Origin of the sequence: Mucilaginibacter sabulilitoris (genome assembly GCF_034262375.1) — a bacterium.
GTDB classification, from domain to species: Bacteria; Bacteroidota; Bacteroidia; order Sphingobacteriales; family Sphingobacteriaceae; genus Mucilaginibacter; species Mucilaginibacter sabulilitoris.
In genome coordinates, this window is record NZ_CP139558.1 from 5,243,966 (window position 1) to 5,301,636 (window position 57,671).

Genomic DNA, 57,671 nt, shown 5'->3' on the forward strand with positions numbered 1-57,671 from the left:
CCGCAGGAAGCTAAAATGCCCGCCGATAAAACGGTAGTGAAAACCAACGCTACGTTTTTGGACAAAGTTATTTTATTGTTTTTACAGGATCTTTTGAAGAACATCATAGGTAATATAATCGTGAAAAATTTAGGGCAAAACAATATCAGCCGCTAAATACGGTATAATTTTTAGTTAGATGGCTGAAAGGTAGTAATGTTACAGCCTATATTCCAAATATATAGAATTATAAAAATGAAGAATTTTATTGATGCAGCATCAGGAATGACATTATTTTTTGGTGCAGATCATTCGCATCAAAAGGTTTAGCTATAAAATCATTCATGCCAAAATGAATACATTTTTCCATTACTTCGCGAGTGGCATGTGCTGTTATCGCAATAATTGGGATGGCGCTTTTTTCATCGCCCCAGTTTCTGATGGCCTCAGTTGCTTCATATCCATTTAATTCGGGCATATCCAGATCCATCAATATAATATCATAACTATTTTTACTTAGCATTGCCAGGGCAATCTTGCCATTGTCGGCTACATGCACCTGATAGCCTCGTTTTTCCAGAACTTTAATAATGAGCAACTGATTTAAATGATTATCCTCGGCAACCAATATCCGGGCGTTTTTAACTTCATCTTTCATGATGTCGTTATCAATAGCAACCGTGGCTGGTTCATATTGGTTATCTGGCATCGTTCCGCATTTATAAAAAGGCAATAAAAACCTAAAATCAGAGCCGTCGGGTGTGCTCGATTTTATAAATATATCCCCGCCATGCAAATCAACCAGATGCTTGGCCATGCTTAACCCCAGACCTATACCGCCAAGCTCATGGTTTTGGCGTACCTGATCAAGGCTTTCAAATATTTTACCCTGCTTTTCGGCAGGGACACCAACACCTGTATCCTGAACGCTAAATCCTAACCATACAATATCTTCGGTATCATCAATAATATATACTTCAATAAAAACAGACCCTACCAGTGTATATTTTATAGCATTGGAGATAAGGTTCAACAAAATGTGGCTTAAACGCATTTCATCGCCCAAAACCTGCTGCGGAACATCTTTATGAATATAATGATGTATATGCAGCGCCTTTTTATTTACCAGAGGGGTTAGCATATTCATGGCATTGTAAACAATGTCGCGAATATTAATTGACTTCCGTTCCAGTTGAACATTACCTGCTTCTATTTTTGAAATATCAAGTATGTTATTTATCAGGCTTTTCAAAAATTCACCCGATTTAATAATAGCCTTGATATATTCATTCTGCTCGTTGTTCATTTCCGATTCCTGAAGCAAAACTGCAAAGCCCACAATGGCATTCATTGGCGTTAAAATTTCATGGCTCATATTGGCGATAAACACCTGTTTAATTTTTTCAGATGCCTCGGCCCTGTCGTTCAGCCTTCGCTCCTTGATCCTCGAATCTTTTAAATCAGAGATGGTATGTTCCAGTTTATCGGTCATTTGGTTAAAGGCCACGGCTAAAACACCAATCTCATCACGCGAGTATACCTTTACCCGGGTATCAAATAATTCTTTCGATACTTTTTCAGCTCCGGTTATGATTTCTTTTAAACCTTTTTGAATGCCCTGGCTTATGGAAATGGCAATAAGTATCCCCGTAAATTCTACCGTAATTGCCAGCCCAATCAATATTCCGAGCACAAGATTTTCAAACCATCGCGAGCCTTCGCCCAGACTATAAGAAAATCCATCCTCCATTGGGGTGATGGCTTTATCTATGCCCGTTATATAACTAAGAAATTGATGTGTTTCGGCTGTAGTTATTGTTCTTGAAATTATCCCTTTGTGCAAACGCTCACTGATGGGTAACAGCTTCATTAATATGCTTTCGGCCTTTTTCCAGTAAAATATGGTCTGTTTTAAATACTTTACCTCGCTAAAACGAAGCATTAATTTAATCATGCCATCAATATCATCAGGATGGTTGCGACCGGCTAAAAACCCTTTGCGGGCCATTTCATAATCGGGAGGTGTTTTTTCGAGAGCGGCCCTTGCCAAACCATCGCCCATAGGTACCTGCAAAAAGTTCCGAAAGGCTTCATAATCCTTTTCGTCATGCGAGTATGCATAAATGCGCAAATGAGCCAATGCATCTTTTTGTGCTTTTGACCAAAGCCCCTCACCGCCAACATAAGAGCGTACTGCCGACAGTGTTTTTATAGCAAAACTAAGTGTAAACAATTCCACTATTATCAAAAAAGCCATGATACCTATGGTAAAGTAAAGCTTCTTTGCAATTGGAACATTCTTAAACCATTTTACTAAAAAAAAAGACTGCATGACACGGGTTAAACTATTGTTTATTTTAACTTCTAAAAATAATTTAAACAGCTATTTTATTTTTGTTCATAAATTGATATAAATTTCAGCTTATTCACCATAAACAGCTTCATTTTTATTGTTCATTTTATTATTAAAGTAAAAAAGCTGCCAATGGCAGCTTTTTTACTTTAATAACTTACATTTAGTTACAAATACTTTAATTATTTAATGAAATACAGCTATTGAGGGGAAGTAATACCCATTATAAGCAATGTCTTTTATTTGAGCTCCGGTTGCTGCGTTATAAATAACCAGATCATTAAAGGAGTAATTTGTAGTGAAGCCGGAATGTACTGTACTTACAATCAATTGATCACGGCCAACACTATAGCCAATGCCTGAGCCATACAACTCCCTGCCCGTAGGTATGGTTATAAACGGCGTAGTAAACGACGCACTGTTTGCTGCTGTATATTTATAAATTTGGGTACCGCCTGAGAATGTTCCGTTGCGTGCTATGAAAATTGCGTTTTCGGTGGTAGATGCTGTTATTGAACCAGGGTGCCATGCGGCCCATGAACCATATATCTGGAAAGGTACTGTTACGGTTTGTACTGCTAATGTAGCTGGGTCAATACGCACAAGCTGTGTGCCACCTGCAGCCCATACAGCGCCATCTTTGCTTTTTGTAAATGCAACCAACATGCCCGTAATTGTTTTAACAACAGCATTAGTCGTAGCATTAAGCACTACAACCCCATTTGATTGCGATAATACAAATACATAGTTACCTGCCTTTATCATGTCGCCAACCTGGCCGGTAACACCGCTAAGCTTAGTACCCAGTGCCAGTGTGCTTAAATTAATAGGATAAACACCTGAACCGGTACTTAAGAGCCCCTTTGCAGAATCGATACCTACAAAGGCCCTGAAATCATTACCGCTTTTGGCGGCAATGCGGGATATTTCTTTTAAGGTATGCGGATTGGCAACAACTAAAGGCCCGCCTACTTTGCTTACCAGGTACAACCTGTCGTTAAAAATTGTGCCGTATTGCAAGGTGCTTGTTGCTGGGTTAAGGTTTTTACCCGGGTTTTCTTTTGTAAAAAGACTATCAGATATAGTTCCGGTTCCATAATCATAAAAGCTTACTGTTCCGGTTCCGTGCCCGTACCAGCCTTCGTTTATCAGAAAAAAGCCATTGTCGTATTTTCCGGCAGCTTGTGTGGCAAGTGTTTTGGATGTACCCGAGGTTTCGGCAGGAACGGGAGTGTTGGCATCTTTGCTGCAGGAACTTATGATACCCATTAATAATACGGGCAAAACGTACGGTAGCTTTTTCAAGGTAGTTGTTAAATTTTTCATGCTGTTTTTAAGTGTTATTTATTGTTCAGATTTATTATTCATTTTAGTTTACCATACTCAGATCGGCTATGCCAAATACTTCGGTGGATTGCTCGCCGAGCCAGCCCATATCATATAGTATCCCGGTTTGTATCTTGATAAAATCAATGCCTTTGAGTTTTACCCTTTTGCCATCTTTATCAATAGCGTTGGAGATGTCAACCTTATCACCATCAAGGGTATTATCGGCATAACCATAGTCAAAAGCACGGCTGGTGATGTACTCCGGGTTGCTGTCGTCAACATTAGACGATGGTAGTTGAGTGCCGGTAAGGGTATATTGATTTGCGGTGATCCATTGCGGCCAGTATGGTTGCGTATTAAAAATATTCTTTTTTACAAATCCGGTATTTCCCTGGTTATCACTCCAGGCGATATCATCAGCATCTGAAGCTGGTTTGGTGTAGGTTACGGCGTAATTACGTATGTAACCCTCTTTACCATACTGACTGCCTTTTAATTCATACCAGGTATCATCGGGCTTGCCATTACCGTTTTCATCGGCCATTACCCAGATTACTCCCGGCTCCGCAAACATGTTAAAGGCATTACCATACACAATTATATCTTCCTTGTTGGATACGTTTAAAACCGTATGGTCAAACCCATATACCACGTAACCGCCGCATGCGCCCAGCGTTAACAGGTTGTCCTTGTTTTTTAAAATGAGCTTGGCCTCGTCAATGGTTCCAAAGCCGGTGTTAATAAACTGCCCCGGAGCAGGCATATATTCAAAAAACGAGGTAATATAAAGGTTACTGCCGGCTGTTGCAGACCGTATTGGCGCTTTGATATAGGGCATTCCGATGTATATAGTATCACGGCGGATAATGATACTGTCGCGCCTTACAATAACAATGGTGGTATCATTTTTTATAATGGTATCGCGCCGGATAAGGGTATCCCGTTTAACAAGGGTATCTACCCGGAGCTTTTCAACTTCGACAACTTCTTTTTTGCAAGATTGCATTAAAGCAAAGCCCAGCAAAACAATAAGCGGAATGAGCATGCTACGATTAAGGTTCAAGTGTTTCATTTTATAGGTTAATTGTTAATATTTTTTAATAAACAAATGCAAAGTGCCCGGGAATATCACCGGTTTGTACCGACCATTTTTTCTTCCCTTTTGGATCAAAGCAGTACAGTGTCCCCGGTGTTATATAATCTTTGGCATCGGTAACAAATACTTCTTTGGTAAACGGATTTACAGCAATGCCATAGGGTACGCGTATCTGCACTTCAGTTCCATCGGTAATAAATTTGCCGGGTATCACCGTTTCGTCCTTTACATTGAGCATGGTGTAGGTAGTGGTATTTTTGCCCGTTTTGTAACTAAATTCATAACTGTACATATAGGCGGTGTCGCCATCAATCCACAGGTTGCTTACGCCAAAATCAAAGCGCTTTTTAACCTGGTCGGTTTTGGTATCAATGACGAATAGTTTGGATGATATATCATAATAATCGCCGCGGGAGGTTACATATACATCGCCATATTTATCAGCCTTTACACGGTCGAGATTGATGGCAACGTCGATACGTTTCAGCTCGGTAAAAGTGGCCAGATCAATCACTGAAACCGTACGTTCATAATCCGGCGGGCTATATCCCCCTGAATTTGCCACATACATCTTTTCGCCTACTATGGCCATTTCTTCGGGCTGGCGGCCAATGGTTACCTTGCGGGTAATTTGCAGCGATGCGGTATCAATTTCATAAACAGCGCCATTAGGGGCATGCGGATCGCCCACTTTACCCAGATAGGCGCTAACGTAGGTACGGCCATTATGAAAAGTAACGTAGCGGCAGTTAGCGATATTGATGAGATTGATCCGCTTATTGGTTTTCAGATCGAGCACCTCAACCTTGTTGGAGTTGTTAACCACGATGTACACCTTTGAGCCGTATACGCCAACATCATTACCAACATCGCCCAAACCTTTTGGTATCTGTGGGTTAGCCGTTCCGTAGATATTTTTACGAAACGTTCCGGACAGGTAATCAAAATAATCAAGCGATGCCTTGCTGGAACCCATGTTACCTTCATCGAGCAGGTAAAAACCTTTGGCGTGGTTCACTAAAGTATCCCCCGCGCTGGTAGTGTCTTGCGGGGGAGTAACAACAGTCTCTTTTTCGGGAACCGGCGCCTGGTTTTTACGACAAGAACTGTAAATGAGGATGATACATCCTAATAAATACAGTATTTTATGATTTATACTTTTCATAGGTTTAAAAAGTTGAACTTATGGTGAAACGGTAGTTACGCTCGGGCATAGGATAGTTAAGCGTTATATAATTGTATTGGCTAAATACATTATTTACCTCGCCGGTGAGCCTGATTTTATGCTTATTATATGTGGTGGTATAGGAAAAACTCACATCACTGGTATACCAGGGCTGTAAGTAATTTTCGGGAGAGTTTACTTTTGAATCATACCGGCTGGCCACGTAAATGTAGCTGTAGTTAAAGGCAAACTTGCGCCATTCGGCACCAACCAATACCGAGCCGCTGTGAAGCGGGGTATAAGGTATCTGCTGCCGGTAATTAACATCGGTTGGATCGGTTACATCTATCGCTTTTTGATGGGTGTAGCTGATGCCCGTATTGATAAACACCTCACCGGGCAATTGCCATGTAGCCTGCGAATTTATTTCAAGTCCGCTGATGTGCACCAAACCGAGGTTGTACATCGTCCACCGGGCAAGATTGAGGCCCGGAATGGCTACTATTTTATCTTTTACCTGGTTATAATAGGCATCGGCCTGAACAGCGAAGTTGATGAGGGTATGCTGGCGAAAAGTTTTATTATAGGTAAAACCAAAATCGTACTGTTTGGTATACTCGGGCCGTAAAAAAGAGTTACCTATAAAGGTGTAATACAGATCGTTAAAAGTTGGCAGCCGGAAAATGCTTTTATAAAAACCTCTCAGCCTGAAATCGGGGTTATTAAGTGGCTGCCATGATAACAGCACCGTAGGCGTATATTTTGTTTTTTTACCCGCGGCCTGCAGCGTATCAACCTGGTCGTTTACAAACGTACCCAGCAAACTGGCCTGCGCGTTAAAACGCTTAAAATGTAGTTCGGTAGCCAAAACTGTTAGGATGGTATTGCGTACCGGGCGAACAAACCGATACAGGGCCGAGTCGTTCTGTGTAGCATCAAGGGAATTCCTCTGGTAATCGGCAGAAAGCGCGACGCTCCAAAAGGAGTTAATACGGAATTTATTAGCTGCCGACAGGTACAGTTCATGCTCATCATATTTATTTTCGAGCAGCCCCCTTGTAGTAGTTATTTCCGGATCAAAATAATGCGTATAATCGTCTGAGTACTTGGCGCCCAGCATCAGACTATAACTGTCGCTGAATTTTTTGTTATAGCCCGACTGTACAAAAACGTCCCTTTCCTTTTGCCGCTGTTTAGATTCAAAATTGTTATTTACCGTAGGCCCTGGCAATCCCCGGTCAGAATGGTACAGGTAACCTTTAAGTGTCCACGAGGCGCTGTCCTTCAGTTTACCGTATAACCCGGCTTCTACACGCTGCGCGTCAATATCCCCGTTATGCCTTATCGCTGTAGTATCATAACCAGTATTGCCATTGGTTGTTCTGAACTTGTACCGGCCGTTGGCATGCGTTACCTCGGTACTGATACTGCTGTATAAATTATCGCTCAACTTATATTGCCACAACAATGACGGATTTACCAACCCGAATGAACCTGTTTTAAAGCTGAGTTTACCATTGGTACGGCTGCCCGCTTCAAAATTGGGTTGTTTGGCAACCAGGTAAAGAGAAGCCCCTGCCGCGAAACCTTTGGCCGGTTGAAAAATGCTGCTTTTTTGCGCATTATACAGGTCTATTTCTTCAATATTATCAAGCGAGAATTTGCCGAGGTCGACCTGTCCATTCTGGGCGTTGCCAAATTCCACGCCATCATAAAAAACAGCTACGTGATTGGTGCCCAGGCTGCGCACGTTAATGGTTTTGAGCCCACCTATGCCGCCATAATCTTTTATCTGCACACCCGAAAAAAACCTGAGCGCATCGGCAACGGAAAGGCTGTTCAGTTTTTCGAGATCTGTGCCCCTAAGTATCTGCACTGGAGTGGCCGATATATTGCGGAGGGATAAGCGCGCGGCGCGTATGGAAACCTCCTTAAGATGGTGGTTTTTTAAGGTATCTTTTGATACTGATCGTGCTGTGTCTGAGTTTTGCGCCAACAGGTTGCCGCAAAACACTCCCTGCATTGCTACAAAGCAAACAGGTAAAACCAGCGTACGCAAATAATGGTACAGGTGTTGCAATATTTTCTGTTCGTAAAAAATTAAACAAACAGCAAACAGGGTATAACAAATGGAAATACGCGTGAGGTATCCTCATTCCAGCTTCAATCCCCGAAAGCTATGAATACATATAATGCAATGGCAGGTCTTCTGACTTACTCCCCGATATTCCGGCCTTCCCATCCGCACAAGGCGAAAAGTGGCTAAAGAATGGACATCGGTTAAAAAGAGCTTACAGCTGCGGGACAGTTCCGGAGTTACACCGGATTCCCTTTTAATCCCAAAACCAATTATGGTAATGGGAACCAAAAGCGATGCAAATATAGAAATAAAAAATACAGTGAAATTTATTTATTGATACCCCAAAGGAGGTAAAATAAGGGGGAATAAGATTAATCCCCCCTTTTAAAGAAAGACTAAACTTCCGCCGTTACGGCCTTCATTTTCTTGAGCGCGGTTTTAGCTACCAGCAAGGCATCCTGGGCATAATAGCTTTTATTAAACACTTCGCATGATATAATAAGTGGGCTCTGCGGCTTTTTAACCAATTGCAAAATACGTTTTACAGGAGCCACGCCGTCTCCAACATATACGCGGTCGGGCTCTGATATTTGCTCCGGGCTGATACCCGACGGATAATCATTTACATGAAAAATCTCCAGCGCAGGTTTGCCCACAAATTGCAAACTTTCTACCGCTGACTGGCCTTTATAAACGTGAAATACATCAAGCAGCACACGAGCATCGGCATCGCCGCATTGGATGGCCACATACATTACCTGGCTTATATGTTTAAGATTTACCGAGCCGCCCCACATTTCCAGTTGAGGCATTACGCCGGTTTCTCTACCCATTTTTAATATGGTGAGATAACGTTCGGTAATTACATCCAGGTTTATTACTTCACCTTTGGTGGCACCGGCCGGTGGGGCGGCTATTCTTTTGCAGCCAATTTTAGCCAGCAGCTCCATTTCGCCCTGCAGTTGTGTTAATGCCTGTTTGCGGGTCGCTTCGTCATCAACTATCCATTGGGCAAAGCCTATCGCGTTCTGTACCGTAATACCCAGCCCGTCAATTATCTTTTTAGCTTCAGCGGGTGTACCCCCATTTTTAAGATAAGTTTGCAGTGTATCCATCCATATCTCTACCGAAGTATAACCCGCTTTAGCTGCTGTTTCCAGCTCTTTAACAAAACCAAGGTTATGCCCCCTTATGGTGCTCATATTTAAGGAGTACAGAAAATCATGGTCATTTTTTTCCACTTTAATTGCTGCCGAAGCCGTGCCGCCCAAAGCAGCTGCGCCTGCCGCCAAACCAATAGTTTTTAACACTTGTCTTCTGTTTAATGAGTTATCAGCCATGGGGTATTGGTTAATAAGTTAAGCTTTTAATATAAGCAATGGTTACCGGTATCTGGGTACTGTATGACGGACTTTCATCTTCAATAAAATAATGCTTGATGCCAGCTTTTTTTGCCGCCTTTAACACTTCCGGTATATTGATCTGTCCTGTTCCCAGCGCCACATCGTTCCTAGTATCGGTGCCACCGGTTAAGTCATTAGCAACACCTTTCCTGATATCTTTCAGGTGCATCAGCTTCATGCGCGAAGGATACTTATTGATCAGCTGCGCCGGATCCTGCCCGCCATGAAATGACCATAGAATATCAATCTCAAACGACACATATTTAGGATCGGTATTTTTGGCAATATAATCAAACAGGGTTCCGTCTTCGTACTTACCAAATTCGTAACCATGGTTATGATAGCAAAAGGTAAGTCCGCTTTGTTTTAATATTTTACCAACGCGGTTAAAATCGGCTGCGGCTTTTTTGGCATCTTCCAGTGTAAATTCCTTTTTGTGAGGTATCCAGGCTACCATAACATAACTTGCACCCAATGTTTTAGCCATTTTCACCACGCTTTCTGGGTCTTTAACAATATCATCATATCCTGCACCTATGGATGGTATTTTGATACCACGCTCATCGCAGAGTTTTTTAAATTCCTCTTTGGGCATACCTTTAGGTCCCTCTCCTTCCAGTTCGGTTATGCCAAAGGCTTTAATGGTATCTAAAACAGCCGCAGTAGCCGTCGGCATACTACTACGGAAGGTGTAAGCCTGAACGCCAAAGGCGCTGGTAAAAAGTGGCTTGCCACTTTGAGCAAAGCCATGTGAGTGCCCCAAAGCCGCCGCAATCCAAACACTAAAGAAAACTGAATATCTTTTCATAAAAACAGGATTATATATTTTATCTATTGAAACTGGATATCTTTTAAACTCAATATACCATCACTTGGTTTGGTGTGTTTAATGGCAAAAAAGTAAATATCGTGCTTTCCGGATATTGTTTTTTGTACTTCCCCGGTTAACCAATTCGTTTTTTTCCAGTCGCCTGTTTCAGCATATTCGGCAGAACTGATCACCGGACCGGCCTGTGAATCAATACGCACCTCAATTTCGCCTGCGGCATCTTTTGAGGCATACTGATAAACAAACTTTTTGATGTTCGACAAGTCAACGTCTTTAAACATTACATACGATTTATGGTTACCTGCCGAAAGATCATCTTTAAACCGGTTAAAGCCCTTCAACTCATCAGCGTAAACTGCTTTTACATTGGCATTGCGCAGGGTAACTACATCCGTACCGGTTAATGGGCCAACTACCTTGCCCCCTTTATCGGTATATGATGCCAGTAAGGTATATTCTCCACGAGGCTCTGCGTCATTAAATTTAAGGTTTAATGTACCATGCAATGGTAAACGTATAGCCTTGTTCTTTTTGTCGGTCAGTGAAAAAATATATTTTACAATTTCTTTTGTATCAGCCGCAGATAATTGTGGGTGAGCGCTCATTACGTGCTCTGTCCCCCAGCTGCCTGCTCCGCCCGCAATAATCTTTTTTGATAACTTATCAGTTGATCCTTTTTGGGTTTTATACCTGTTGGCTATAGCTGTAAAGCTTGGCCCTACCGCTACTTTATTAATGGTATGGCACGACTTGCAATCGCTGGCCGCCATCAGCGCTTTGCCAGGGTAGCTCACCTCCGTGGCCGACAATGCCGCGAGGTTTTTAACCGTCTTATTATCGGTCGACGGCTGTGGATTGTAGATATAAAACAGCTTTACACGTTTAGGATCTATTACTTTATCCTCCTTGTCCTTAACCACTACATTATATTTAAACGGCTTGCCTTTCCATATAAACGATTCATTATCGGCACTGGCAATCCTGACAGATGGTACAGTATTACCTACTCTCACCATAATGGTATCCCTGCCAACCAGGCCAGCCTTATCCGTTACTTTAAGTATGGCTTTGTACGTTCCGGGTTTGGTATAGGTGTATTTGGCCGATGAGGTTGTCGCCCCAACGACTTTACCGTCAAACAGCCATTGATAGGTTATCTGGTCATCGTCGTCCAGGTCTTTACTGCCCTGGCCGTTAACACTAACGGTTAGCGGGGCCTGCCCGGCTATTTCTTTTTTAACCGGCATGGTTTTAAGTTCGGCAGTAAGATATTTGGTATGCTGATACAGTGATTGCATAGCCGTATCGGTTATACCTGCTTTGGCTATCGGGGCACGGTTGCCGGTGTTGTATTCAATTTTCACCAAACGGGCGTCCTCATTTTGAGCTCCGTAAACTGAGCCGTATTCGAGCATATAAAACACGCCATCCGATCCAAATTGCATGTCTATTGGCCGCCTGAAATCTCCTGTTGATGGCATGAATGATTCATTACGCAAATAATTTTCGTTCTCATCAAACCGCAGATCAATTACCCAGTTACGCATCCAGTCGGCCACAAACAAAGCTCCGTCATAGTATTCTGGGAATTTGTTGGGATTTTTCACATTAGCATTGTACTCATAAAAATCGCCGCCTATGGCACATCTGCCGCCCATTCCCAGTTCAGGAAACTCGTCGGACGAGGCATAAGGGTACCAGATCATGGCCGGTGTAGCCGGTGGCAACACATTTAAACCGGTATTGTTTGGTGAATTATTTACTGGTGCTTTAGGATCAAAATTTGGACCCGGTGTCGCGTTCACAAAATCCCAATGCGAGTAGGCAAAGTTATTGCCCACAAAATATGGCCAGCCAAAGTTACCCGCCTTTTTGGCCTGGTTAAATTCATCATATCCCCGCGGTCCGCGTGGCGAATCTTTACCGGCATCGGGCCCTATCTCGCCCCAATACAGCACCGAGGTTTTAGGATTTACCGCAATACGGTAAGGGTTACGGCAACCCATTACATAAATTTCAGGTTTGGTTTTAGCAGTCCCTTTCGGAAAAAGGTTTCCTTCGGGGATGGTATAAGTGCCATCGGCTTCGGGATGGATACGGAGTATTTTACCTTTAAAATCATTGGTATTACCGGCGCTGCGTTGTGCGTCAAGACTGTAATGCTCCTGACCCGGACGTTCGTCTAAAGGTGCATACCCATCCGAAGGGAAAGGGCTTGAGCTATCGCCGGTTGACAGGTACAGGTTACCTTCCTTATCCCAGGCTAAAGAACCGCCATGATGCGCGCCGCTTACTTTTTGCACCGGTACTTTGAGCAATATTTTTTCGGAAGCAAGATCAAGCACATTCTGCGGGCTCAGCTTAAAACGCGACAACTGAAAATTAAGCGGCTCCACAGTTTGCCCCGCCGGCATATAATAAATGTAAACAAACTGATTGGTATCAAATTTAGGGTCGAGAGTTAAGCCGATTACCCCGGTACCACCCTCATACGTAATAGGGAATTTACGGATAACCTTAAATTGTTTGGTTTTTGTATTGTAAACAGAAAAGTTCCCCATCAGTTGCGTAAAGAAAACGCGGCCATCGTTAGCAACCGCCAGTTCCATAGGCGATGCGATATTGTTCACCAGTACGGTCTTTACAAAGCGGCTTTGATCGGGTGCTACTTTAGAATATGATTTGCTGTAATCTAGAGGCTTACCATTGCCCATGGCGTATTTGATACCGCCAAGCAATTGTCCTAAAAATAACGGATCGCTGTAGCTTTCGTCGGTATGGCCGCAACCGGAATAAAATGAGCGGCCGCCGTCAAACTCATGGTACCAGGTTATTGGGTGATCGGCGCCATTGGTGCCGCCATCATAGGTATTTTCGTCTAAACTGGCCAGAACATGTATGCCGCTATAAATGGATTTATAGTTATACCATTCGTCGGTACGCTCCCACCTGGCGGGGAGGTTAGCGGTTATGGGATTGGTTCTGTCGGTAACGTCAATAGTGGCCTTGCGGATGTTGGAATTATTGGGGTGGCTGGAAAAATAAGCACCTACCAATTTGCCATACCATGGCCAGTCGTATTCGGTATCGGCCGCGGAGTGCACTCCGGCAAAGCCGCCACCCGCTTGTATATAGCGTTCAAAAGCCGCCTGTTGTACAGCATTAAGCACGTTACCCGTTGTACAGTTAAACACAACGGCCTGGTATTTTTTTAAATTGTCGTCATTAAAGTTCTCAGCATTGGTTGTGGTATCAACCTCAAAACCGTTCTCCTTACCCAGCTTTTGAATAGCAGCTATACCAAAAGGGATACAGGAATGGTGCCAGCCAAGCGTTTTTGAAAAAACCAGGATGCGTGGTTCGGAAGCCGGCTTTTTAAAGGAATACAGCGCGAAGCTAAGCCCAGCCAATAAAAGGCAGGTGAGTTTTAATTTTAATGACATAATGTGAGATTTAGTTGATGTTTCAATCAAATCAACCGGCACATCAATCATCCATAAACAGCGCTTTTACAGCGGAATTTATACGCGACGCTAAAAAAGCACTATGCAATGATAAATACTACCGGTTAATTAATTGGTTATTACAATATTAACATTTATTGTGTATTAAATACACCAATAAACAATTCTTTAAATATTGTAAGTAAATTGTTACCTGCAATTTACCCGGTAGTGCAAGCTCCAATTAGTTAAGTAAAGTTTATCTCAATGCTTGTTCAATTCTTTTTCAATGCGTTCCTGTAATTGTTTCTTATATTTTTCATCCAGTTTTAATTCATTGGCCTGGGATGAATGGAAAAGCCCATGAACCATACGGTTAATAAGTATGCTTTGCCGTTCAAATATTTTGCAAACGTTACAACCTGCCAGGTGAATTTTCAATTCCAGCTTTTCGCGGGCAGATAGTCCCAGTATTTGTTTACGCTCAATTAACAGTGTAGCCTTACGGCAGTTATAAGCTATTTTAGTTATTTCATCCATAGTAATATTTCTTTAAATCCAGTTTTTTTGAAGGCACTCCCGCAGGTTAAGCTTGGCCCTGTGAATAATAACCCAAAAATTAGCAGATGTAACTTTAAGCTCTTTACAAATAACATCGGTGGCTTCATCGTCCATGTGTTTCATGGTAAAAACAGAAAGCCAAAGCGTTGGCAGCTTCTTCATACATTTTTGAAGAATATTATTAAACTCCTTACTGGTTATCAAATCTTCCTGCTCAACCCCAAATTCCTTTGGCCGGTGGGCCACGTTCCAGTGACCATCTTCATGGTCAAAGAAATCATCCTGTTGCTGTTCTGCTTCGGCAACTTCTGTTTTTTTGGCAAATGCAGAAGATTTTTTGCGATAAATATCAATTACCTTATTTTTTAAAATGGCGGTAAGCCAGGTGCGTTCAGAACTATTCCCTTTAAACAGGTGAACTTTTTCTAAAGCCGCCAGAAATGTTTCCTGCACCAGATCCTTCGCCAATTCTTCGTCATTAATACGGGTATAAGCGTAGGTGTACAAATAATCCGCGTAAAGTTCTACCCACTTACCCGGATCAACAGATGCGGTAGCGAACAGATCGGCTGTTGTATAATTATCGTTTGACATAATTTGGTTAAAAGCTGGCTATTTATATTTTTTTCAGATCATTTTTTGGCTTAGTCGTACCGGGGCCGGTTTCCTTACAATATTTTTTTATTTTTTGTAAGGCTTGGGTTTTATAAGCGATAAAGGATAAAGTTGAGAGAAGAGCTTTGGGTATTATTAAAGAGCTTTTAAAGTGACTATGAGGTTATTAAAACACGCGTAGTTAATCCAAAACACAGTCTTTAAAAATACGCTGTCTGATAATCTTATAATCTAAAGTATCACAGTTCAAAAATCCCATAGTCTCCTAAATCCTGCAAATTCCGGTTACCTTTGCAGGTAATGGATTATTTCAAAAAGCTCCTCGACCTGCTGAATAAAGAAAAGGAGGAGGACCGTAACGCTTATCTTAAACTAACTGAAAATACATCAGCCGCAGACCGAAGACTACAGGGGCTTTCCTGGTACCCCATCGCCATAAGAGGTACCGAACCCGGCAGAGGCGATTATATTAATGTAGAAGTTGAGCGCACCACGCATAGGGATATGGCGCACCAATTCCGTTTTGGCGTACCTGCGGCCCTGTTCTCCAATCATGATCCTAAAAACGACCGGGTAGAAGGTATTATCACTTACCAGGGCGGCGATCGCCTTAAAATTACTTTATATACCGAAGAATTGCCCGACTGGAGCCGCGATGGTAAGCTTGGCATCGACCTGCTTTTTGATAACAACAGCTATGATGAAATGCAGAAAGCGCTTAAACAGGCTTCGGCATTGGTAGCTAAACCTCAGGAAGGCAGGCTGATCAATATCCTTACCGGTGAAAAATCACCGGTTTTCAGTACCATACCACCTCTATCTGTTCCTGGTTTAAACGTACCGCAAACTGAGGCGGTTCAAAAAATAGTTTCGGCGCAGGATCTGGCCATTGTTCACGGCCCTCCGGGTACGGGCAAAACTACCACATTGGTACAGGCCATTAAAGCGCTCTTTCAGCAACATCAAAAACAAATACTGGTGGTTGCCCCAAGCAACACCGCAGTTGACCTGCTGAGCGAAAAACTAACCGACGAGGGCCTGAATGTATTACGCATAGGCAACCCGGCCCGGGTATCTGAAAAATTATTCTCACTGACGCTTGATAGCAAAATGGCCGAGCATCGGGATAACAAGGAGGTTAAGAAGCTAAAAAAGCAGGCCAGCGCCTATAAAGACATGGCGCATAAGTACAAGCGGAGTTTCGGCAAAGCGGAGCGAGACCAGCGCAAAGCCCTGTTTAACGAGGCCCACAAGATTATGAAGGATGTTGCCAATACCGAGCAATTTATTATTGATGACCTTGTGGCCAAAGCTCAGGTAATTACCGCAACTTTGGTAGGCGCCAATCATTATACTGTGCGCGATGTTCAGTTTGATACCGTAGTTATTGACGAGGCCGGCCAGGCACTTGAGCCGGCCTGTTGGATCCCAATGCTGAAAGCTCAAAAAGTAATCCTGGCAGGCGATCATTGTCAGCTTCCCCCTACCATCAAATCGGCAGAAGCGGCCCGGAACGGATTGAGCACTACCCTGCTTGAAAAATGTGTAGCCTTGCATCCAGAAGCAGTGGTGTTACTGGATGAACAGTACCGCATGAACGAAGCCATTATGGGCTTTTCGTCGGGCGTATTTTATCATAATAAGCTCAGGGCACATACTTCGGTAGCTCAACGATTGTTATTCCCGGATGACAAGCCGGTTTCCTTTATAGACACTGCAGGCTGTGGTTATGATGAACAACAGGAAGGCACCAGTCTGGCAAATCCCGAAGAAGCGGTATTTCTGTTGAAGCATTTAAATATCTTAATCAATAACCTGAACAAGTTTAACGATTTTCCAACCATAGCCATTATCGCTCCATATAAAGAACAGATCAGGGTATTGAACGAGCTATTGGCGGCCAACCCGGAATTGGTTAAGTATAGCAATTATATATCGGTAAATACGGTTGATAGTTTTCAGGGACAGGAACGCGATGTGGTTTATATCAGCATGACGCGCAGCAATGCCGAAGGTGAGATCGGTTTTTTATCTGATATCAGGCGTATGAATGTGGCATTAACCCGTGCTAAAAAGAAACTGGTTGTTATTGGCGACAGCTCCACCCTAACCCGCCTGCCTTTTTATGCCGATTTTATTGATTACACAGAACGCCTGAATACTTATGAAAGCGCATGGACGTATGCCGGTGACTAAGCTATTGCAACTGTGCTATTTTTCACATTAATTACACAATTATTTAATTAACGCAAACGTTACCGGAGATAAATACGCCATTTTATGGCATTTTAGTGCATTTTTATACTTACCTTGTCAAAAACCAACGACAAATAAATACGTAATAAATACACTAAGCCTATGCCCCCTCTTAAAACTTTAGGACAATTCATCATTGAAAAACAATCCGACCACCCTTATGCCAAAGGTGAACTATCCAGACTACTGCGCGACATTGGTATAGCTGCAAAAATTGTTAACCGGGAAGTGAACAAGGCAGGCCTTGTTGATATGCTTGGCCAGGCAGGCAGTACCAACATTCAGGGCGAAAGCCAGCAAAAGCTCGATATTTATGCCAATGAGCAATTTATAGCAGCCCTGAAAAGTGGCGGCGAATGTTGCATTGTAGCATCAGAAGAAAACGAAGAAATAGTGATGCTGGATACCGACGTTTCGTTGGATGCCAAATATATCGTAGCTATCGACCCGCTCGATGGTTCGTCCAATATTGATGTAAACGTATCTGTAGGTACCATTTTTTCTATATACAGAAGGCAAAGCACCGTAGGCAGGGCTACCCTTGACGATGTATTGCAAAAAGGGCTTAACCAGGTAGCAGCGGGTTATATTATATATGGCACCTCAACCATGCTGGTTTATACCACTGGCCGGGGTGTTAACGGCTTTACACTTGACCCATCCATTGGTGAATTCTGTCTTTCGCACCCAAATATGCAAATTCCTAAAACCGGTTTCGTATACTCTATTAATGAAGGTTATTACGTACATTTTCCGCAGGGTGTAAAATCATACATTAAATATTGCCAGGTTGAAGATGATGCTACTCATCGCCCCTACAGCTCGCGCTACGTTGGCTCTATGATAGCCGATCTGCACCGCAGCATGATAAAAGGGGGGATTTTTATTTACCCGGTAACGGCGGCCACACCCGGTGGAAAGCTGCGTTTGGTTTACGAATGCAACCCCATGTCGTTCATTATTGAACAGGCCGGGGGCCGTGCGACCAATGGCAAAACACGCATTTTAGAACTGGAAGTTAACTCGCTGCACCAGCGTACCCCCATTTTTATCGGCTCCGAACAAATGGTGCTAAAAGCCGAAGAATTTATGGCAGAGAGCGATGAAGATCAGCTAAGTATTGGTTTGGTTGGATAGGTAGCCTCACCATTGTCATCCTGAGGAACGAAGTATCTATTCGCGAGCTATACAAGCCGCAGAATAGATACTTCACTCCGTTCAGCATGACAAGTTTAAGATTTAGAGAGGGCTCACAGCCACCGGCCCTACGGAACAAAGCATGCCATCGGCAAAGCTTTGGTACTGGCTGCAATTTTTACGAAAAAGCCCTGCCAGGTGCCTGGCGGTTTCTTCATAGCTATAAGGATCTGCCCAGGTATTCACCGGGTTTAACATACCAGAAGGTACACCAGGGCACCATGCCGGTATCATCAGATCAAAAACAGGAAGCTTTTGGTAAGGTACGTAATCCAGCTGTCCTTTAAGAGCGGCTTTGATCATTGCCCTGGTATAGCTCAGTTTTATACGTTCGCCGGTACCGTAGGAGCCGCCTGTCCAGCCGGTATTAACCAGCCATACATTTAACGGATATTTGTCCAGTTTTTCGCCAAGCATTTCAGCATATTTCATGGGATGCAATGGCAAAAAAGCCCGTCCGAAACAAGCCGAAAAGGTGGCTTCGGGTTCGTTGATACCAAACTCCGTTCCGGCAATTTTTGCGGTATATCCCGATAAGAAGTAATACATGGCCTGCGCCTTGTTTAATTTGGCAATAGGCGGCAGTACGCCAAACGCGTCGGCGGTAAGGAAAAATATATTCCGCGGCACATCACCTACAGCCGGGTTTACGGTGTTGTTGATATGACTTAAAGGATATGATAAGCGGATATTTTCGGTTTTTGAGATATTGTTAAAGTCAACCGTTTTGGATAGCGGATAAAAACAAACATTTTCTAAAAGCGCCCCGCGTCTCAAAGCTTCATAAATTTGGGGTTCCTTTTCGGCGCTCAAGCCGGCTATCTTGGCATAACAGCCTCCCTCAAAGTTAAAAACAGAGTTCTCGCCCCAGCCATGTTCGTCATCACCTATCAATTGCCGTTCGGGATCGGCCGAGAGCGTTGTTTTGCCGGTGCCCGATAAACCAAAGAAAATTGCTGTATCTCCATCTTCACCCTTATTGGCGGCGCAGTGCATAGGCAGTATATTTTGCTGGGGCAGAATAAAATTCAACACAGCAAACACGGCTTTTTTGATTTCGCCCGTATAGCCCGTACCCCCTATCAAAATAGTTTTCCGGGTAAAATTAATAATGGAAAAATTATGCTGCCGGGTGCCATCAATAAAGGGATCAGCTTTAAATCCCGGAGCCGATATAATTGTCCATTCCGGCTCAGTATCTCCATCCGGACGCAGGAACAGATTATAGGCAAACAAATTCTGACTGGCTGTTTCGGTTACTACCCGCAATGTTAAACGGCTGTTTTTTTCGGCACCAACCATGGCATCCCGTACAAAAACAGCACGCTGATTAAGATAATCAACAACCTTAGTGTACAGACAATCAAACACTTCTGTACTGATCGGTATATTAATATCGCTCCACCAAACGGCGTCTTTTGTCAGGCTGTCGGTAACAATAAACCGGTCTTTAGGTGAACGCCCGGTAAATTCACCGGTATCGATAGCCAATACATGCTGATCAGTTAAATCGCCCTCTCCACGCTTCAGAGCCTCTTTTATTAAGTTTTCAGGAGTTAATTGACAATGGGTTTCCTGAGCGATGTTACGCCCAGGAAGCCCCAATTGCATTGCTGCATTTTTATTAGTGATTTGTCCCATATCACATTAAATTTAAAATTGGTTAGGACAAAACTAAGATTCCAAAAATGTATTTCAAAATACATAATCACTGATAATCAATAACTTGTATTCAATACACTAAGTTGTTTACAATTACTAATCAAGCAGTTAGCACGATAATTCACAATGAATTATTATTGAAATATTTATTGCTGTAATATTGACATAAATGGCTCAAAATCATTTATTATACATCATTTTCACAAATTTTGTACTGATAATTACAGCATTTATACTTTTATTTAAACCATACTGTTTGCGTGAAGGCACCATTTGCGGCTGCGTCCCAAACTTCCAAACGTGCCCAGGTCCTCCCTTTCATATCTATGGGTACATTAAAAGTTTGCGCTCCAAACGCTTTAGTGTAATCAAGGTTAACGCGTTTTCGGTATACCTTTTTACCATCACCGGATACAATCTCCGCAAAACCCAGCGGAAATGTCCAATTGGCTTTGAACGTTACCTTACATTTACCATCTGCCGGCAATGTTATAGTTTCGCCAGACTGGCGGCCATTCACTTTAAAATCTGTGATCAGTACTTCTCCTGTGGTCGAAAAGAATTTGCCTTGCTGCAATACATCCAATACGGGCTGCCAGCCATCCTTAAAATCGGGCTGTTTATTGAGCTGTATGTAGTTTACGTTGAGGTGCGCGTACATCTCGTTTTCGGGTTCAATGCTGAACAGATCCGCTTCCGCCAGCACTTTTTTCTTTAGTCCCCAATTATTCATATCATCCAGCAGGTCGAGTGTACGCTTGCCCAGTCGGGGTTGCGACAGATCGGCCGGGAGGGCTTTCCAGGCAGCGCCAAGAAACCTGTCCGATTTATAAAATGCCTCTTCCTTATAAGTATCCGGGAAACCGGTTGAACCTTTGGTACGGGCATGCGCTGTCCAGGCCAAACCATTCTCGGCTTTAAGCAGGGCCAGCATGTCATTTTTGTCGCCTATGTGGTATATTTTTCCATGTTCGGCATCGGTGGTTTCAAATGGGGTCCCGGGTTTACGCGACATGATCCAGTAAACCGGTTTTGGAAAAAACTCCAGCCAGTGACCGCCGAAAAATTCATTGGGCTCCTCTCCGGGTAACAACAAAAAGTTGGGAGATGATAACCGCCTGCATTGGTCAAATAATGATTTTAGCTCCAGTAAACGCTGTTCGTCCGGTCCTTTAGGGTGGGCCGTATAATGAAACTCGGCCAGGTGAACAATATTTACGCCCAACCTTTTAAAAACACTAACAAACGATGGACTATCGGGCACAGGTTTACCGGCCAGCACCACACTCATAATAAATTCATTATGAAAATGGCTCGCCATGGTTTTATAGCCTTGCAATGGTTTATAGCTATCGTTGTGAGTGTATTGTTTAACGTTTGTAAGCAGTTCCGCAGCATCTCCTGTACTAAGCAGGCAAAAGAAATTAAGTCGTTGTTTTGTACCCGGAGGCGCGTTAAACCAGGGTACATAACGTTTATCGCCATTTAACTCCTGCCTTATGCCTAGACCGTAACCTTTAAGCATGTTACGATAGTTATTGCCGTACCAGACAAACTTTAAGTTAAAGGCTTCATCAAGCGGGTAAAAATATTGGTGCGGCGCCGGGAACACGGCTATGCTTCCGCCTGTGTTGGAGCCAATAATGGTTCTGTATTTTACAGCGAGGTTTTTCGCGGTATCGGGTTGGTTAACATCATTTGCCTGTAAGTGTTCATACACATCGCTCCAGCTTACTTTTTTCACGGGCGATTGTTTGGCCACTAATCCGGCATCGTAAAGTATGGCAGTAGAATCAACCTGTGTGGATATTACAGCTGCTACATTAAAAAGCGGCTGACCATTGTACAGGGTAATCTCCAGATCCCCTTTAAAATTCGGCGCTTCAACGCCGCCTATGATTACGGTAGTACGCGAGCCTGATGTACTTATGCTGACATTCTTTTTATTAAAATCAACCCTATAAGAGTGATGAGGCTTTGAAGGGACTTTATCAAAAAATATGTTCCACCCGTTTTGCGATATAAGGTCGCGCTTACCTTCAGTAAGTATAAACTGCGGGTCAACATCACTAATAATCTGTTGATATACACCGTTTTTACTCAGCTGAATGTTATGAAACAATGCAGCATCTTTCTTCAAATTAAGCACCAGGCGACCATTACCATTATTACCTGTCGGCCAGGTAAGTGTAACAAGATCATTGTCTGTTTTTACGCTTACGCCCGATTTTGGACTGAAATTTTTAATGTTAATACCTTGCGCTCCGGCTTTGTTACTAAACATTAACAAAACCAGACTACCTATTGCTAAGTATTTAAATTGAAGATGCCTCATTGTAAAATTGTTAAATTATTGGCTAACTACAGGCCAGCCGTTTTTATACTGAATAGGACTTATACACATTACCCTGCCTTTTTCTTGATGCACTATTTCAATAGCGTGGTAGGCTATAAAACGGTTGCCTTTCTCGTCCTGAAATATAGAGTTATGGCCAGGGGCCGTGTACATTTCATTCTTTACCAGGATAGCACTATTTAGCGAATTATTGCTCTCGCCAAGGCGCACAAACGGGCCAAAAGGGCTACTCGCTTTGGCTATCATTACTGCATAATTTGCCTTATCACCGCAGCAATTATCCCCTGAGTAGTATAGGTAATAAATACCCTTATAGTAATCAAGCCAGGAACCTTCAATAAGGTTACTGTAAGTTTTATCTTTCCCAGGATATACTACTGCTACCGGCGAACTGCCCGATTTAAAAGCCGACCAATCGTCTGTCATTTCCTGTACACGCAACGGCTGAAAATCCGAACCCCAGTACAGCAAATGCTTACCTGTTTGGGGATCAACAAAACCTTTGGGGTCAATAGACTGAAAACCCTTTCCTTTTAACAGAGGTTCGCCCTTATCAATAAATGGCCCAAGCGGATTATCGGCATAAGCAACTGCCAAACACTTCCCGGTGAGCTCATTTGGATCCGCTGAAAAAATCATTACAAACTTGTTCAGTTTGGTGTCAAAGAAAACATCGGGCGCCCAAAAATTATGCGTATTCGATGCCCATTTTGGTTTTTGTGGCAAGGCATCACCCTCATATTTCCAGACAAGACCATCGGCAGACGATGCAACCTGTATATTCATCGTTTTGCCATTATTGCCGCCCTGTGTAGCGTAAGCATAGTATTTATGGCCTACCCGAATAACGGTAGGATCGGGAAAATTCCGATCCAATACCACTTTAATTTTGCCTGCAGCCGCTTGCTGTGCATAACCATGGTTATTTATTCCGCCTATGGCTATCAGCACAAATAAATATTTAAGTAGGATTTTCATAATAATCTGCACACTTGAAATCTACTTGCCCCTGTTGGTTAAACTTTTTATCAGCTCGGTTTCTTCGGGCTTGTATGGAGTACCGTCTTTGTGAAAGATATCGTGGAACCATAATTTAGGCTCGCTTCCGTCAGGCATTGGTGTATCCCAGGCGTAAATAGTATTGGTTTTTCCCGAAACAAAACCCCAGTTGATAGCACCTACATTTTCTTTTTTTAGCATAGGCAGCACGGTACTGAACAGGCTATTACGCGGACGTGCCATGTATTCGGTACAAATAAGCGGACGGCCCATCATTTTAAGAAACTGTACGGTTTTCAGGTGTTCGGGCTCTGTGGTATAGTCATGATAGGTTATCACATCTGAATTGGCCACCTGGTATGCATTCAAAGTTTCCAGTTTCCAGCTCCACACACCTGCGCTTACCGGCTGCGTTGGGTTTACTTCCCTTGCCCATTTAAACACGTTTTTTAACAAAGGCAATGATTTATCGCCTTTACCGGAGTTGCCCGGCTCATTATACAAATCCCAAAGCAATATCCTTTTATCGGCCGAAAAATGCTTTAATACATCTTTTACATATTTTTCAAGTGCCGGGAAATTGGCTGGATTTTCAGAGGCCGGCTGACCTGGATCCTGCATCCAGCCTGAGTTATGGATACCAGGTTTTGGCTCGGGTTGCTTACCAATTTTGGCTTCCTTGTTCCAGCAATCGTCAAAAAACACAAACATGGTTTCAATACCGTGCTTGCTGGATATGGTAAGATATTGATCCATCCGTTTTTTAAAACCTTCAGGATCCTGCTGCCAGGCAAGGTGGTGCAGAAACACACGCATTACGTTCATGCCAATGCCCTGTGCATAACCGAGTTCTTTATCTATCGTTTTAGGGTCGAAAGTATCGGCCTGCCACATTTCCAGCTGATTAATAGCCGTACTGGGTATAAAATCGGCACCTACCAGCCATTGATGCTGTGCATACCATGTTTGTGCTTTTTGCGTGGGCCATACCTGCGCCGGCGCCTTTTGCTGGGCCGAAACCTGCATACTGAATGGCAGTAGTAAGGCGGCAGCTAATAGTTTTAATTTAGTTTGCATTGTTATAGTATTTATAGTTTTAATTGGGCTTATTAGTTAAGCTGCCTTTTATCATCCAAACAGCATTATAGTTATTATAGGCATTGGTTGATGTAAGCGCGATCACGGTATCGTCATTAAGTACACATAGTGAGTTCCACAAACCGTGCTTGCCAACAGGGACATTAAAAGGCGTGGCCACATTTACAAAGTTTTCGCCTTTATTATTGCCTACAGCTACCTGCATACAGGCCAACTCCCAATTGTGCCCGCGGTTCATAGTGCTTTGGTACGATAGAATGGTTTGCCCGTTGTGTAGCTGACGTAAGTATGGGGCGCCCGCGTAAACGGTATCGGGTAGTGCAGGTATTAACGCATAGGAACGCTTAGAATCATTGGCACCGACCGGTTTTTTCCAGTTTTGTGCAAAGCTGTTACGGATAATTGACGGCTTAAACTGGCCAGTGGCATTATCTTCTATAGAAAACAATATTTCCCGCGTTCCCTTCAGAATAATGGGCACGGGCATCCCGTCGCGGTGATGAGGTCTGAATGAAACTATCTCGGGCTGCTTTGTCCAGGTTAATCCATTATCTTTTGATCTGAATATGGATATATTTTGCTCGTTCGATTGTGTGTAAACACCCTCGTTAGAAAAGTACAATTGAATTTCGCCGGATGGAAGCTGTAACTGGGATGGCTCCCAGCAGCCGTCATCAAACTGATAGCTTGCCTCATATATCAACCGTTCGTCCCGCCAGGTTTTGCCTCCGTCATAGCTTTTTTTGGTGCAGATAGCAAAATGCTTTGTAGTATCCAAAATACCATTTATCTTATGCGGACGGGGATTATAAGATGCCAACAAAGAATGATCTTTTAACTCCAATATTTCCGGCACGGCCATGCTGACGCCCGGAACCGCGGGAGCAACAATTACGGGTTCAAGCCAGGTTTTACCCAAATCAGTACTGGCTATACACTCCACTCCACCCGCACGCTCGTAAACACAAAACAAACTACCGTTGCTAAGCTGTATCATGCGGGCATAATTTGCGCTCTTAGTTCCTGTAAGTGGAGCTATTTGCTTTAAGGATGATTGATCCCATGAGATATCTATTTGCTTTGGATGCTGCTTAAAAACCTGTTTATGCTGCGCCTGCACCAAGTGCGGCGCGAGTATAAAAATTAACCAGATCCTAATTTTTACCATTATGAGTTATATCTTGTTATCTAAAAATTATTTATCATCTACATCGGCAAGCCAAAAATTAAATGGCTTATCCCTGTCGCAGGTTAAAGTGCCGTTATTAAACTCCAATTCGGCAGCGTGTATAGAAGTGCGTTTGGTTGAATAAGAATAGCACCCGTCTTGGTCAAGTCCGCCCTCATCCTGGTGCGTTTTACGGCCGGGATGCGTGAAGTAAATGATATAGGCATGTTCGCCGCTTATCACTACATCGGCATGTGCACCGGTCGGTGTATCTTCGGGGCGATGACCTGGTGTGTCAAGCACAAGCCCCTGCTGTTCCCATGTTTGTGCGTCTTTAGAACGATAAACACGCTGGCCTTTCCACTCGTCTGTTATCATCCAGTAATAATTTTTAAACCGGAATATTTTAGGTCCTTCATGCGACTTACCACCGATTGCGGGTTTATCATCAACTTTCCAGTTTACAAAGTCGGTGCTTTGGGCCGTTATAGTGATGCTGCCCAATTTCTGATCTTTATACCACATGTGCCATTTGCCATCTGGAAATTTCATCAGGGTTGGGTCGATGATATTATGATCGGGCAGGTTAAGAGGACCTTCATATTTCCAGTCCCATAGGTTTTTGCTGGTATAATGTACAAGGTGCGCGTCGCCGCCCCAATTGCTGTAAACTCCGCGAATGTAAACCACAAACATGTGGTAAACACCTCTTTCATAAACTACATCGGGCGCCCAAAAAGTATTCTGGCCCTGTTCAAATTCCAGCTTTAAGGCACCTTTGTAAACCCAGGTATGCCCATGGTCTTTGGAGGTAGCTACACCAATTGCCGAACCATAACAATAAGCCACACCCGGCGACTGTACATTAGCCCTGCGCTGGGTGTATAGCATCGTCCACTCCTTTTCGGTGCGGTTATAAGCCAGTACCGGGTCGGCTGCGCCATCATATATAGGATCGCGAAAAAGAGGCGACGGCGGCGGATTGGTAACCGCCTTATCTTGCGCCTGTGCCTGGATGTTGCACAGCAATAGCAGGGTTAAGCACTTAAAAACAGCTTTCAATTTAAATGTATTAAGTTCAACGTCTGTTTACTCCGTTACCGGGAACGAAGCAATCCTTAACCTTGCCCCTCCCATAGGCACCAGTGTTAGCTCTGAAACTGGCTCAGCTGTTTTAACCGGGCTTTGAGGTAACACACCGCAAAGGCCATACTGGTCAATTGTCCAGCCGGGAATCTTCTTTCCTTTAGCTTTAAGTTCAATAGGCGCGTTAGTGTTGGTAAAAGGATTATCGTCTTTAGGCCAGCTGCGATGAACGATCTCGAAAGATTTTTCGGGATGCTTTTCATCAAGTACCAAGCCATAGTTCCATGGTGAGGCCGCATGAATTTCATAAGATGGCCATTTTCCCGGATCAGCAGAGGGTTGCCAGTGCGAATCGCCCTGGGTTGCCTCCCTGCCATCTTTCTCGGTATATTGCTCATCAATTTTCAACGAATAAGTTAGCGGACCATAATTTACACTTACGCTATTTTTGTTAGCGGTCCATTGGCGCACTTGTAATTGCATCGGTAGCTGCAGGGTTATCTTATCACCATTTTTCCAGGTTTTAGATAACCTGATGTAGTCGCCGGTGCTGGTGTTCACTTCCACGCTCTTGCCATTTATTTTTACGGTAGCTCCCTTACACCATGCAGGTATGCGCAGGTACAATGGAAAGCTTACGGCTTTTGGCGTATTAACAGTTACGTTCACCTGATCTTCAAACGGATATCTGGTAGTTTCAACAAGGTTTACCTGTGTACCATTACCTACTTTGGCAGTAACTTGTCCCTGTGTGTACAGTTCGGCGGCTAAGCCATTATCGGGTGTAGCCATCCAACGGTTTTCGGCATAATACACCCAGCCCGCGGCATGGTTATGCTGGCAGCAACGGCTACTAAAAGGGTTCATCATTAAAAATGGCCCTTCGTTGGCAATACCCGGATGATGGTCTTTACTATCGCTTACCACCATATTGGGCGCGGTTAAATAGCGTAACGAGCGGTAATCGGGCATAAAGGCCGCAGGGAAAGTATTGAATGCTACATCCTCGCAATTCTCGGCCCAGAAACGGTCGCCGGTATTGCCGAGCAACATTTGGTCTGACGTCATTTGCTCAACCATACCGCAGGTTTCTACCGCCTGGCGAGGATCATCGTAACCTTTGCGCGCATTTTCATCGGCGCCAAACATACCACCCGGAACCTGACCATATATAGCACGCACGAGTTTAAAATCATTATAGGTAGCATCCAGATCTTTAGGGTCATGGCTTTGCAGGTAATAAGTAGCCGGTTCCCTGAAACACTGAGCCACGTTTACGTTGTGCCAGTTGGGCAGATCATTAACCTGGCGCCAGTTGGCTGTATTCTTATCGAGCTTGGCGGCCAGATCAAGCAGGAATTTATCGCCGGTACGGTTATACAACCAGTATACGCTGGTCATGTTATCGCCGCCGCGGCTGTTTTCCCAGTAATCTTCTAAAAATTGATCATCGGGTATAGATAACTCATACTTAAAGTACTTAGTCATAAAAGGTATCACCCGCGGATCTTTAGTAAACTCATAATATGATTGCAGGCACCATAACATTGGCATGTTTGTCCACAGGTCGCGGTTGCCCTTATTCTTCCTGTCGGGGCCAAAATCGCCGTTATCGCGCTGGTTATTCAGCACCGCGTCTATCCAGAATTTAGCTTCGGCAATCATTTTTTTATCGCCCAGCATATAGCCGATGTTGGCATAGCCTTTCAGCCAGTATGGCAGTTCTTCCCAACCATATTTACCAGTGCCTTCCTTATTTAACCAGGCATTATCTGTTTTAGATAACCATACACTTATTTCGCCCAGGTTACCGGTAAGGCCATCACGCTGCAGTTCAAGCGCTTTTTTTAACCAGCCTCCGGCTTTAATACTCCCCACAGGCAATTTGGTAAAATACTGCTTTTGCAGCGGAGCGCGGTTATTTACGTAAAACGCATTTAGCTGCTGGTTATCAATTTTAGTTACCGTTGTAGCCTTAACAGCGGTTTGAGCTGTGGCGGCATACACGCCCGAACAAACCAAAGCGGTTGTAAAAAAGAGGCTTTTTTTAAGGTAGTTTATTTTGTTTTTGAAGTGCATAATAAGTTCATTATTATTTTACTAAGGATGGATCATACAACTTAGAGTTCACTCTTTGCAGCGATTCAACGGGCATTTTAATTATCTTACGGTCATAGGTCATAAAACCGTTCACCTCTCCTTCTACATCGGTTGTTTGAGTGTATACTGCTGCAGATAGCCCTAATTTGATTAACTCCTGCAGCCTGTCAGTGAAGGAACTATATTTTTTAAACAGGTCATCGGCGTTTTTAAAATTCTGGTAGCCCCAGTTTTTATTGGCTTGCCAGGTATGGCCATCAACCGGCCAGCCTAAACCACCAAATTCGCCCAAAACAACGGCCTGTGTTTTGCCAAATATTTCGGGGCGTGGCATAGCCGGGTGCGGATAATTATGCAGATCGACTATATTGCCGGTAGCGTAGAAATTACCCCCACTGGCGCTGTTCACCAGGCGCGACGGATCTTTTTTCATAGTCCATTCGGTTATCTCAACAGTTTTAAACTGCCCCCATGCTTCGTTAAATGGTGTCCAAACTACAATGCATGGATAGTTATATAATGAACTGATAATGGCATTCCACTCTTTACGGTAATAGCCTTCAGACTCTGGCGTACGCTGCTGATCTGTGGCTTTATCCAGCACGCCAGGGCGGTTTTCCCAGCGATTACCCAAATCGCCACTTGGCATATCCTGCCATAGCAACATACCGTTTTTATCGCAGTAAGTATAATAACGGGCCGGCTCTACTTTAATGTGCTTACGGATCATGTTAAAGCCCATCGCTTTCAGCTTATCAATATCAAAATTCATAGCCTCATCGGTCGGCGGCGTGTATAAGCCATCCGGCCACCACCCCTGGTCAAGCGGACCATATTCAAATACAAATTTGTTGTTCAGCAACATACGCTGTACGCCATTGGCATCGGCGCCTAATGATATTTTACGCATGGCGAAATAGCTTTTGATCTCGTCAACAGATTTATTGTTGCGGATAACAGCCACACTCAGATCATAAAGGAACGGGCTGGTTGTTGACCATAGTTTCTGATCTTTAATATCCAGAACCGCGGTTGCGCCTGCATCTACAATTTTTTCGTCAACCTGTGTTTTGCCGTCCCAGGCGGTGATTTTTAACTTATCACCGGGCTGGCTATTTGAAACTTCGGCCGAAACCGATAGTGTGTGATCATCAATATTAGGGGTTTGTTTGGTGGCGTCGATATGTGTTTTAGCTACGCCCTCCAGCCAAACGGTTTGCCAGATACCGGTTACCGGAGTATACCAGATACCCTCAGGCTTTTTAACCTGCTTGCCGCGCGGCTGCGGACCATCATCTGTTGGGTCCCATACGCTAACTTTTATTTCCTGTTTAGAACCGCCTTTTAAATAAGGGGTGATGTTGAATGTAAAGGGATCAAAGCCACCTTCATGTATACCTGCGCTTTTGCCATTCACAAAAACCTCAGTGCGCCAGTCAACCGCGCCAAAATGCAACAGCACGTCTTTACCCTTTAAGGTTTTGTTTAAGCTGATAGTAGTTTTGTACCACAGCATGCTATCCTTACCTACTGTTTTACCTACACCGGAAAGCGCCGATTCAACAGCGAAAGGCACCAGTATTTCACCTGTGTATTTAGCAGGACCAGTTACTGCTTTAGGCACTATGGCATAACTCCATATACCGTTTAAGTTTTGCCAGTTGGCCCTAACCATTTGCGGGCGCGGATATTCTGGCAGCGGAGCTTTTGGGTCCACCTTTTCGGCCCACGGTGTGGTGATTTTATCTTTAATAAGATGCCAGCCACCTTGCTGTGCATTGGCTGACAGAGACGCTGAAATCAGGAGCGATAAACAAAGATTAAGTTTTTTCATCGGGTATTAGCAGATGTTTAATAAATATTAGGGTAACAATTATTTCATAAAGATAAGGGGCCACACCGAAGTATGGCCCCTGTAATTTGTAATTAAAATGATACTTTAGTTAAAGGGGAAAATATCATATCCTCTACCCCTGCTATCTTAATACCCACACGGGCAAAAACATAACTTTGTGTTGGGGTAATGCCCGGGATAGCCACATTCATAGTGATATTATTTAAACTGGTAATATCCGAGCCGGCCAAATCCGTGGAGGCTATATTGTCTCCTCCTGATACAAACTGGGTTTTATTGATATACAGCGTTACCCGTTCTATATCTTTTGCGTTAGCATCGGTAATTACTTTTTCGATGTTAAAGGTCGCAGTCACCTTACCGCTACCGGCAGTTAGCTTTGCATCCCTTATCATATAAAACGGAGTTACCTCTACATCCATAGTTTGGTTACCGGTAAGTGCTACTGCTACTGTATCGCGTTTACCTGATGCCAGCTCTTTCCATAAAAACGGACCTTGATTTGGCGGTATGGTAAATTTATAATTACCCTTAAACAATAAAGATGAATAAGTACCATCCTGCCCAAAGGTTTGACCAATAGGACCTACTTTGCCAAAGCCCGCCTGATAAAGTTCATAAGGCACCTGGTTATATTCAACCCCTATGGATTCTCCTTTATACATCAGCCTGCCGGTAAGTTTTAACGAGGGCGCATCGTAATTATCTTTCTTACAACCCACGGTTGCCAGTAAGAGCGCCAGTACAATATGATGAAATTTTATTTTCATGATCTTAATTTATAAGTAAATACTTATTGATTTGGTTGCTTAACAATTTTAGGGTTGGCTGATATTACATCATTCCCTATTTGTGAATAATAATTGCCTAACTGGAACCTGTTTCTGCCGGTTACAACCGATGGTAATACCTCTTTAAATAACCATTTACCATTATTGGCATTTCCGGGGTTGTAATATTTATATGGCCATAAACCATAAGGCTGTGTGCTGCGTTTGTTTGCTTTGCCGATATTGCTAACCAGGTCAGTAACAGTCATTGGATTACCATCCCAAACCGCGGTGGCCAGTCTCCAACGTTTCATATCATACAGGATATGACCTTCAAATGCTAACTCTACGCGACGCTCATGTACTATGCGGTCAAAGGTAATATCTGTTAACGGAATAGTCAGACCTGCACGCGCCCTTACCTGGTTTATATAATTGGCAGCTACCGATTGCTGACCCAGTTCAAAAGCAGCTTCAGCTGCATTCAACAATACTTCTGCATAACGGTAACGGATGAAAGCCACCTCGCTACCACGGCCACGACGACCAGAACCAACTGCCGGATCAAGGTATTTACGGATGTAAAAACCAGTTTGCGACCTGAATTCTTCGCCATTTACCACGCCATCTTTACCTACTACCTGTACCGCTGTTGTTGTACCAGGCAGTGGTTTTAAATGACCTGCATCATCGCTGGTAAGCACACTGCCATCTGCCAATTGATAGCCGGCCCAAACATCAGTCTTTTTCCCCTTAAATGAACCGCCCGGTAACAATAACGTACCTGCAAGCCTTGCATCGCGACCAGCAAAAATATCAAGCTGATTAGTATAATAAACAGGGTTACCTGAACCATCCTTTGTGCCAAAAGGAGCATAGGTATTATCCAGCTTTTCAAATGCTTCGGCAAGGTTTAATGACGGGTTTAAACGGCCGGCATCCAACCCCTCATCTGAAATTGAAAACGGCTGATTGTTGGTAGTAAAGCCATGTACCTTACCGCTGTTAACCTTAAAGTCCTCTACAAATATAGCCTCCTGGTTTACACTGCTTTTATCAAGAAATATAGCAGCAAAATTATCGGCCAGATCAGGCAGTACTTTATAAAGCTGGTAAGCGCCTGCCCCGCCGTTAATGATTGACTGTGCTGCTGCCAGCGCTTTGGTATAGTATCCGTTGGCCATGCCTGCAGGTATACCCACTTCGCCGCCTTGTAATGATACCTGCGGTGTATTTGCACCATATTTTGCAATAGAACCCGCATATAAAGCAGCCCTTGCTTCCATTGCTAATGCAGCAGCCTTGGTGGCTCTTGACTTTTCGTTAACATCAGCGGGCAGCTGGTCTTTTATTGCTTCTGCTTCGCTGATCACAAAATCATATAATTCAGATTCCTTAGCACGTGCTTTTTGCAGCGGTGTAACATTTCCTGAATAATCATAAGCAAGTGGATCTGTAATAAGGGGTACGCCGCCCATCCGCTTAACCATTTCAAAATAGTAATTGGCACGCAGAAACCGTGCTTCGGCTATAAAACGGGTTTTGTCGCCCTCGGTAAGTTTTGTTGCAGCAGTAGCGCGCTGAATAAACAGGTTAAGGTCGCGGATGTATCCGTAATCCCATATGTACCATTCGTCATAGTCCCAACCGGTTCTTTGTACTAAAAATGAACTTCCATTTTCTGATGGAAAAGATTCACTGAAGTCGGCAAAAGTGCGCCATCCGGGCTCCACATCTCCATTGGGAGATAAAGGATACTCTCTTACCGGATGTCCATCCAGGCTTGAAAAGTCTCTCTGCCTATTGTATAAATCGCCTAGGATAGATAATACCAACGCAGGGTCTGAAAAGGCCAACTCGGTAGGCAATACCTGTTTGGGCGGCACATCTAAAAATGAGCTATCTTTTTTGCATGATCCCGTAACTAACAGGGTTGCAATTATTGTGATTAATGATATTTTTTTCATTGAAATTTAAACTTGGGGGATCAATTAAAAAGTTAAATTAACACCAAAGTTGAGTACCTTACTTTGAGGGAATTGAAGCCCGTTATCATCGTTAACTTCGGGGTCAACAGAGTATTGCTTCAGGTTATCAAACGAAAACAGGTTGTACGCGTTCACGTAGAATCTCGCACGTTTAATTTTAACCCTGGTTAACCATTGCGATGGCAATGAATAACCCAACTCTATGGTTCTGGCCCTTAAGTATTTTACGCTGTGCAGCCAAAAGGTTGAATTCCGCTGTCCATTTAGTTCATAATCGCTGTGGCCAAAACCAGGGTTTACCCTATTTGCAGGATATTTACCGGCTACCCACGGACTGTTCACATCAAACGGATCGGCGCGGTGCCACCTGTCTTCAAAAATGCTATTTAAGTTTCCGTTGTTCTGGAAAGCCCATCTTGACTCATAGTTCTGGAACCAGGTATAACCGGCGCCTCCTGAGAAATCGGCATGAAAATCGAAACCTTTGTACGCGGCACCAAGTGTAAAGCCAAAGTTGATGTTAGGCTGTTTTCCGCCACCAAAGCCAACAGGGCGTTCGTCATACTGGTCAATTTTACCATCGCCGTTCTGATCTTTATACATCAGGTCGCCTGGCAGCAGTGAACGGTTGCCCTTACCATCATTATTAATGGTATAATTATTAATTTGTTCCTGTGATGTGAACTGACCAATTACTTCATAACCCCAGTCAATATGTGAATACCTGTTTGCGGATGAGTTACGGTACTGATCCCAGGAGTTGTAGAAAAGCGGATTATATTGGGTCAGATCTTTAGAGCGGCTAAATGAAAAGTTACCACCCACATTGAAGCTTACATTACCAATTTTACTAGCATAATTCAAGGCAATTTCTTCACCGTATTGTGCATCGCTGTTAGCGTTTTCCTGTGGCAGCGAATAACCTATTTCGATAGGTACTATTATATCGTTTTTATCACCCAGCAAGCCGGTACGTTTACGGTAGAAATAATCAAATGAACCTGTCAGTTTGTTGTTTAATAAACTGAAGTCCATACCCACATCGGTGATCTTACTCTTTAACCAGGAGATACGGTTAACGGGTATACCCTTATCACGTGATACGGTTACTGCGTTACCATCTAATATGGCAGTACCCTGGTTATAGTTATAACCAGGTAAATAAGCGTAAGCCGGCACAATTGGGTTAGCTGAGTTATTAGGATCGCGGTCGTCACCCAGTACACCATAAGATGCCCTGAATTTTAAATCATTAAGCACGCTGTTGTCGCCTAATATTTTCTTCGCGAAGCCTTCCTGTGTTATACGCCAACCTGCAGATACACCCGGAAAATAACCAACACGTCTGTCTGGAGCAAACAAATAAGAGGCATCCCGTCTGGCCGAAGCTTCGAGGTAGTATTTATTATCGTAGTTATAATTTACACGACCAATGTAGCCAATACGTGCTTCTTTATCGTCGCTATCCTGGTACTGATCGGTAGTAGGGAAATAAATAAGCGGCAGATTATTTGAAATTGGAGAAGCATGGATCCAATTTCTCAAGTGATTAAGCTCAATACGTTCGGCAACGAATGTTGCGCCAATGGTGCTTTTGCCAAATGTATTATTGTAATTAATCTGTGCCTGCATGGTTTTTGCAAACTCTTTCTTTTGTTCACGCTCACGCCATGGGTTGGTGCTACCGCCTGTTACATCATAAGTATTTGTTTCGGGCCTGTATGTATACGCCTCATAGGTATATTCCTGGTTATTAAGTAAATAATCGGCAATATAATAAGAGTATAAACCTTTAATGGCTAAACCTTTAACACCTGGTATCTGGTATTCGGCATTAAAGTTGGTTTGCAATACGCGCCAGTCGCTGTGATATAAACCTGACAGATCTTTATTCAAAAACGCGTAATTTGATTCGGTGTGACCAATATCGTTCAAATAAGCAGGGTTGTCGTTAGCATACGGACGCTCTAAAGGCGTGTTACGCAATACGGCGAATTTGGCCAGGAAGTAATCATCGCCTCCCGGTACACCAGGGTTTTCGCGTGTTTCGATACGGCCGTTAATATCCAAACTAACCTTTAAACCATTGGCAACCTTAACAGAAACGTTCGACTGGATATTGGATCGGTTAAATTTATATTCCTTGCCCAATTGTGAGTTTTGGAACAGGTTTGTTGCCGATACATAATAATTTACTTTGTCGGTACCGCCCGTAAAGTTGGCATTAACCGAGTTTTGGGGGGCATTATTATTGCTTTTCAACACATAATCGCGCCAATTAAAACTGCGGTAAGCCGGATCGGTGCCTGCTTTATATTTATCAAGCTCGGCCTGGGTTATACTGGTAGAACCGTTGGTGTTTACATCCGCTTCGGCTTTGTAGCGCATGTAATCGTACGAATTGGTCAATACGTTAGGGAACCTTGTCCAGTTTTGATAACCGGTGTAGGCATCAATATTAATGCGGCTTTCACCGGCCCCTTTTTTGGTAGTTACCACCACAACGCCGTTTGCCGCACGTACACCATATATAGCTGCAGAACCATCCTTTAACACGGTGATACTTTCCACGTCATTTGGCGAAAGGTTATTAAACTGTCCTTCGTCTTGTTGTATACCATCAATTACATACAACGGCGAACCCATGTTACGGATCTGGATGCTGGCGCTTGCTCCCGGTCTTCCTTCAGATTGTCTGAATGTTACACCTGGTATTTTACCTGCCAAACCCGTACTTACCGTCGAGCCGGCGTGTACGCGCTCCAGATCTTTACTGGTTACGCTGGATATGGCACCCGTTATGGATTCCCTTTTTTGCGTTCCGTAACCTGTTACCACAATTTCCTGAAGGGATGAACTGCTTGATTTTAACCTGATGGCGATAGTAGTGCGCCCATTGATCGGTATTTCCTGGGTTGTAAAGCCTATGTAAGTAACAACCAGGGTCCCGTTAGCATCCGGAACTGACAGACTGAAATGACCTTTAACATCGGTCGTTGTGCCGGCCTGGGTTCCTTTCACCCTTATCGCCACACCGGTGAGCACTTCGCCGGTAGTATCGGCTACGGTGCCGCTTATCTGAATTTTGTTTTGGGCCGACGCCGAAAACGAAATGAGCTGATAAGCCACGATGAAAAAGATAATTAGTGATACTTTTGGGCCCCATTTACTCGGCGGCCATTGCAAGCGGAGGTAATCCGCCTGCCGGAGTAGTAAAAATTTTCTCATAAATGATTAATTAATTGGTTAAGTGTCAATTTAAAAATGTAGAATTGACAGATTTAAATCACAACGTAAAGAAAAAGGATTTCCTCCCGCCCTATTAACCAAATCATATCAATTATTAGTCAAAAAGTATCATTTTTTACCAAGACGAAAACCCTTAACGAGAATAGTTATATTTGTTTCAGCGAACGATTTTGAAACCTATATATTTAATTTACTTTCTATTGCTGCTACCCTGCAGTATATGCCAGGCGCAGTCATACTATTTCAGGCATTACCAGGTTGAGCAGGGCCTTTCAAATAATACGGTTTACTGTACCATACAGGATAAACGGGGCTTTTTATGGATGGGAACCAAAGATGGCCTGAACAGGTTTGATGGCTATACCTTTAAAACATTCAGGCATAGCGCAACGGACAAAAAAAGCATATCCAGCGATATGATACACGCCCTGTGCCTGGATAAAAACGGCAACTTATGGATAGGTAACGACCTTGGTATTGACCGCTACGATCCCAAAACCGAAAGTTTTGTACACATCAACCCCTTAAATAAAGATGCGGTAAGGTGTATTGTAATCGATAATAACAATAACTGCTGGTTTGTTGGGGGGCCAGCCCTCATGAAATATGATGGCAAGTCGGGCAAAATAACTAATTTTAGATCATTTCAGCATTTTGATGTCACATCAATAGCTATTAATAACGGTACGGTCTGGGTTTCGTCTACCACAGGAACTTTAGAGAAATTAGACACTTTAACTCATTCATTTACAAGCTACAGCATGTTTAAAAACTCAAAATGGGTAGCATCAAATTTTATTGAAAAAATATACGGCGCAGGAGATAATAAAATATTTGTAGGCACTACCAACCAGGGGTTTAAGGAGTTTGATTGCGCTACCGGTAATTATCGTGATCTGTTAACCTATAATCCAGACAAAACCGAGGTATATGTAAGGGATTTTGTGAAGTATTCCGATAAAGAATATTGGATAGCTACCGAATCGGGAGTGTTTATTTATAATGTGCAAAAGGGTACTTTCCTTAACCTTAAAAAAAACTATCATGATCCGTATTCGATATCTGACAATGCCATTTACGCGCTTTATAAAGACGCTGAAGGCGGCATTTGGGCAGGAACTTATTTTGGCGGCGTAAACTACTATCCTAAACAATATTCAACCTTTAACAAATTTTACCCCGCGTCTGACAAAAGCGGTTTACAGGGTAATGTAGTGCGTGAAATTTGCAAAGACCAGTATGGTAATTTATGGATGGGTACCGAAGATAACGGATTGAATAAACTAAGTCCCGATAAGCAAACCTGGACGCATTATTACCCCGGTGTAAAGAACGGCATATCAAATACCAATATCCACGGTTTGTTAGCCAATGGTAACGAGTTGTTCATCGGCACTTTTGAACGAGGTCTGGACATAATGGATATACCCACAGGTAAGGTGATACGTTATTATGTGTCGGGCAAGGCAAAAAACATGCTGAAAAGCAATTTTATTATTACCTTTTTAAAAACCCGCTCGGGTATTATCCTGGTGGGTACCACTCACGGACTTTACCGATACAATACCGGCACCAAAGATTTTACACTTGTAAATGGCGTGCCATTGTATGATTTTATATACTGCATGACCGAAGATCATAACGGAAAAATATGGGTAGGCACTGTACATGACGGTATTTATACTTATGACCCGATTAAGGATACTGGTAGTAAATTAAACGCCACTTTCGATATAACCAAGGCCCTTAATAATAGCTCTGTCAACGGGGCATTTGAAGACAGTGATCATAAAATGTGGTTTGCAACGGAGGGGTTTGGTTTGCTGAATTATGATCCTGAAAAAAAGACCTATAAATTTTATGACCTTAACAATGGCTTCCCGAGTAATTATATTTTCCGGATACTGGAAGACGATAATAAAAACCTTTGGGTAAGTACCACCCGCGGACTGGTATCTTTAAATATAACCAGCAAAAATATTAAGGTTTATACCAAAGCCAGTGGTTTGTTAAGCGACCAGTTTAATTATAATTCTGCCTTTAAAGATACTGATGGCACCATGTATTTTGGCTGCGTAAAGGGTATGGTTAGTTTCAACCCTGCGCAGTTTAAAAAGAATGCCTCTGTGTCTCCTGTGTATATTACCGGTTTCCAGGTGCATAACCAGGAAATTTCGGTCAACAGCAGCGATTCCTTGTTGCACAAGTCTATTATTTGTACTAAACAAATAAAGCTCGATCATAACCAGTCGTCGTTCAGTATTGATTTCGCGGCCTTAAGTTATTCATCGCCCGAAATGAGCCAGTATAAATATATGATGAAAGGGCTCGACAAAGGCTGGACGTCATTAAAAACCAACAGAAAGGTTTATTTCACCCAGCTTTTACCAGGGCACTATACCTTTATTGTTAAAGCGGCCAATTACAGCGGTATATGGGCCGATAAAGAAACCCGGTTGGATATTATCATAACCCCACCTTTTTGGGAAAGCATCTGGGCATATATTGCCTATGCCTTGCTCCTGCTCTTTACCGTCTATTACTTACTTAGACAATACCATATCCGCACCCGCGACAAGAATAAACGCTTAATAGAAATACTGGAAAACGACAAAGAGAAACAAATATATAACGCCAAAATTGAATTTTTTACTAACGTAGCGCATGAGATCCGCACACCGCTCACCCTTATCAAAGGCCCTATGGAAAAGGTGATCAAAAGGGCCGGAAGTGTTCCGGATATTCAGAATAATCTCAAAATAATGGAGAAGAATACCGACCGGCTTTTAGATCTTACCAACCAGCTGCTCGATTTCAGGAAGACCGAAACCAACGGTTTTAGTCTTAGCTTTGTTAAAACAGATATAACCGAATTACTGGCCGATACCTTTTTACGGTTTAAACCTATGGCCGAGCAAAAAAACCTCTATTACAAGCTCAGTCATCCACCCAAAAACATGTATGCTTATGTGGATATTGAGGCTTTTACCAAAATTATAAGTAACCTTATTAATAATGCCATTAAGTACGGTAAATCAACAGTAGAGGTTGAACTGCTGGAATGTAAAGATGATGACTGCACTTTTTCCATAGAGATAAAGAATAATGGCTTTATAGTGCCTTATGAGATGCGTGAGAAAATATTTGAACCTTTTTTCCGGCTTAAAGAATCGGAAAAGCAAATTGGAACAGGTATAGGATTATCCCTATCGCGTTCACTGGCCGAACTGCATAAAGGTGTGCTGGTATTAAATAAGCCGATGAATGAGCTTAACATTTTCATGCTTACACTGCCCGTACATCAGGAAAAGGAATTTGACCTGTACAATATACCTGATGAGTATGAACTGACTGATAAAAACAAAGAGGAGGATTTTGACTTTATGAAACCAATTATACTTTTAGTGGATGATAATCCCGAGATACTTGATTTTATTTCGGACGACCTGAGCGATAAATATTCGGTAATTAAAGCCCTTAACGGCCAGGAAGCGCTCGATATGATCGAGATTGAGAATATTCAGCTAATTATTAGTGATGTGATGATGCCAGTTATGGACGGCTTTGAACTGTGCAAAAAAATAAAGACTAATTTTGATTACAGCCACATCCCCATCATATTACTTACGGCTAAAAACACGCTGCAAAGTAAAATTGAAGGCCTTGAAGTTGGTGCCGATGCCTATATAGAAAAGCCGTTCTCGCCCGAACATTTGCAAGTGCAAATAGCCAACCTGCTCATCAACCGCAATAAAATAAGGGAACATTTCGCGAGTTCGCCGCTGGCCAACATCAACACCATGGCATACTCCAAACCCGATGAAAGCTTTTTAGATAGGCTGAACGCTGCCATCAACAGAAATATTCAAAACCCCGATCTGGATGTGGAGCACATAGCCAACCTCATGAACATGAGCAAGCCAACGCTGTACCGTAAAGTAAAAGCCATATCAAACCTTACCATTAACGAACTGATTAATATTACCCGCTTAAAAGCAGCCGCTAAATTGCTTGAAGATGGCGATTATAAAGTATACGAAATTGCCGCCATGGTGGGCTACAGTTCACAATCGCACCTGGGGCGTAATTTTTTAAAACAGTTTGGCACTACCCCTACCGAGTATCAGCAAAATAAACGAAACCTTAAAACCCGCCCGCTTTAACGGGTAATTTATTGCTATGAAAAATATTATAAGCACGATTTTCTTTGTATTAATTACAATTATTACCTGCTTTGCACAGCAAAAAAATGCAAAAACATTTACCAATCCGTTGTTGCCATCAGGCGCTGATCCATGGGTTATTTATAAAAACGGGTACTATTATTATACCAACAGTACCGGCCATAACCTGGTGATCTGGAAAACGAAGCATATAACCGAGCTTGACAAGGCCGAGAAGAAAACTGTTTGGACACCAACGGCAGGCAAACCCTATTCCAAAGAACTATGGGCGCCCGAACTGCATTTTTTAAAGGGCAAGTGGTACATGTACTTCGCTGCCGATGATGGGGATAACAATCATCACCGCATGTATGTAATTGAAAATGCATCGGCCGACCCTACACAAGGTGAATGGACATTTAAGGGCCAGATTGGTGATAGTACCAACAAATGGGCTATTGACGGATCGGTTTTTGAAAACAAGGGCCAGTTGTACATGATATGGGCCGGCTGGGAAGGTGATGCGAACGGTCAGCAAAATATTTACATAGCAAAAATGAAAGACCCGGTGACCATAGGCAGCGAACGCGTTAAAATATCAAGCCCCGAATATCAATGGGAAAAGTATGGCGATTTGCATGACGACAATAACCCGGCACATGTAAATGTTAATGAAGGTCCCGAAATATTGACACATAATAACAAACTGTTCCTGATTTACTCAGCGAGCGGTTGCTGGACGGATTATTACGCGCTTGGGATGCTCACCACCACCACAAACAGCAACTTGCTTGACCCCGCTTCGTGGAAAAAATCCGCGGAACCGGTTTTTAAACAATCACCCGAAAATGAGGTTTATGCGCCGGGGCATAATTCATTTTTCAAATCGCCCAACGGTAAGGAGGATTGGATATTGTACCATGCCAATTCAAAACCCGGCCAGGGATGTGGCCGAGATCGCTCACCGCGCGCTCAAAAGTTCAGCTGGAATAAAGATGGCTCACCTAATTTTGGAATACCTTTAAAAACAGGAGTAGCGTTGGTTGTGCCTGCAGAATAAGCTGGTTAGCTGTCGGGGTATAGTGTTAGTTTGACATCATGATTACATTGATAACATTATCTTGCAGTATAATATAACCTAAAAACAGCAGCACATGAAAATAGTTATTGTTGGTGCAAGCGGCACTATTGGTAAAAAGGTAACCGAAGCCCTCAGAGGCGAAAATGAAATTATTACGGTTGGATCTAAAAGTGGGGATGTACAGGTTGATATTACATCGACTGAATCTATCGAAGCATTTTATAAGCAAATAGGCAGTTTTGATGCATTGGTTAGCGTAACCGGCAACGCGCATTTCGGTCCGCTAAAATCAATGACCAACGCCGATTTTAGCATTGGCATACAAAGCAAACTTATGGGGCAGGTAAACCTGGTGCTTATCGGTCAGCGATATATAAACCCCAAGGGTTCGTTTACGCTTACATCAGGTATTTTATCTGATGATCCTATAGTTTTAGGCGCAAACCCAAGTACGGTAAATGCAGCTATCGACGGCTTTACCAGAGCTGCTGCCATTGAGCTAGAAAACAACGTACGCATTAACGCTGTAAGCGCCGGCGTTGTTGAAGATTCTCCGCATTATTTTCCTTACTTCCCGGGTCACATACCCGTGTCAATGGATAGGGTAGCTAACGCCTATTTTAAAAGCGTTTTTGGCGCCATAACCGGGCAAATAATAAAAGTTTGGTAATACACCCTTCTCCTGAAATAAAACAAGGCTGCCCTGTCAGGGCTCGTACTTCTTTAAATATCCAATGAGTCTTTCAAAAGTATATAAAATAGAGACCGAACGGTTGCTCATCCGTTGTTATGAGCCAGCCGATGCCCCTATATTGCTGGATACGATAACGGTTAGCATAGATCATTTAAAGCCCTGGCTTCCCTGGGCCCTGAAGGAGCCAACAGATATAGATACCAAAATTGACATACTTCGCAAATTCAGGGGCCAGTTTGATTTAGGTGAAGATTACACTTACGGTATATTTAACAAAACCGGTACGGAGCTTATTGGCTCTACGGGCTTGCACAACAGGCTGGGCCCCTCAGAACGCGAAATAGGTTACTGGATCAGCGTAAAACACATTAATAATGGGTATGCGCTTGAAGCCGTTTGCGCGTTAACCAAAGTAGGTTTTGAGTTTGAAAATTTGTCGCGTATTGAAATACATTGCGCCAGCGCCAATGTCAGGAGTCAGAATATTCCGCGGAAGCTGGGTTATAAGCTCGAAAAAACATTAACCAATAGCCTCACTTCGCATGGCGATAGTATGGTGTGGGCAATGAACAGAACCGATTATGACAGTGCGGCAATCAGAACAACTCCGCTAAAAGTTTATGATATTATAGGCCGGGAAATTACCAATTATTAAAAATGAGGATTACGAATATCACAATTTAGTATAAACGCCATTTCATTTTAATTTTAAGCTTAAAAAACATAAGTTTGGTACTTTAAAACCCTTATAAATTTAATGAACCAGGCAACTGAACCATCAACCGTTCCGGCATTCATTCGCAATGTTGTAGGCACTATACATCCCGATAGCCATACTTTTTTAATACATAAAGTAAAAGATGCCTGGGTTGAAATTACTTACAAGGAAGCCCTGGAAAAGATAGACGCTATCTCTGCATGGTTCTTGCACATGGGTATCAGAAAAGGCGACCGCCTTTCGCTGCTTATTGAGAACGGCCCCGATTATGTGCTTTATGATCAGGCCCTGCAGCAGATAGGTGCGATAAATACCTCCATATACCCTACCCTTGCCGAAAATGATATTGAATATATCCTGAACGATTCTGGAGCCAAAACCATCATCGTGGGTAATCCATTCCTGTTTCGTAAGGTGCTCAAGGTGGCCAACAACTGCGAGTCGCTGATCCGTATTATACCAGCGTTTGATGATTTTGAAAAATACAGCGATAAACTAACCCTGAATGCAGGTGTTATCGGCTTTGATCAGGTGATACAGGAAGGCCTTGAGCTTGTGGCCCGATATGATCATGCCATAAAAGCAGCACGGGAGGCTATTTTAACCACAGATATTTCTTGCCTTATTTACACATCGGGTACTACAGGCATACCTAAGGGGGTGATGCTCACGCATCATAACCTTACCCAAAACGTAATTAACAGCCTCATCCAGATCCCGTTTATTGATAAAGAGGATCTGTTCCTGTCGTTCCTGCCGCTGTCGCATGTGTTTGAGCGTACAGCTACCTACCATATTTGCCTGTACAAAGGCTGTAAAATTGCTTTTGCCCAAAGCCTGGAGTTATTGGCCAAAAACATGGCCGAAGTTAAACCAACCGTACTCAACTGTGTACCCCGTTTGTTGGAGCGTATACATGATAAGGCCATTAAAAATGGCACATCTGCGGGCGGCGTAAAAACAAAAATATTTTTGTGGGCGCTGGATATTGGCAAAAAATACCGCCTGGTTAAGGAGGCCGGTAAAACACCTGGCCTGATTTTAAGCAGCCAGCAAAAAATTGCCGAAAAGCTGGTATTCAGCAAAATAAAAGAAAAAACAGGCGGTCGCTTAAAATTCATGGTATCTGGAGGTGGCGCGCTGCCTAAAAATATCGGCGAGTTTTTTGGCGATCTGGGCATTATCATATTAGAAGGTTTCGGCCTTACCGAAACATCGCCTGTTATGGCGGTAACCGAGCATCACCGTGTAATATATGGTACCGTTGGCCGCATTATTCCGGGCATTGAGGTGGCCATTCAAAATGTAGACACCCAGCATATTTATACCATACAAACTCACGATAGCTTTAAAGAAGACCTGCAATCGGAAGAGGGCGAGATCATTGTACGCGGACATTGCGTAATGAAAGGCTACTGGAACAAACCCGAAGAAACCGCTACCGTCATTGATCCGCAAGGCTGGTTCCATACCGGCGATATCGGTCGCTTTTATCGTGGTAACCTGCAAATTACCGATCGCCTTAAAAACATGCTGGTAAATGCTTACGGCAAAAACATATACCCCACCCCGGTAGAAAATACTTATCTGAAAAGCCCTAAAATTGAACAGATATTTTTAGTTGGCGACAAACGAGAATACATCACCGCTATTATTGTCCCTTCACGCGAAACCATGCAGGAAACATTCGGTCTTAAAAATGAGTTTTTTGAGCAGTCTGATGTGTTTATTGAAGACAAGGAATTGGTTGACTGGATTGGTCAGGACCTGCGTAAACTGAGTAATGAACTGGCTAAATTCGAGCGCATTAAGGCATTCAAGGTTAAACGCAACCCGTTCAGCATGGACGATGGCGAAATAACCCCTACCATGAAAGCCAAGCGAAAAGTGATCGAGAAAAAATACGCCGCCGATATTGACGAAATGTACCTGCAGGAAACCGAGGCTGATTAATGACCACTGATTTATATGATTTCGCTGATTACGTTGATTAACTACTTCAACTAACCCGTTATTGCGAGGTAAAAAAACAAGAACGAGCCAGCAAATAATTCAAGCCAATCCTGAAATCCTATCAATCAAGGTTCAGAAAAAATCAACGTAATCAGCGCAATCACACTAATCAACGGTCATTTTTTACTAACTTTGTTAGTATGAAGCGATCCGGAAGTGCCGACTTGCCCTTACACTATGGCTATGTACCGCAATGGCTTGCCGAGCGTATGGCTAAGCTGGGCCTTGCCGTGGTAGAAAATATCGTAATAGATTATGGTAAGGATGAGGTTCTCCGCCGTTTGAGCGATCCTTTCTGGTTTCAAAGCGTGGGCGCGGTAATGGGTATGGACTGGCATTCGTCGGGTATTACCACTTCGGTAATGGGTGCGTTAAAAAGGGCAATCAACCCGTACAGCCGCGATCTGGGCATTTACATTTGCGGCGGTAAAGGAAAACACTCTAAACAAACCCCGGCCGAACTGTTAAGAATCAGTGAGACTACCGGACTCGATGGCAATTACCTGGTTAAATGCAGCAAGCTAAGCGCTAAGGTTGATAACACTGCCATACAGGACGGCTTTCAGCTTTACACCCATAATTTTATACTGAGCGATACCGGCAAATGGGCCGTGGTACAGCAAGGCATGAGCGATGTAAGCCGTACGGCCCGTCGTTATCACTGGCACTCTGAACAGCTAACCTCCTTTGTTAACGACCCGCACACATTCATCTACGGGCAAAACCATGGGCTCATTCTCAACATGACCGATAAGCAGGCTGATGGTTCCCGAAACGGAGTGATGCAGATAGCCTCCGAAAATCCGGAACACATGCTCCGGGAGATCAACAAACTGGTAATGCCCGGTCATCATCATGTTACTGCCAAAGATGTAGACCTGAAACGATTGGGCGCAGTACTTTGGCTGGCACATGAAAAACAACCATCCGATTTTGAAGAGCTGCTGTTACTCCAAGGCTTAGGTCCGCGGACTTTACAGTCTCTCGCGTTGGTGAGTGAGGTGATCCATGGTACGCCATCGCGATTTAAGGACCCGGCAAGGTTTTCGTTTGCCCATGGCGGTAAAGACGGTCACCCCTTCCCGGTACCCACAAAAGTTTATGATGAAACTATCAGTACGTTGCAAAATGCGGTTTACAAAGCAAAACTGGGCCGGTCTGAAAAAAATGAAGCTATTAAACGGCTGTCTAAAATTGCTGAGAACGCCGAAGAGGATTTTATTCCCAATGCCAATTTTGACCAGGTAATAGCACAGGAACGCGAAAACTCATGGAAATATGGAGGTCGCACTGTTTTTGGAAAAGCTAAACCGCCGGTACAACAGCAATTGAAATTATTTTAAGGCAACGCTAATGGCCTTTGCCGAATCAAGGTGTGCTTTTAAAGCCGGAAGCGCTTTTTGAGCAAAGTCTGCAATATTAGGACTCCGATACTGGCCGGCAAAATCATATTGTTTAATCTCCGTTTCGTATTCATTAATTATTTCCTGTAGGTAGGCTTTATCAAATTCCAAAGCCCTCCTTTTACCCAGGTTGTCAACTATTTGCCGGTGTGCGGTGCTTATCGAGTCAGTGGGCACTACAAAATTATCAGTCTGTAACTTTTGCAGATCGGCAGCAAGCTGAGTATGCCCGTCAATCATCATTTTTGCAAACTGTAATACCTGTTGATCTTTAGAGTTGGATATAGCAAGACCCGAAATTTTCACAAAGGCGTTGCTTGCTTCAGCCGCGTTTTTTAAAAAGACCTCTTCCCTGGCGTTCACCGCGGGTTGCTTGTTATAATTATTGGCCCGTTTATTACTCTGGCAAGCAGATATCAAACACAAGGAAATAAAAACCATTACATAACCCGCTATTTGCTTCATCTACAGTTTGTTTATATTTTATGCAGGTATAACAAAAATTTAACCTTCTGGTTTACTTAAATACCCACGGCATTTTTTTCATTTTTAATTGCGTAACCAAAAGGTTTCGTTTATATTTGTAACCATACGGTTTCAAATGGCCGTCGAATTATGTATAGAGATGTTTTCAAGGCCATAGCCGACCCTACCCGTCGCGAAATTATCAACCTCATTGCCCATGAGCGGATGAACTTAAATACAGTGGCCGATAAATTTGACATGAGCCGCCCCGCGGTATCAAAACATATTAAAATACTAACCCAATGTGGCCTGCTGGTTATTAAACAGCAGGGCCGCGAAAGATTTTGCCAGGCTAACCTTGGCCAGCTAAAAGAAGTAACCGACTGGGCCGAGCAATATCGCCAGTTCTGGACGCAAAAACTGGATGCCCTGGGCGATTTCCTGAACAAAGAACAAGAAGAATCAACCAACAATGTTAAACATAAAAACAAAAAGCTATGAGTGCACAACCTTTTGTGATTGACCGAATTTATAACGCCCCTGTTGAAAGGGTATGGCAAGCCATTACCGATCATAAAAAAATGAAAGAATGGTATTTTGACCTTCCGGATTTTAAACCTGTAGTTGGCTTCGAATTTTCATTCAACGGCGGAAGCGAAGAGAAAACCTACGTTCACCTATGCAGGGTAACCGAAGTTGTCGAAGGCCGCAAATTATCGCATACCTGGACGTATGAAGGTTACGAAGGCGAATCTGAAGTTACATGGGAACTGTTTCCGCAGGGCGATAAAACAAAGGTGGTACTAACTCACACCGGTTTGGAAACCTTCCCTCCGTTAAAGGATTTTGCAAGAGAAAGCTTTACTGCCGGATGGACAGATATTGTTGGCCGCCTGCTGAAAGAGTATGTAGAAAAAGCACAAGCTTAACAATTAACTTAATTTATAATTAAACCTGCCGTTATTTAAAAGTACCAGCAGGTTAAATAAATATATTATGCCTGAAGAACAGTTTAAACTATCAGACCATTTTGGCTCATTCCATAAAACGGGAGATACTTATGATATCAGGTTTGAACGTCTGCTCAATCACCCGGCCGGTAAGGTGTGGGATGCCCTTACAAAGCCCGAACAAATGGCAAAATGGTTTGGTTCAGCCGAAATTGATTTAAAAATTGGCGGTAAAATTAAAGTGCAATTGATGATGGCTACCGTAGAAGGCAAAATTACCCAATTAGAAACCGGGCGTTTATTGGAATATACTTTTGGTGAACAGAATATCCTGCGTTGGGAATTGATAAAAGAAACGAAGGACACTTGCAGGTTAATATTCACCGAACACCTGGCACCGCTATCTGACCTGCAATATACAGCACCCGGCTGGCATGGCTATCTTGACCTGCTTAGTCTGTCGCTTGATGGTGCTATTGAAAAAAGACCAACATTTTCTATAGAAGAATGGCAGGATATATCGGAGGTAATAACGGCAAAGTACAAGCGCATCATTGAACAGCTTAAGTAAAAAGCTACAGTACAACGTTTACTTATTATATTCGGGTTTCGAATGATGATTACCAACCTTACAGATCATATCAAAAAATTTGTTGAGCTTAATGACGCGGACATTGAGCTTGTTAATTCGGCAGTAACGATAAAATCTGTCAAGAAAAAGGCGTTCCTGCTGGAACCCGACCATACCTGCAAAGAAATTTATTTTGTAAGCAAGGGATGCCTGCGACTGTACTTTATTAACAAAAAGTTAAACGAACAAATTACCCAGTTTGCCATTGAAAACTGGTGGATGAGCGATTATTCGAGCCTGGAGAGCGAAACCCCTTCCAACTACTACATACAAGCAGTTGAGCATTCTGAGATTATCAGCATCAATAAGAATAAACTCGAAGACCTTTTTGAAAAAATTCCGCGGCTCGAAAGATATTTCAGGATAGTCCAACAGCGGGCTTTTATCGCCGCACAAAGGCGCATTGAATATATTTACACCTTTAACGATGAGGAACGCTACCGGAACTTTAGCGATAGGTTCCCGGGGTTTATACAACGCATACCTCAATACATGCTGGCATCATACCTGGGCTTTACGCCGCAATTTATGAGTAAAATCAGGGCCAAAAAAATTTAGCTACCTGCAGATTTTCTTAATCTTGATTCATTTTTCGGGGCTTGTTTTGTCCGCACCTTTGGGTATAACAAAAACAACAAGAAAATGGGACCAAGAATTGTAATCGGCAAAGTAGAACCGGAAGCATACAAAGCATTAGGAGCTTTAAGCAACTATATTGAGCACAGCAGCTTAACAAAAACACATAAGGAACTTATAAAAATTCGCGCCTCGCAAATAAACGGTTGTGCCTATTGTATTGATTTGCATACCAAAGATGCCCGCAAAAACGGCGAAACCGAACAACGCATTTATGCCCTGAACGCCTGGCGTGAAACCCCTTTTTTTAACGACGAAGAAAGAGTCATACTTGCCTTAACCGAAGAAGTTACCCTGATACAAAACCATGTATCTGAAGAAACCTACCAGGCTGCAGCGGCTATTTTAGATGAACATTACCTGGCACAGGTTATTATGGCTATTATCAATATCAGTGCGTGGAACAGAGTTGGTATAGCAACAGGTATGCAGCCGGGCTTATAAGTTCTGCTCTACCTAACTTGTCATCCTGGCGCAGCGAAGGATCTATTAACGAATATGCCTAACGCAGAATAGATGCTTCACTATGTTCAGCATGACAATCCTTTTGCACAAAAAAAGCCGGGTCTTTTTCAGGAGCCCGGCTTTTGGATTTGGATTTATAATTTAATTAGGACACGAATTAGAATACTTGTTCAAATTGGTTTACAGCGTCTTTACTTTCAAGCACCGAGTGCCCCATTAAAAACTCATCAACCTTACGGGCAGCTTCACGACCTTCAGATATGGCCCATACCACCAACGATTGTCCGCGGCGCATGTCGCCTGCTGTAAACACTTTGCTTACATTGGTACGGTAAACGCCCTCTTTAGCTTTAGCATTTTTGCGCTCATCAAGCTCGACGCCTAATTGGTGCATCATGCCTTCGTATTGAGGGTTCAGGAAGCCCATAGCAAGGAATACGCGCTGGCATGGAATTTCACGTTCCGACCCTTCAACCGCATGGAATTTCACCGGTCTGCCCAGAAAATCCTGCTCCCACTCCACATCAACCACTTTAAGCGCCCTCAAGTTGCCTTCATCGTCACCTAAAAACTCCAGGGTATTTACACCCCAGAAACGGTCGGCGCCTTCTTCGTGTGAGCTGGTGGTTTTTAACACCATAGGATATGTTGGCCATGGCATGTGTTTGGTGCGTTTTTCAGGTGGCTGAAACATCACCTCAAATTGTTTAATTGAATTTGCACCCTGGCGGTTTGATGTACCCACACAGTCAGATCCGGTATCACCACCACCAATAACTACAACATCTTTACCGGTTGCCAGTATATCTTCACCATCAACAGCTATATTGCTTACGCGTTTATTTTGCTGCTTTAAAAAGTCCATTGCAAAATGGATGCCTTTCAGCTCACGGCCCGGAATGTTCAGGTTACGGGGTATGGTTGAACCGCCTGCCAGTACAACAGCGTCGTTGTTACGTACCAGTTCGTCCGCAGCTACGTTTTTGCCAACTTCACTGTTTAATTTAAATACAACGCCATCTTTTTCCATTACTTCAACACGGCGCTCAACAACCCATTTTTCTAATTTGAAATCAGGGATACCGTAGCGCAATAAACCTCCCGGTTTATCATCACGTTCGTAAACAGTTACCGAGTGACCTGCTTTTACCAGCTGCGCTGCCGCTGCCAGTCCTGCCGGACCAGAACCCACTACTGCTACCTTTTTACCGGTTTTAGCCAGCGGGGCGGTAGGTTTTACCAGGTTTTTCTGATAGGCTATTTCAATAATATGCTTTTCAATTTCCTCAATAGCTACAGCCGGTTTGTTTATACCCAGCACACATGCCGATTCGCATGGTGCAGGACAAATACGGCCTGTAAATTCAGGGAAGTTATTTGTTGATGATAAAATATGGTAAGCCTCTTCCCAGTTTTTACGATACACCGCATCATTAAACTCCGGAATAATATTACCCAGCGGGCATCCCGAATGGCAAAAAGGGATACCGCAGTTCATACACCTGGCCGATTGCTGATTCAGCTTTTCGTCGGTATATAAATTAACAAACTCATTATAGTTCTTTACGCGCTCAGCAGCGGGCACTTTCGTAGGAAGCTCCCTGTTAAACTCCTGAAATCCTGTTGGTTTTCCCATTGAAATTTAGCCTATTGTTTGATATTGTAATTTCTCTAATACTTTTTTATACTCTTTTGGATATACCTTAACAAACTGTGTTGATGCTTCGTTCCAGTTGTTTAGTATCTGTTGTGCAAGCTTGCTGCCGGTTAAGCTGATGTGCTTACGCAATAAGCCCAGTATTTGCTCTTCGTCCTGTACTGATAGCGGATCAAGATCAACCATTTCGGTGTTGCAATTTTCGGCAAAGCTACCATCCGGGTTATAAACCCAGGCTAAACCGCCGCTCATACCTGCTGCAAAGTTTCTGCCTGTTTTTCCCAAAATCAGCGCGCGGCCACCGGTCATGTATTCACAACCATGGTCGCCTATACCTTCAACAACTGTTGTAGCGCCAGAGTTACGTACCGCGAAACGTTCGCCTGCCATACCGCCTATAAATACCTCGCCAGATGTAGCTCCATACAGGGCCACATTACCGATGATGATATTGTCTTCAGGTACAAAAGTTGCGTTGGTTGCAGGATAGATAGCCAATTGTGCGCCAGATAAGCCTTTTCCTACATAATCATTGGCTTCGCCTTCCAGTTCAAATGATAAACCTTTAGTGGCAAACGCGCCAAAGCTTTGTCCGGCTGAGCCTTTGAATTTATAGTTAATGGTATTATCAGGCAATCCTGCTGAACCGTATATTTTAGATACTTCGTTTGACAACAAGGTACCGATGGTACGGTTAACGTTAATTACATCAAATGATGCAAACACCGGCGTTTTATCTTCAAGAGCAGCTTTAGCGCTTTCCAACAGTTTCCAGTCCAATATATCGCTCATGCCATGATCCTGGCTTTCGCTGTTATACAGGGTCATACCTTTGGTGTTGGTTACCGGGTGCAGTATGCCCGAAAGGTCGATCTTTTTAGCTTTCCAGTTATCCAGATGATCTTTCACTTTCAGGAATTGAACGCGGCCAACCATTTCATGAATAGTACGGAAACCTAACTCAGCCATAATTTCGCGAAGCTCTTCTGCCATAAAGCGGAACAGGTTAACCACGTGTTCAGGCTTACCTGAAAATAGTTTTCTCAGTTCAGGATCTTGAGTAGCCACACCTACAGGGCAGGTGTTTAAGTGGCATTTACGCATCATGATACAACCGCCTGCAACGAGGGCCGCAGTAGCAACACCCCATTCTTCGGCGCCCATTAAAGCTGCAATAGCTAAATCGCGACCGGTTTTTAGCTGACCATCTGTTTGCAGTACCACACGGCTGCGCAGTTTGTTGCGTACCAGTGTTTGGTGAGCTTCGGTTAAACCAAGTTCCCATGGTAAGCCTGCATGTTTTATAGAGCTTATCGGCGATGCGCCTGTACCGCCATCGTAACCTGCAATAAGGATCACATCAGCATGAGCTTTAGCAACACCAGCGGCTATGGTACCAACACCGGCTTTTGAAACCAGTTTTACGTTGATACGTGCGGCACGGTTGGCATTCTTAAGATCGAATATCAGCTGCGCTAAATCTTCAATTGAATAAATATCGTGGTGCGGCGGGGGCGAAATTAAACCTACACCCGGAGTAGAGTGACGGGTTTTTGCAATCCAGTCATCAACTTTATGACCGGGCAGCTGTCCGCCCTCACCTGGTTTTGCACCTTGCGCCATTTTTATCTGTAATTCATCGGCATTGGTAAGGTAGTTTGAAGTTACCCCGAAACGTGCCGAAGCAACCTGCTTAATGGCCGAACGCATAGAATCGCCGTTTGGCAGTTTTTCATAGCGCATTTCATCTTCACCACCCTCGCCGGTATTGCTTTTGCCACCTATGCGGTTCATGGCGATAGCCATAGTGCTGTGTGCCTCATGTGAGATAGAGCCGAATGACATGGCGCCTGTTGCAAAGCGTTTCATGATGTTTTCGGCCGGTTCAACCTCATCAATGCTGATGGCCTCACGGTGATGAGCAAAATCAAGCAGGCCACGGATAGTGAAATGCTTTTCGGTTTGCTCGTTAATTACTTTAGCATAGTTTTTATATACCGCGTAATCATTAGTACGGGTAGCATGCTGTAACAAGTGTACAGTTGTTGGGTTAAACAAGTGAGCCTCGCCGCGGCGTTTCCACTGGTAAATACCACCTTCGGGCAGCAGGTTATCAGCGGCTTTGGCGCTAAAGCCGATGCGGTGTTTGCAAAGGGCCTCGCGTGCAATTTCATCCAAACCTAAACCACCTATGCGGGTCACAGCTCCGGAGAAATAACGATCAACAACCGCTTTGTTTAAACCTAATATTTCAAATACCTGCGATCCGTGGTATGACTGTAAGGTTGATATACCCATTTTTGAGAATATCTTCAGCAAACCATCGTTTACAGATTTTACGTAGTTTTTATGCAGTGTTTTAATGTCAAGACTGGTTTCCAGGCTGCCATTGTTTTTAACCGTTTCAATGGTCGATAGCGCCAGATAAGGGTTAATAGCAGTTGCACCAAATGCCAGTAAACAGGCAAAATGGTGTACTTCCCAGGCATCGCCGGTTTCAACAACCAAACCTACCGCGCCACGACGACCTTTTTTAATCAGGTGGTGGTGTACTGCAGATACGGCCAGCAATGACGGGATTGGCGCGTGCTCAGAATCAACCGCACGGTCAGACAGGATCAGTACCTCAAAGCCATCATCAACAGCGTCTTCGGCATAACGACAAAGCCTTGCTATGCCTTTTTCAAGTGAACCCGGCATGCCATCGGCATTAAAATAGGTTTGCAGTGTTTTGGCGTGGAACAAGCCGGTATCAATACTGCGCAGTCTTTCTAATTGGTGATTTTTTAATATCGGGTGTTTTAATACTACGCAATGGCAGTGCATTTTATCTTCATCAAGCAAATTGCCGTTGTTACCTATAAAGGTAGCCAAACTCATTACCAAACGCTCACGGATAGGATCGATAGGTGGATTGGTAACCTGCGCAAAAAATTGTTTAAAGTAGCTTGACAGGTGCTGAGGTTTATCCGACAATATAGCTAACGGCACGTCAGTACCCATAGAACCTATAGGTTCTTTGCCGTCAACCGCCATTGGTTTAATAATGGTATCAACGTCTTCACGGCTATATCCAAATACCTGCTGATAACGGAACACAGAAGGCTCAGAAAGGCTCGCAAAAGCCAAACGTGGCTCAGCCAGCTCGCTCAGGTTTATTTTGTAGTTTTCCAGCCAACGACCATAAGGCTGCTGAGTGGCAATTTGTTGTTTAATTTCTTCGTCGGTAATAATGCGGGCCTGCTCAGTATCAATTAGCAGCATTTTACCGGGCTGCAAACGACCTTTACGTAACACAGTGCTCTCATCAATAGCCAGTGTACCGGCTTCGGAAGCGGCAATTACACGGCCATCATTAGTGATCACATAGCGCAGCGGGCGTAAACCATTACGGTCAAGCACAGCACCAACCAGTTTACCATCTGTAAAGCTGATAGCGGCTGGGCCATCCCATGGCTCCATTAAGGTTGCATGATACTCGTAAAATGCCTTTTTAACCGGATCCATTTGTTCGTTGCCATCCCATGCCTCAGGTATCAGCATCATCATTACGTGCGGTAACGAACGACCTGAATGCAGCAATATTTCGATGATATTGTCCAGGCAAGCCGAGTCAGACTGGTTGTTATCAATCACTGGCATGATCATCTCCATTTCTTCGGCAGTAAAATAAGCCGAAGCATAAGATTTTAATCCGGAGTAAAACCAGTTAAGGTTACCGGTAAGTGTATTGATCTCGCCATTGTGAGCAATTAAGCGGAATGGCTGAGCCAGTTTCCATGACGGGAACGTATTGGTAGAGAAACGCGAGTGGATCATGGCAAAGCCTGATGCGATACGCGGATCATTAAGATCTGAATAGTATTTACGCAGCTGATAGGTAGTTACCTGACCTTTGTAAACAATTGTTTTACATGACAGCGATGTAAAGTAAAAATGATCGCCAGCACCGGGAATAGTTTCGGTGATGGTTTTATTAATATATCTTCTTAATATGAATAGTTTGCGTTCAAAATCCTCGGCATTGGTAATGCTGGTTGGCCTTGCAATAAATATCTGCTCAACATCAGGTTCGGCCTGACGCGCGGTTTCGCCAACAGCCATTGAATCTACAGCTAATTTGCGGTAACCTAACTTAATAAGACCTAACTTTTCAATAGCATTGGTAATTACATTGCGGCAAGCTTTTTTCTGTGCCGAATCTTTTGGAAAAAATATCATCCCAACACCATACTCACCTGGTTCAGGCAGGCTGATCTCCAGGTTTGAGCATTCTTCCATCAAAAATTCATGAGGTAGTTGTATCAATATACCAGCCCCATCGCCGGTTTCCGGGTCGCATCCGCAGGCGCCGCGGTGTTCCATGTTTTCGAGCATGGTGAGCGCGTCGTCAATTATCTGGTAAGTTTTATGACCATTAATATTGGTTATAAATCCAGTTCCGCAGGAATCGTGTTCAAATTCTGGCCGGTAAAGGCCCTGGTGGCTCTCAGTTTGATTCATCGTAAATTTAAACCAGTTTTATAAAAAGGGTGTAATTACGAAATTACAAAATACTACATAAATTATAAAATCATCGGTTATTTTTAAAAATTTCTAAAAAATCCATTACTAAAGTAATGTTTATTTAACAAATCGATAACAAAAAAGATCGATTATTGCGATAACATAAATCAAATACGGTATTTTCTTATTTAGAATCAATATAAAGTTGCACAAACAAAGCAATATTCAGTTATACAAGCGGTAATTTTTGCTTTAACAGAATTTAATTTTGTGCAAAATTCAACCTTTACGATATAAAATATCGCCCTTCGCGGGTATTGCGTATTTGCCGTGTTACGCCATGTTTAAAGGTAAGTTTAAGAATTATTAACTTCGCAAAAAATTTGAAACAAATGCCCGAAAAAAATAAAGCTGTTTTTTTAGATCGTGATGGAGTACTTAACCAGGAAATGGGCGACTATGTGTGCCGTTTGGAGGACTTTCATGTGCTTGATAATTTTGAGGCACTGAAAACTCTGCAAGACAGGGGTTACATGCTGTTGGTAGCCACCAATCAGGGCGGCCTGGCCAAAGGCTGGTACACTGAAGATGAACTTGCAAAAATGCATAGTCACCTGAAACAGGTTTATAAAGAGCACGGTGTGGATATAGTAGATTTCTTTTACTGCCCCCACCATCCGCTGTTCACCGGTGATTGCGATTGCCGCAAGCCTAAACCCGGTCTTTTGTTACAAGGAATAGAAAAATACAATATCGACCCGGCAAAGTCATACTTTATCGGCGACCGTGAGCGCGACGTAGAAGCAGGAACCGCCGCAGGCGTAAAAGGAATACTGATAGACAGCGACCAACCAATAAGCACTGTGCTGGATTTGATAGATTAAGAGCCCCCTCTAAATCTCCCCCAAAAGGGGAGACTAAAAAAAAATATTTTAAAGCCCTCTCCCTTGGGGAGCGTTGGGTGAGGTAATAACTTTTTTACAAAACCTAAAACATTTTAGCCTCGTACAACTTTTACCACTATCACCAAATAAAACTACATGCAGTTAAGCCGCTATCTAAAAAACTACGATACTTTCATTGCAGCGTTAATTGGTTTTGTTGCTGTTCAAATATTTTGCAGCTATAGCGGTATCGGCATTTCGCCCGACTCTATTATGTATACCAGTGCCGCCCGCAGTTTAAATGCAAATGGCACGCTGCAAACTTTTAACCATATACCTATAGTTGACTTCCCGGTGTTTTATCCTCTTTTCCTGGGGAGCATTATGTTTGTCACAGGTACCGATCCGGTTGTTTACGGGGCGATACTAAACGGGCTCATGTTCGCAGCCCTGATATATACCAGTGGCTGGATCATGCACCGCTTTGTGCCCTCATCGCGCGTATATAAATGGTTAATGCTGGTGGCTATTATATTGAGCCCGGCGCTTTTACAGGCTTACTCCTACTTATGGTCAGAGACTTTATTTATACTCGAAACCCTGTTATTCCTGGTTGCATTCAGGCAGTACCTTTTAAAACATACAGTTAAAGCTTTATTGGTAGCCGCCCTTATTGCCGCCATTAGCTGTATAACCCGGTATGCTGCGGTTACTATTGTAGGTACTGGGGGCCTGCTTTTATTACTCGACAGGGTTTTACCGCTTAAA

Annotated in this window: 40 protein-coding genes and 1 riboswitch (2 of these 41 running past the window's edge); of the genes, 15 read left to right on the top strand and 25 right to left on the bottom strand. The window is 43.3% G+C overall.

Annotation, left to right across the window (positions count from 1 at the left end; genetic code table 11):
* The 11 genes from SNE25_RS22560 to SNE25_RS22610 all read right to left on the bottom strand — a co-directional run.
* Positions 1–65, bottom strand: partial view of an efflux RND transporter periplasmic adaptor subunit gene (locus SNE25_RS22560; protein ID WP_321561273.1) — the beginning only. Its footprint begins 1,102 nt before the window's first position; 65 of the gene's 1,167 nt are visible here — the first part of the coding sequence; its start codon is at positions 63–65; its stop codon lies off the left edge, out of view.
* 179 nt (positions 66–244) lie between these two features.
* The gene (locus SNE25_RS22565; RefSeq protein ID WP_321561274.1) at positions 245–2,236 is read right to left on the bottom strand and encodes a HAMP domain-containing hybrid sensor histidine kinase/response regulator; all 1,992 of its coding nucleotides are present in this window, start codon (positions 2,234–2,236) and stop codon (positions 245–247) included.
* Positions 2,237–2,518: 282 nt separating this feature from the next.
* Positions 2,519–3,658 (bottom strand): DUF5074 domain-containing protein, encoded by a 1,140-nt coding sequence (locus SNE25_RS22570; protein WP_321561275.1) that lies wholly within the window; start codon positions 3,656–3,658, stop codon positions 2,519–2,521.
* Positions 3,659–3,701: 43 nt separating this feature from the next.
* Entirely contained in the window at positions 3,702–4,733 is a 1,032-nt protein-coding gene (locus SNE25_RS22575; RefSeq protein WP_321561276.1) for a cell surface protein, read from the bottom strand.
* A 25-nt stretch (positions 4,734–4,758) separates the two neighbouring features.
* Positions 4,759–5,922 carry a YncE family protein gene (locus SNE25_RS22580; protein WP_321561277.1) on the bottom strand — a complete coding sequence of 388 codons (1,164 nt, stop codon included), beginning with the start codon at positions 5,920–5,922 and terminating at the stop codon, positions 4,759–4,761.
* A gap of 4 nt (positions 5,923–5,926) precedes the next feature.
* Positions 5,927–8,002: a TonB-dependent receptor plug domain-containing protein gene (locus tag SNE25_RS22585; RefSeq protein WP_321561278.1), complete on the bottom strand. Its 2,076-nt coding sequence runs from the start codon at positions 8,000–8,002 to the stop codon at positions 5,927–5,929.
* Between the two features lie 102 nt (positions 8,003–8,104).
* Positions 8,105–8,307: riboswitch (cobalamin riboswitch) on the bottom strand.
* Positions 8,308–8,397: 90 nt separating this feature from the next.
* Positions 8,398–9,342 (bottom strand): sugar phosphate isomerase/epimerase family protein, encoded by a 945-nt coding sequence (locus tag SNE25_RS22590; RefSeq protein WP_321561279.1) that lies wholly within the window; start codon positions 9,340–9,342, stop codon positions 8,398–8,400.
* Positions 9,343–9,352: 10 nt separating this feature from the next.
* Entirely contained in the window at positions 9,353–10,213 is an 861-nt protein-coding gene (locus tag SNE25_RS22595) for a sugar phosphate isomerase/epimerase family protein (protein WP_321561280.1), read from the bottom strand.
* A gap of 23 nt (positions 10,214–10,236) precedes the next feature.
* Positions 10,237–13,677, bottom strand: coding sequence for a ThuA domain-containing protein (locus SNE25_RS22600; protein WP_321561281.1), 3,441 nt, complete (start codon positions 13,675–13,677; stop codon positions 10,237–10,239).
* 264 nt (positions 13,678–13,941) lie between these two features.
* Positions 13,942–14,217 carry a hypothetical protein gene (locus SNE25_RS22605; RefSeq protein WP_321561282.1) on the bottom strand — a complete coding sequence of 92 codons (276 nt, stop codon included), beginning with the start codon at positions 14,215–14,217 and terminating at the stop codon, positions 13,942–13,944.
* Between the two features lie 12 nt (positions 14,218–14,229).
* Positions 14,230–14,832, bottom strand: a complete 603-nt coding sequence (locus SNE25_RS22610) for a sigma-70 family RNA polymerase sigma factor (RefSeq protein WP_321561283.1) — start codon at positions 14,830–14,832, stop codon at positions 14,230–14,232.
* 321 nt (positions 14,833–15,153) lie between these two features.
* Here SNE25_RS22610 and SNE25_RS22615 point away from each other — a divergent pair, with 321 nt between their 5' ends.
* Together SNE25_RS22615 and fbp are read left to right on the top strand one after the other, a co-directional pair.
* Entirely contained in the window at positions 15,154–17,049 is a 1,896-nt protein-coding gene (locus SNE25_RS22615; RefSeq protein ID WP_321561284.1) for an AAA domain-containing protein, read from the top strand.
* A 162-nt stretch (positions 17,050–17,211) separates the two neighbouring features.
* Positions 17,212–18,246: a class 1 fructose-bisphosphatase gene (gene fbp, locus SNE25_RS22620; protein ID WP_321561285.1), complete on the top strand. Its 1,035-nt coding sequence runs from the start codon at positions 17,212–17,214 to the stop codon at positions 18,244–18,246.
* 102 nt (positions 18,247–18,348) lie between these two features.
* On the opposite strand, the gene pckA is transcribed toward fbp, so the two are convergent.
* The 11 genes from pckA to SNE25_RS22675 form a co-directional block, all read right to left on the bottom strand.
* Positions 18,349–19,947: a phosphoenolpyruvate carboxykinase (ATP) gene (gene pckA, locus SNE25_RS22625; protein WP_321561286.1), complete on the bottom strand. Its 1,599-nt coding sequence runs from the start codon at positions 19,945–19,947 to the stop codon at positions 18,349–18,351.
* A 259-nt stretch (positions 19,948–20,206) separates the two neighbouring features.
* Positions 20,207–22,303 (bottom strand): CehA/McbA family metallohydrolase domain-containing protein, encoded by a 2,097-nt coding sequence (locus SNE25_RS22630; protein WP_321561287.1) that lies wholly within the window; start codon positions 22,301–22,303, stop codon positions 20,207–20,209.
* A gap of 15 nt (positions 22,304–22,318) precedes the next feature.
* Complete coding sequence (locus SNE25_RS22635; protein ID WP_321561288.1) at positions 22,319–23,302, bottom strand: glycoside hydrolase family 43 protein; 984 nt, start codon at positions 23,300–23,302, stop codon at positions 22,319–22,321.
* 21 nt (positions 23,303–23,323) lie between these two features.
* The gene (locus tag SNE25_RS22640; RefSeq protein ID WP_321561289.1) at positions 23,324–24,400 is read right to left on the bottom strand and encodes a cellulase family glycosylhydrolase; all 1,077 of its coding nucleotides are present in this window, start codon (positions 24,398–24,400) and stop codon (positions 23,324–23,326) included.
* Between the two features lie 19 nt (positions 24,401–24,419).
* The gene (locus tag SNE25_RS22645; protein WP_321561290.1) at positions 24,420–25,589 is read right to left on the bottom strand and encodes a sialidase family protein; all 1,170 of its coding nucleotides are present in this window, start codon (positions 25,587–25,589) and stop codon (positions 24,420–24,422) included.
* A 27-nt stretch (positions 25,590–25,616) separates the two neighbouring features.
* Positions 25,617–26,651, bottom strand: coding sequence for a glycoside hydrolase family protein (locus tag SNE25_RS22650; RefSeq protein ID WP_321561291.1), 1,035 nt, complete (start codon positions 26,649–26,651; stop codon positions 25,617–25,619).
* Between the two features lie 27 nt (positions 26,652–26,678).
* Positions 26,679–28,754: a beta-L-arabinofuranosidase domain-containing protein gene (locus tag SNE25_RS22655; RefSeq protein ID WP_321561292.1), complete on the bottom strand. Its 2,076-nt coding sequence runs from the start codon at positions 28,752–28,754 to the stop codon at positions 26,679–26,681.
* Positions 28,755–28,767: 13 nt separating this feature from the next.
* Complete coding sequence (locus SNE25_RS22660) at positions 28,768–30,609, bottom strand: glycoside hydrolase family 2 protein (protein ID WP_321561293.1); 1,842 nt, start codon at positions 30,607–30,609, stop codon at positions 28,768–28,770.
* A gap of 92 nt (positions 30,610–30,701) precedes the next feature.
* Positions 30,702–31,400, bottom strand: coding sequence for a DUF3823 domain-containing protein (locus SNE25_RS22665; protein ID WP_321561294.1), 699 nt, complete (start codon positions 31,398–31,400; stop codon positions 30,702–30,704).
* Positions 31,401–31,423: 23 nt separating this feature from the next.
* Entirely contained in the window at positions 31,424–33,367 is a 1,944-nt protein-coding gene (locus SNE25_RS22670) for a RagB/SusD family nutrient uptake outer membrane protein (RefSeq protein WP_321561295.1), read from the bottom strand.
* A gap of 24 nt (positions 33,368–33,391) precedes the next feature.
* Entirely contained in the window at positions 33,392–36,616 is a 3,225-nt protein-coding gene (locus tag SNE25_RS22675) for a SusC/RagA family TonB-linked outer membrane protein (protein WP_321561296.1), read from the bottom strand.
* Between the two features lie 191 nt (positions 36,617–36,807).
* On the opposite strand from SNE25_RS22675, the gene SNE25_RS22680 reads away from it, so the two are divergent.
* From SNE25_RS22680 to SNE25_RS22705, 6 genes are all read left to right on the top strand, one after another.
* On the top strand, positions 36,808–40,800 hold the full coding sequence (locus tag SNE25_RS22680; RefSeq protein WP_321561297.1) for a hybrid sensor histidine kinase/response regulator transcription factor: 3,993 nt from the start codon (positions 36,808–36,810) through the stop codon (positions 40,798–40,800).
* A 16-nt stretch (positions 40,801–40,816) separates the two neighbouring features.
* Positions 40,817–41,860, top strand: coding sequence for a glycoside hydrolase family 43 protein (locus SNE25_RS22685; RefSeq protein ID WP_321561298.1), 1,044 nt, complete (start codon positions 40,817–40,819; stop codon positions 41,858–41,860).
* Between the two features lie 94 nt (positions 41,861–41,954).
* On the top strand, positions 41,955–42,551 hold the full coding sequence (locus SNE25_RS22690; RefSeq protein WP_321561299.1) for a short chain dehydrogenase: 597 nt from the start codon (positions 41,955–41,957) through the stop codon (positions 42,549–42,551).
* Positions 42,552–42,615: 64 nt separating this feature from the next.
* Positions 42,616–43,230 (top strand): GNAT family N-acetyltransferase, encoded by a 615-nt coding sequence (locus SNE25_RS22695; RefSeq protein ID WP_321561300.1) that lies wholly within the window; start codon positions 42,616–42,618, stop codon positions 43,228–43,230.
* Positions 43,231–43,332: 102 nt separating this feature from the next.
* Positions 43,333–45,246 carry an AMP-dependent synthetase/ligase gene (locus tag SNE25_RS22700; protein ID WP_321561301.1) on the top strand — a complete coding sequence of 638 codons (1,914 nt, stop codon included), beginning with the start codon at positions 43,333–43,335 and terminating at the stop codon, positions 45,244–45,246.
* A gap of 200 nt (positions 45,247–45,446) precedes the next feature.
* Positions 45,447–46,649, top strand: a complete 1,203-nt coding sequence (locus tag SNE25_RS22705) for a DUF763 domain-containing protein (protein WP_321561302.1) — start codon at positions 45,447–45,449, stop codon at positions 46,647–46,649.
* Here SNE25_RS22705 and SNE25_RS22710 read toward each other — a convergent pair.
* Entirely contained in the window at positions 46,641–47,174 is a 534-nt protein-coding gene (locus tag SNE25_RS22710; protein ID WP_321561303.1) for a DUF4142 domain-containing protein, read from the bottom strand. The genes SNE25_RS22705 and SNE25_RS22710 overlap by 9 nt on opposite strands.
* A gap of 150 nt (positions 47,175–47,324) precedes the next feature.
* Between SNE25_RS22710 and SNE25_RS22715 the strand changes: the two genes are divergently transcribed.
* The 5 genes from SNE25_RS22715 (at position 47,325) to SNE25_RS22735 (ending at position 49,835) form a co-directional block, all read left to right on the top strand.
* Positions 47,325–47,675 (top strand): ArsR/SmtB family transcription factor, encoded by a 351-nt coding sequence (locus tag SNE25_RS22715; RefSeq protein ID WP_321561304.1) that lies wholly within the window; start codon positions 47,325–47,327, stop codon positions 47,673–47,675.
* A complete protein-coding gene (locus SNE25_RS22720) occupies positions 47,672–48,103 on the top strand; it encodes an SRPBCC family protein (protein WP_321561305.1) in 432 nt (143 codons plus the stop codon). The genes SNE25_RS22715 and SNE25_RS22720 overlap by 4 nt, the downstream gene beginning before the upstream one ends.
* A gap of 67 nt (positions 48,104–48,170) precedes the next feature.
* Positions 48,171–48,695: an SRPBCC domain-containing protein gene (locus tag SNE25_RS22725; protein WP_321561306.1), complete on the top strand. Its 525-nt coding sequence runs from the start codon at positions 48,171–48,173 to the stop codon at positions 48,693–48,695.
* Between the two features lie 42 nt (positions 48,696–48,737).
* The gene (locus SNE25_RS22730; RefSeq protein WP_321561307.1) at positions 48,738–49,313 is read left to right on the top strand and encodes a Crp/Fnr family transcriptional regulator; all 576 of its coding nucleotides are present in this window, start codon (positions 48,738–48,740) and stop codon (positions 49,311–49,313) included.
* 84 nt (positions 49,314–49,397) lie between these two features.
* Positions 49,398–49,835, top strand: coding sequence for a carboxymuconolactone decarboxylase family protein (locus SNE25_RS22735; RefSeq protein ID WP_321561308.1), 438 nt, complete (start codon positions 49,398–49,400; stop codon positions 49,833–49,835).
* A 178-nt stretch (positions 49,836–50,013) separates the two neighbouring features.
* Here SNE25_RS22735 and SNE25_RS22740 read toward each other — a convergent pair whose 3' ends face one another.
* Both SNE25_RS22740 and gltB read right to left on the bottom strand, forming a co-directional pair.
* Positions 50,014–51,492 (bottom strand): glutamate synthase subunit beta, encoded by a 1,479-nt coding sequence (locus SNE25_RS22740; RefSeq protein ID WP_321561309.1) that lies wholly within the window; start codon positions 51,490–51,492, stop codon positions 50,014–50,016.
* Positions 51,493–51,498: 6 nt separating this feature from the next.
* Complete coding sequence (gltB, locus tag SNE25_RS22745; RefSeq protein ID WP_321561310.1) at positions 51,499–56,016, bottom strand: glutamate synthase large subunit; 4,518 nt, start codon at positions 56,014–56,016, stop codon at positions 51,499–51,501.
* 395 nt (positions 56,017–56,411) lie between these two features.
* Here gltB and SNE25_RS22750 point away from each other — a divergent pair, with 395 nt between their 5' ends.
* On the top strand, positions 56,412–56,903 hold the full coding sequence (locus tag SNE25_RS22750) for a D-glycero-alpha-D-manno-heptose-1,7-bisphosphate 7-phosphatase (RefSeq protein ID WP_321561311.1): 492 nt from the start codon (positions 56,412–56,414) through the stop codon (positions 56,901–56,903).
* A 156-nt stretch (positions 56,904–57,059) separates the two neighbouring features.
* A protein-coding gene (locus SNE25_RS22755) for a hypothetical protein (protein ID WP_321561312.1) crosses the window boundary here: on the top strand, positions 57,060–57,671 show its 5' end (the start). It continues 903 nt past the right edge of the window; the window shows 612 of its 1,515 coding nt (coding positions 1–612); it begins with the start codon at positions 57,060–57,062; the stop codon falls past the right edge of the window.

Bases quoted from the DNA above. Each gene is read 5' to 3' on its own strand.
- SNE25_RS22565 (WP_321561274.1), bottom strand. From the start codon at position 2,236: ATGGCTTTTTTGATAATAGTGGAATTGTTTACACTTAGTTTTGCTATA.
- SNE25_RS22570 (WP_321561275.1), bottom strand. From the start codon at position 3,658: ATGAAAAATTTAACAACTACCTTGAAAAAGCTACCGTACGTTTTGCCC.
- SNE25_RS22575 (WP_321561276.1), bottom strand. From the start codon at position 4,733: ATGAAACACTTGAACCTTAATCGTAGCATGCTCATTCCGCTTATTGTT.
- SNE25_RS22580 (WP_321561277.1), bottom strand. From the start codon at position 5,922: ATGAAAAGTATAAATCATAAAATACTGTATTTATTAGGATGTATCATC.
- SNE25_RS22590 (WP_321561279.1), bottom strand. From the start codon at position 9,342: ATGGCTGATAACTCATTAAACAGAAGACAAGTGTTAAAAACTATTGGT.
- SNE25_RS22595 (WP_321561280.1), bottom strand. From the start codon at position 10,213: ATGAAAAGATATTCAGTTTTCTTTAGTGTTTGGATTGCGGCGGCTTTG.
- SNE25_RS22600 (WP_321561281.1), bottom strand. From the start codon at position 13,677: ATGTCATTAAAATTAAAACTCACCTGCCTTTTATTGGCTGGGCTTAGC.
- SNE25_RS22605 (WP_321561282.1), bottom strand. From the start codon at position 14,217: ATGGATGAAATAACTAAAATAGCTTATAACTGCCGTAAGGCTACACTG.
- SNE25_RS22610 (WP_321561283.1), bottom strand. From the start codon at position 14,832: ATGTCAAACGATAATTATACAACAGCCGATCTGTTCGCTACCGCATCT.
- SNE25_RS22615 (WP_321561284.1), top strand. From the start codon at position 15,154: ATGGATTATTTCAAAAAGCTCCTCGACCTGCTGAATAAAGAAAAGGAG.
- fbp (WP_321561285.1), top strand. From the start codon at position 17,212: ATGCCCCCTCTTAAAACTTTAGGACAATTCATCATTGAAAAACAATCC.
- pckA (WP_321561286.1), bottom strand. From the start codon at position 19,947: ATGGGACAAATCACTAATAAAAATGCAGCAATGCAATTGGGGCTTCCT.
- SNE25_RS22630 (WP_321561287.1), bottom strand. From the start codon at position 22,303: ATGAGGCATCTTCAATTTAAATACTTAGCAATAGGTAGTCTGGTTTTG.
- SNE25_RS22635 (WP_321561288.1), bottom strand. From the start codon at position 23,302: ATGAAAATCCTACTTAAATATTTATTTGTGCTGATAGCCATAGGCGGA.
- SNE25_RS22640 (WP_321561289.1), bottom strand. From the start codon at position 24,400: ATGCAAACTAAATTAAAACTATTAGCTGCCGCCTTACTACTGCCATTC.
- SNE25_RS22645 (WP_321561290.1), bottom strand. From the start codon at position 25,589: ATGGTAAAAATTAGGATCTGGTTAATTTTTATACTCGCGCCGCACTTG.
- SNE25_RS22655 (WP_321561292.1), bottom strand. From the start codon at position 28,754: ATGCACTTCAAAAACAAAATAAACTACCTTAAAAAAAGCCTCTTTTTT.
- SNE25_RS22660 (WP_321561293.1), bottom strand. From the start codon at position 30,609: ATGAAAAAACTTAATCTTTGTTTATCGCTCCTGATTTCAGCGTCTCTG.
- SNE25_RS22665 (WP_321561294.1), bottom strand. From the start codon at position 31,400: ATGAAAATAAAATTTCATCATATTGTACTGGCGCTCTTACTGGCAACC.
- SNE25_RS22670 (WP_321561295.1), bottom strand. From the start codon at position 33,367: ATGAAAAAAATATCATTAATCACAATAATTGCAACCCTGTTAGTTACG.
- SNE25_RS22675 (WP_321561296.1), bottom strand. From the start codon at position 36,616: ATGAGAAAATTTTTACTACTCCGGCAGGCGGATTACCTCCGCTTGCAA.
- SNE25_RS22685 (WP_321561298.1), top strand. From the start codon at position 40,817: ATGAAAAATATTATAAGCACGATTTTCTTTGTATTAATTACAATTATT.
- SNE25_RS22690 (WP_321561299.1), top strand. From the start codon at position 41,955: ATGAAAATAGTTATTGTTGGTGCAAGCGGCACTATTGGTAAAAAGGTA.
- SNE25_RS22695 (WP_321561300.1), top strand. From the start codon at position 42,616: ATGAGTCTTTCAAAAGTATATAAAATAGAGACCGAACGGTTGCTCATC.
- SNE25_RS22700 (WP_321561301.1), top strand. From the start codon at position 43,333: ATGAACCAGGCAACTGAACCATCAACCGTTCCGGCATTCATTCGCAAT.
- SNE25_RS22705 (WP_321561302.1), top strand. From the start codon at position 45,447: ATGAAGCGATCCGGAAGTGCCGACTTGCCCTTACACTATGGCTATGTA.
- SNE25_RS22710 (WP_321561303.1), bottom strand. From the start codon at position 47,174: ATGAAGCAAATAGCGGGTTATGTAATGGTTTTTATTTCCTTGTGTTTG.
- SNE25_RS22715 (WP_321561304.1), top strand. From the start codon at position 47,325: ATGTATAGAGATGTTTTCAAGGCCATAGCCGACCCTACCCGTCGCGAA.
- SNE25_RS22720 (WP_321561305.1), top strand. From the start codon at position 47,672: ATGAGTGCACAACCTTTTGTGATTGACCGAATTTATAACGCCCCTGTT.
- SNE25_RS22725 (WP_321561306.1), top strand. From the start codon at position 48,171: ATGCCTGAAGAACAGTTTAAACTATCAGACCATTTTGGCTCATTCCAT.
- SNE25_RS22730 (WP_321561307.1), top strand. From the start codon at position 48,738: ATGATGATTACCAACCTTACAGATCATATCAAAAAATTTGTTGAGCTT.
- SNE25_RS22735 (WP_321561308.1), top strand. From the start codon at position 49,398: ATGGGACCAAGAATTGTAATCGGCAAAGTAGAACCGGAAGCATACAAA.
- SNE25_RS22740 (WP_321561309.1), bottom strand. From the start codon at position 51,492: ATGGGAAAACCAACAGGATTTCAGGAGTTTAACAGGGAGCTTCCTACG.
- gltB (WP_321561310.1), bottom strand. From the start codon at position 56,016: ATGAATCAAACTGAGAGCCACCAGGGCCTTTACCGGCCAGAATTTGAA.
- SNE25_RS22750 (WP_321561311.1), top strand. From the start codon at position 56,412: ATGCCCGAAAAAAATAAAGCTGTTTTTTTAGATCGTGATGGAGTACTT.